This is a genomic window from Sphingobacterium endophyticum (assembly GCF_009733535.1).
In the GTDB taxonomy this organism is placed as follows: domain Bacteria; phylum Bacteroidota; class Bacteroidia; order Sphingobacteriales; family Sphingobacteriaceae; genus Sphingobacterium; species Sphingobacterium endophyticum.
In genome coordinates, this window is sequence record NZ_SMMI01000025.1 from 1 (window position 1) to 48356 (window position 48356).

The following is a 48356-nucleotide window of genomic DNA, read 5'->3' on the forward strand; positions in this document are numbered from 1 at the left end:
AATAGCCATGGAGCTCCGGGATATGATAACTGCTATTCTAATCATATTTGCAGGAGGCGACCCAGGTAAAGTTTTTAAAACATAAAAAATGGTCGGAATTTCTTCCGACCATGACTAGACTTAGGGTTCGCCTTTTTTTTGTTAAATTGTTTAAACTTTTATTTCGACAGGAATAGCATAAATGAGTTAAATTCGACAATAGTTGTGTACAGCATGACAGTCCATAACAGTTGAATAAAAGAAATAAAATATCTTCGGATTAACTTATAAACCTAAATCATTTTTAAGATCGAGTATGAATGCATTAGCAGGAGTAATATTTCATTTTATTGGGGGATTTGCGTCAGGAAGTTTTTACGTTCCTTACAAGAAGGTGAAAGGCTGGTCTTGGGAGTCTATGTGGATATTAGGCGGTTTGTTTTCATGGATAATTGTTCCACCGATTGCTGCCTGGTTAACGATACCAGATTTTTGGGAAATAATAAGAAATACCAGCAGCGGGATTTTAGGTTATACCTTTTTGTTCGGGATATTATGGGGTATAGGCGGATTGACCTATGGATTAGGGGTTCGTTATTTGGGGGTGTCCCTGGGGAGCAGTATAATCTTGGGCTTGAGTATGGTTTTCGGTTCGTTAATGCCTGCGATATATTATTTTTTCAATAAGGTAGAAGGGAAGCATGGGATTGATTATTTTTTTACTAATCAAGCTGGGATCTGTGTTATGGTTGGGTTGCTTGTCTGTATAGTTGGGATCTATTTATGTGGTAAGGCTGGGGTATTGAAGGAAAGAAGCTTAGGAAGTCTAACAACTGAGGCGAAATCGGATTATAATTTTGGGTTAGGAATCGTCGTAGCCATTGTTTCAGGGATATTGAGTGCCTGTTTTAATTTCGGGATTGAGTCTGGCAAACCTATGGCTGAAGTTGCTAATACTTTATGGAAATCAGCAAATCCAGGACAAGGGGAATTTTTATATCAAAATAATGTGACCTATATCGTAATTCTCTGGGGAGGGTTCAGCACTAACTTTTTATGGTGTTTGTACTTATTGATTAAGAATAAATCCTATTCAGATTATTCGAGGTCAAGTGCGCCATTAGGAAAGAATTTTCTTTTGTGTTCGGTAGCGGGAACAACATGGTATTTACAATTTTTCTTTTATGGGATGGGAGAGAGCAGGTTAGGGAATGGCGCGAGTTCATGGATATTACATATGGCATTTATCATTTTAATTTCGAATGCTTGGGGTATCGCTTTAAAAGAATGGAAGGGAGTCAGTAAACAGACTAATACAGCAATTATAGCTGGAATTATAACAATTATTATCTCCATCTGTATAGTTGGATTTGCAAAAACATTAGAATAATAAACTAAAATCATATAACAGTGAGAACATACAAACACGTTAATTATTTATGGGACGATGAGTACGCTCAACAGCTTGCGGGTGACGAGGTGGCTCTGTTATTATACCGTTCTAACATTTTAGGATCGGATTTAAGGATAACCAATTACGGTGGAGGCAATACCTCTTGTAAAGTCATGGAAAAGGATCCATTGACAGGGGAGGAAGTCGAGGTTATGTGGATTAAAGGCTCGGGAGGGGATATCGGTACGTTGAAGAAATCGGGTCTTGCTGCATTATATGTAGATCGGTTAAGAGATTTGGAGAAAGTTTATCGCGGTATTGAGCATGAGGACGAGATGGTTGAATTATTCAATCACTGTATCTATGATTTGGCATCAAAGGCGCCATCAATAGATACCCCATTACATGGTTTTTTACCTTTTAAGCATATTGATCACTTACATCCAGATGCAGCGATAGCCATTGCAGCAGCAAAAGATGGGAAAAAAATTACGCAGGATCTATTCAATGGTAGTATCGGCTGGGTGGACTGGCAAAAGCCAGGCTTTGATTTGGGTTTACAGTTAAGACAATGTCTTGAAGAGAACCCAGGAATTCGTGGAATCATGTTAGGGTCTCATGGGTTATTCACTTGGGGAGATACTGCCAAAGAATCGTATATCAATTCATTGGATGTAATAGAAGCATGTGCTAATTACTTAGAAGAGAACTATGGCAAGACAAGGCCAGTATTCGGAGGGCAGAAAATAGAGAGTTTAGATCCAAAGGAACGATTGAGTCAAGCAGCTAAGATTGCTCCGGTACTTCGCGGACTATGTTCAAGTGAGCGCCATATGATTGGACATTTCACTGATGATCATCGCGTATTAGAATACATTAATTCTAATGATCTTGAAAAATTGGCTCCACTAGGAACTTCTTGTCCTGACCACTTCTTACGCACGAAGATTCAGCCATTGATTTTGAACTTGGATAAAAATGAAGATTTAACCAATATTTCAAGTCTCAAGGAAAAATTAGCTCCATTATTTGAGGATTATAGAGCGATGTATACCGATTATTACGAGACCTGTAAACATCCAAATAGTCCAGCTATACGCGATCGTAACCCTGTTATTATTATTTATCCTGGAGTTGGGATGTTTGCATTTGCAAAAGATAAACAAACTGCACGTGTTGCTGCAGAATTCTATACCAATGCAATCAATGTAATGAAAGGTTCTGAGGCGGTTAGTGAATATACTTCATTGCCAAGACAGGAAGCATTTAATATTGAATATTGGTTGTTGGAAGAGGCTAAATTACAGCGTATGCCAAAACCAAAAGCCTTGTCCGGAAAAATCGCATTAGTTACCGGAAGTGCAGGAGGGATAGGAAAAGCAATTGCAAAGAAATTTGCTGAGGAAGGAGCCGTGGTTGTTCTCAATGATATGAATGCGGAGCGGTTAGCAGGAGCGAAGAAAGAATTCGAAGGTCTTTTTGGAAATGATAATGTTGTATCAGTACCATTAGATGTAACTAGTGTAGATCAAATAAAGGTTGCATTTGAGAAAGCATGTTTGAATTTTGCTGGGGTTGATATCGTTGTGAATAATGCGGGACTTTCCATATCGAAAACTATTGAGGATCATACAGAAAAAGACATTGATTTATTATATGATGTTTTGGTAAAAGGCCAATTTTATGTTACTCAACAAGCATCTATTGTGATGAAATCTCAAGGAGTTGGTGGTGATGTTGTTAATATCGTTAGCAAAAACGCCTTAGTAAGTGGTCCTAATAATGCTGGATATGGAAGTGCAAAAGCTAGTCAATTACATTTAAGCAGGTTGAATGCAGCTGAGTTAGGTCCATTTAAAATTAGAGTCAATGTAGTAAATCCGGATGCGGTCATTTCAGATAGTAATATTTGGGCTGGCGGATGGGCAGAAGGTCGCGCAAAAGCTTATGGAGTAACCGTTGAGGAATTGCCAGCATATTATGCAAAGCGCACATTGCTGAATGAAGTAATTTTGCCAGAGGATATTGCCAATGCATGTTTTGCTTTTGTTGGTGGATTACTAAATAAATCAACTGGTAATGTATTGAATGTGGATGGTGGAGTCGCAATGGCATTTGTTAGATAAATTCAACAAAATACCTAAAAGCTGATACGATGAGGATTGAGAGAGAACAAATTAAACAACATAATCAAGGATTGGAAGCCAGGCATAACCGGGCTTTCCAATTCTTAAAAGAAGAGATTCCCGGTATTGAAGGGATAGTTTCCAAATTAGAAAAGTTTCAGATTGCCATTCCCAGCTGGGCATTGGGTACCGGTGGTACACGTTTCGGGAGGTTTTCTGGAAGGGGTGAACCAGGTACTTTGGAAGAGAAGATTGAGGATGTTGGATTATTGCATGCACTTAACAAATCAAGTGGTGCAATATCATTGCATATTCCTTGGGATATTCCTGAAGACACTCAGAAAATTAAGGAATTAGCTGATTCACTTGATCTAAAATTTGATGCAGTTAATTCAAATACTTTCCAGGATCAAAAATCACAAGAACTTAGCTATAAATATGGTTCATTACATCATGTCGATCCAAAAGTCAGAAAGCAGGCTATAGATCATAATAAAGAAGTAATTGACCATGGTATTGCACTAGGATCAAAAGCATTGACTGTTTGGTTAGCTGACGGTTCTTCCTTCCCAGGCCAATTGAATTTTAGGGAAGCTTTTCAAAATACCTTAGAAAGTTTAAAAGAAATATATGCTCACCTTCCTGAGGATTGGAAGTTGTTTGTAGAATATAAAGCTTTTGAGCCATTCTTCTATTCAATGACTATTGGTGATTGGGGTCAATCTCTATTGCTGGCGAATAAATTAGGACCTAAAGCCTTTACTTTAGTGGATTTAGGACATCATCTTCCAAACGCAAATATTGAGCAGATTGTTTCCTTATTGCTAATGGAAGGTAAACTTGGAGGCTTTCACTTCAATGATAGTAAATATGCAGATGATGATTTAACTGCAGGATCCATAAAACCATATCAACTGTTTTTGATTTTTAATGAACTTGTTGAGGGAATGGATAACCGTGCTATGGATCATGTGACCGATTTAGGTTGGATGATCGATGCTTCCCACAATTTAAAAGATCCTTTAGTGGACTTACTGCAATCTGTAGAAGCCATTATGATAGCTTATGCTCAAGCATTATTGGTTGATCGTAATGCTCTGAAAGAGGCTCAATTGAACAATGATATTGTAGGTGCTCAGAATATTTTGCAAGATGCTTTTAGGACAGATGTACGACCAATAGTTGCAGAGGCAAGGTTGAGGGGCGGAGCAGCATTGAATCCGTTAAGCTTATTTGAAGAGTTATCCGTTCGGGATAATTTAGTAAAGGAAAGAGGTGAAAACTCTGTAGCTACAGGCTTATAATATTTTAAGATGGGACAGAAAAAACGTATACCTGTTGTTGCCATTTTTGATGTGGGTAAGACGAACAAGAAATTGTTTTTATTTGACGAACACTATCAAATCGTTTTTGAGAAATCTGCAAGATTCCTTGAAACGGTAGATGAAGACGGGGATCCGTGTGAAAATTTAGAGAGTTTAAGATTATCTGTTTTTGATTCACTTCATGAAGTATTTCGAAAAACGGATTTTGAGATAAAGGCTATTAATTTTACGGCCTACGGTGCGAGTTTTGTACTCATAGGCGAAGACGGACAACCCGTAGCTCCGTTATATAATTATTTAAAAGAATACCCAGAAGAATTAAAGAACGAATTACATAATTCCTATGGAGGGTTGGAACAATTTAGTTTAGATACTGCATCTCCCGATTTAGGCAGTTTAAATTCAGGTTTGCAACTTTATCGGATAAAGAAAGAAAAACCGAAAGTATTTGCTGAGACATTTTGTTCCCTACATCTACCTCAATATCTCAGCTTTTTACTTTCAGGTCAGATGTATTCTGATAAGACTAGTATCGGTTGTCATACCGCACTTTGGGACTACAATAAACAGGAATACCATCAATGGGTAAAAGATAATAGGATAGAGGAGAAGTTGGCTCCCATAGTAAATGCTGATGAAGTATTCTCTGCAAATTTTCCTGGCAGTACATTTTTGATAGGTTCGGGCATGCATGATAGTTCGTCTGCTTTAATCCCATATCTTTTGAATTTCCATGAACCCTTTGTTTTAATTTCAACAGGTACATGGTGTATTTCATTAAATCCATTTAATCATAGCCCACTCACAAAACATGAATTAGAGCAGGACTGTCTTTTCTACCTTTCCTATGCCGGTGATCCTGTTAAAGCGTCCAGGTTGTTCGCAGGGCATGAACATGATATTCAAACCAAAAGAATTGCAGATCACTTTGGGATCACTACTGCAAAATTCCGGAATATGGAAGTTGATTGGAATCTGATTTCAAAATTGGAGGAAGGGAATTTATCGGATGATTTAAGTGCATTTTCAAAAATTGATTTGAATGGTTTTTCGAGCTATGAGGAAGCATATCATTCATTAATGTTGCATCTAGTGAAGGCTCAGGTTAAATCGACAAATTTGGTTTCTCAAAAAGGAAAAATCACGAGGGTATTTGTGGATGGAGGTTTCAGTAAAAACTTGATTTACATGAACCTATTGGCAAAGGAATATCCTGAGGTTGAGGTTTATGCTGCATCTATGGCTCAGGCTACTGCAGTCGGAGCAGCGTTAGTTATTCATGAACATTGGAACAGCTTGCCTATCCCCAATAACTTGATAGAACTAAGATTCTTTAGGGCATAAATTCGAATTTCATTTTTACATTTTCATTTATAGTTTAATAATTAATGAAAAACGATCAGCAAGTTTTGTTGGTCGTTTTTTTCGTTACTTGAATTCGTGAAATATTTTATATAGGTTAATTGTTTTAGCAAACGTTTTTTGTTGAGTTTTTACGGTTTTCACTTAAAGAATTGGAAATCAGGACGGCACAGGATGCGGAATTATACATGTAACTGTATTTTTATCTTATACTATCAAATTATAAACTGGCTAAAATTAAAACCAAGGTCAAAATCATTTTACTAATTAATTTCTTATTGATATTAAAATCCCTTTAGTCGAGAAATATTAGCGTTTATTTCTTTTTTAGGAAAATTGATATCAATTGTTAAGAACTACATCTTACCTAAAACTAAACCTAAGACTATGAAAGGAACATTATTTTGGAAAAGTATTTTGTTCAAGTCGTTATCCATTCTTCTGATTTTATTTATTTCAGTTCATGTTTTATTCGCCCAATCAGGGTTTAAAATTGAGGGGACGATTCGTGATGCAGAAACAAAGGAAATCTTACAAGGAGTAACTATTCGTTTTGTAAATAGCAATATTGCTACTTCCAGTGACGATCAAGGCAGATTCGAGCTTGAACTTCCAAACAGCGGGAAATTAAATTTCAGCTTAATTGGCTATCAACAGCAAGAAACGGAAGTAAATACGGCTAGAAATCTAACGATTGATTTATTAAAACAAGGCGAAGATATTGATGAAGTTGTTGTTGTGGCCTATGGACAACAAAAGAAATTATCTGTTACGGGTGCTGTATCTTCTGTAAGTAGTGAGGATTTGAAGAAAACGCCTTCAGCAAGTTTGGCAGTCGCTTTAGCGGGAAAACTTCCTGGCCTATCTTCTGTGCAACGTGGTGGTGGACAACCGGGACGTGATGATGCAACCATGTTTCTTCGTGGAGCTGCTACAACGAATGGACAAGCACCGCTGATTTTAATTGATGGTGTGCCAAGGGATAATATCCGAACCTTGGATGCCAATGAGGTAGAAACAGTTACTGTATTGAAAGATGCTTCTGCAACCGCAGTGTTTGGGGTAAGAGGTGCTAACGGCGTAATTTTGATTACTACAAAAAGAGGTAAGGAAGGCAAGATGAAGTTAAATGTCAGCCTAGATCAAAGTTGGACATCTTTTACAAGAGAACCTGAACGATTAACATCCTTGGAGTATTTGAATCTGAGAAATCAAGCTTCCCTAAACGATGGCTTGGAAGCACCATTTTCAGCTGATATAATTGGGAAATATGAAAATCCATTGGCGGGTTTAGATCGCAATGATCCAGATTACAATACCAAAGCCATGGTCTTGAATTATATGTATCCTGACCATGATTATTACCGTGAATTTATAGCTAAAAATACACCTCAGACCCGATTGAATATCAACGGTAGTGGTGGTACAGACAAATTGAGCTATTTCGTAAATGGAGCATTCCTGAGACAAGGAGGTAACTTGATTACTGAGCCCAAAGAGCAATTAGGATATGACCCTTCTTCTTGGATGCGGAGATATAACTTTAGGTCTAATCTGGACTATAAAATCAGCGAATATGTAAAATCATTTCTAAATATAGGAACCTACATTGAACAAGTGAATATGCCTTCAGCAGGCTTATATGGAGGAGATACCAATTGGATGATGCGAGATTTATTGTACCAAGCACAGTCAATTTTGCCTATAACTCCTGGTCCGGTTACCATCGGAGGGTTTGGTGTTGAGCCTGGTCAGATCGTTGATCCGGGATATATGGATAGATCGGCATTTGAGATCATCAATCGAATGGGCTATAGGAATGAAATCAGGTCCAATCTAAACGCTTCCTTAGGGATTGATGTCTCCTTAGGAAAATATGTTCCAGGATTGAGCGTGAAAGGTATGGTTTCATATGATACCAGAGCAACCACAGCTGCCCAAGGGTATAAACGGGAGAGGCTTTACCTGGCTGAAATAGTCCCCGCATCAAATACATTGAATTATGCAGTGAAGCGTTCCGAAGAGGAGCTTTTAAGTCTTTCAAAAGGTGCTGATTCCAGATATAATATCAACTTACAAGGTTCCATTAACTATGTGAAAACATTCGGTGAGAAACATGACATAACTGGAATGATCCTAGCGCAACGGGATTACTGGGAAACAGTAGCTGGTGAAATTCCTTTCAATGTTATCGGTGTTGCGGGTAGGGTTACGTATGGTTATGATGACCGCTATTTGGCAGAGATCAATATGGGGTATAATGGTTCTGAACAATTTGCCCCAAGTAAAAGATTTGGATTCTTTCCAGCATTCTCTGTTGGATGGATTCTGAGTAATGAACCCTATATGCCAAAATACGAATGGCTTGATAATTTAAAATTCAGAGCATCCTATGGTAAAGTTGGTAATGACCAAATGGGAGGAGTTAGGTTCTTATATCAAACCAAGAATACCTTAGGAGGAGGTCCTTTGGGTAGTTTAGCCACTATACCAGGTTCGAATTCGACTTCAGGTCAAGGAATCATTCAAGGCTTAATCGGCAATCCAAATGTTACTTGGGAGTTGGCAAAGAAGCAAAACTATGGTGTGGATTTGGGGCTGTTTAAGGAATTGACAGCTGCATTTGATTATTATATAGAAGATAGGAGCCAAATCCTTATTCAAAGGCAATCTGTTCCTTCCTTTCAAGGTGTACCGTTAGGAAATATCCCTAGAGTTAATATGGGAATCGTGAACAATAAGGGATTCGAAGTAGAGCTGACTTATAGGAAAACGATAACAGACAAGTTGCATTTGAGCTTCAACGGTAATTATGGTGAAAACAGAAATGTCGTTAAGTTCATTGATGAACCCATTCGCGATGAGTCTTATGTACATCGATATCGTGGAACGGGTTATGCCATGGGACAAAATTTTGGTTATAAAATAGATTATAGCAATGGCAATGGAATGTTCAATAGCCAAGAAGAACTTGATAGTTATTTAGCAACCACGAGTTATGGTTTTGGAGTTCCCAGAGTAGGTTATTTCAAATATGAAGATTTAAATAAAGATGGAGTGGTGGATGATAAAGATCAAGTTCCGATTGGTGCTTCCAGCATTCCTGGAATTACCTATGGATTTGGAATGACCGTTTCGTTTGCAGGATTTGATGCTACGGTGTTTTTCCAAGGAGTAGGTCGCTATTCAGGAGTTTGGGGTGGTACGCAGGGGGTATATGAAAACACTTACAGAGGAACCTACTTCGGATATCACAAAACCGCTTGGACTGCCGAACGATATGCCAATGGGGAGGAAATTACCTATCCAGCACTGAGTACTCAAAGCAACAGTAACCACGTAAACAATGACTTCTTTATCATGAATCGATCCTACATACGATTGAGGAATCTGGAATTGGCATATACCCTACCTGCGAAATTATTGCAGCCTATTGGTGTAAATGCATTCAGAGTCTATGTAAGTGGACATAATTTATTCTTATGGGACAATCTCCCCATGAAACATCTTGATCCAGAGAATATGGATCCAATTGGATATCCGGTTACCAAAATGTTGAATATGGGAGTTAACGTAACTTTTTAAATTTTAGAAATCATGAATTTAAGATTAAGAAAAAATATATACACGATTATATTGGCTGCCTTCCTTTCAGTTGGATTGAATTCTTGTAATAAAGAACTAGATATGGCCCCCGATGGTTATTTTTCCATTGAGGATGTTTTTAAGGATAATCTCAAAGTAGCAGCTTTCTTGAATAGTTGTTATGATCAAATTCCAACGAAAGGAACACGTTATTTTTTCTGGATGCGTGGGCCTGTAGTTTGGAGCGACGAAGCTTGGGACACTGATGCAGAAGCTGAACCAACCTTAATGTCAGGAAGAGTTTACAATGGAGATGCTTCAGCAGCCTTTCACCCCATGACTAATATTAGCATTGATGGCGGAAACGGAGACTATTGGAACCGGTATTGGGCAGGAATAAGAAATTGTACCGTATTTATCAAGAATATAGATGCTGCAACCGTCAATAGTGAAACAGACCGGAAAAGATGGAAAGCTGAAGCTCATCTATTAAGAGCATACTATTATCACGAATTATTGAAATGGTTTGGCTCGGCACTGCCGATCATGCGAGAGCCAATGGAATTTGATGCTGACTTTTCAGGGGTTGAAAAACCAACTTATTACAATTTGGTCAAATTTATAATGGAAGATTGTGATGTTGCCTTGTCAACCTCCGAATTGCCATGGACCATTACCGACCAAGGTGAGCAACACCGGATTACTAAGTCTGTTGCAGAAGCTATAAAATCCAAAGTGATCTTGTATGCCGCTAGCCCCCAGAATAATGCTGGACAAAATTATTGGGAACAGGCCTATACTATTAATAAACAGTCCTTGGCAAATCTGCGGGCAAATGGTTATGAATTGTATAAAAAAGTTAACTATCCTCAAACCTATCTTTCTGCAACAGCATTTATTGGTCCAAAAGTGAATGAGAATGCCTCATTATACAATGAATACTTTACACAAGGTATGCAATTTTCAGGTACTCGAATCGATAAAGAAACTATTTGGCAGAGTAGAGAAGGTCAAGGCAATATTTGGAATATAGATGGAATAGGGGCACAAGATGGATATAAGACAGGTACCTGTCCTAGTCAAGAAATTGTTGATGCTTTTGAAACCATTGATGGAGAACCAATATTGGACCTGGCAAATCCATATCTTGATGAAAAACATCTACAACCGAATTATAACAAAAATAACAAGACCTATAATCCAAATGACCCATATGCAAATAGAGATCCTAGGTTTTATGCCAACATCTATTATAATGGATCTAAGCGGTATGCCTTCTGGAATTTCGCGGAAGTAAAAGAGTCACCTGAAAATTATCCGGCAGGAATGGGAAACCGCATCAGGATTATCGCAACCTACCAAGGAGAACCACAGACAGGTATTGACAGAACAGTTCGAAAAGCAACGAGGACAGGATACTTTCAACGTAAATTCTTGCATCCAAATTCAAGTACCAATAACCCAATCGGAGGGGCAAATACAAAATTGTTCAGACTAGGGGAAGTGATATTGAATTTTGCAGAGGCAGCAGCCGAAGCGGGCCATCTGGAAGAAGCAAGAACTGCCGTGAATGAAATCCGTACTCGGGTAGGGATGCCAGAAATACCACAAGGACTGAGCAAAGAGAATCTAATTCTAAGGGTGAAGCATGAACGAAGAGTGGAATTGGCATTTGAAGAACAACGGTTTTTTGATGTCAGAAGATGGGCAAAACCTGGGGAAAATCTTGCTAAAACCGATAAATGGATAACGGCAATGAACATAACAAGAAATACAGATGGAACTTATGCATATGCCAGAAGAGTGGTAAGAGATGTCGAAAGAAGAAACTATGCAAGCAAGTTTATTTGGTTGCCAATTCCTTTAGAAGAGGCAAATAGGTTGAATTCAATAACTGGGGTAAATTGGCAAAATCCAGGATGGTAAAATTATTTAATAAGATACGATGAAAGATTTTCGAATATATTTTAAGTTGAGCCTTCTTGTGTTTTTATGTAACATGTTACAACTACAGGTTCTTGCACAAGAATCCACAGTGCATATGTCGGGGAAGGTGCTTGATGAACAGCAAAATCCTATCAAGGATGTCATTATATCAACTCAAGACAATAAAATAGGAACTTCCACAAATTGGGAAGGAGCTTTCGAACTTGAAATTCCATTAAGTATTGAGGAATTAAAATTTGAAAGGATAGGCTACAAAACACAGGTAATAAATATCCTAAGAGGAGATAGTACCTCGAATGTAGTGTTAAAAACAGATATTCATCAGATGGATAGAATTATTGATCTAGGTTATAGCAGCACAACCTTTGGAGACCTAACCGGGGCAGTTTCTGTTGTTCAAGGTGAGGTGGTAGAAAGACATCCAGTTGCTAATCTGAGTCAAACATTTGCTGGACGACTTGCTGGATTAACAACGCAAGAATCGTTTTCTGAACTATCAAGGGCGAATACCGAACTATTTGTCCGCGGAATATCCGCAGCAAGAAGTGGCGACCCCTTGATTATGATTGATGGAATTCCTACTTCATATAACAGTAATCAATCATTGGAGTATATTTCTCCAAATGAAATTGAATCTATTACCGTTCTGAAAGATGCTTCTACGCAGGCTATATATGGTATACAGGGTGCAAATGGAGTAATTGTGGTGAAAACAAAAAGAGGAAAAAAAGGTCCTGTAGAAATTAAAGCTAGATTAGATCAATCTTTTCAACAGGTCACTACCAAACCTCTTATGTTTAATGCCCTACAATATGCTGAGTTCAGCAATCAGGCAGGTGTAAATGATGGATTAGGTCCTTTCAGTCAGTTTTCTGAAGATATCATTTCCCATTATCGGACAGGTGATTCTCCGGAATTATATCCTAGCAATAATTGGTATGAAAAGTATTTCAAAGATTTTGCTTCTATGCAAAGATTGGGACTGAACATCACTGGCGGAAATGATAAAGTAACCTATTTTTCAAATTTGAACTTTATGCATCAGGGCGGCTATTTTAATACGGAGTCTAAAGACTATGATGCTAATCCAAAAAACATATGGATAAATTATCGTTCCAATGTTGATATTCAATTCAATAATTATTTGAGCGGTTTCTTAAGATTAAGTGGGAATGTCAAGAGAGAACATGTGCCTGGTGGGGCATCCAATGATGCAACTTACGGAAGTATGTTTCTCATGCCTCCAACTACTTATGGACCATTGACACCAATAGTAAAAGATGAAAATGGTGTAGATTTCCCAGGTAGTGGACAAGTAATTACCACAGATCGCGTGGATCAATCAACTTTTGGAATACTTAATAGAACTGGATATTATAATCATACGGTAACTAATATCAGTTCCCAGTTTGGTCTTAATCTGGATATGAGATTCTTAACTCAAGGGCTGAAGCTTTCTGGAGTATTTGCCTATCAAACTAATTCTGTGGGGAGTTTAGGAACCACTCAGGATTATGAAAGATATATCCGTTCTGATAATTGGAATGAACTGGAATTTTCAAAAAAGGGAGAACAGAATAATACTCCTTTGGCATATGGTAAATCACATTCCTACTATTACCATTTAACCTATAAGGGACAGCTTGATTATTCCAGGGTTTTTGGTGATCATTCAATCAATGCTATGGCTTATGGATTATTTCAAGACCTAACCAAAGCCAATACCAACGCACCTGAACTTCTCCCATACAAACGTCTTAGTACCGGTGCGCAATTGGTCTACAACTACGATGATCGTTATGTTTTAAAAGGAGTGTTTGGATATTCAGGTTCTGAACAATATGCTCGTTCACATCGGTATTTATTTACTCCAGCGGTAGCAGCAAGTTGGATCGCTAGCAATGAATCATTCTTAGAGTCAAGTACCGACTGGTTGAGCTTATTGAAATTTAGGGCATCTTGGGGAAAAACTGCGAATGATCAGAGCGATTTACAACGATATGCCTATCTGGACCAAATCACTCAACAGTCAGGTGGACCAATAGGATATTTACAATATTTAATTACCGAGAGACAAACTGGTAACCCTAATATTCAAGCTGAAGTATCCACCAAAACAAATTTTGGTCTCGACTTGGGACTTTTTAATTCAATCACTTTCTCTGCAGATATTTTCAAAGAGAAAATGGAAAACATGGTTGTGGGAGCAGTTTCTACCATTCCTGCCTATCAAGGGATTCCACTTTCAAATTATCCAAGGTTAAATGAGGGGATATTTGAAAACAAAGGTTATGAACTAACCCTTCGATACGACAAAAGATTAAATGATAAGTTGTCATTTTATGTTGAAGGGATGTATTCAAAAAACCATAATACTATCATTAGTTGGAATGAGGCACAACGGACGGAAGATTTTCACTACCGTATCAGAGAAGAGGGATATTCATATGGCCAACAATTTGGCTACTTAGTTGACTACAGCCAAGGAAATGGTTTTTTCAATTCACAAGCTGAAATTGATGCTTCAGGTTTGGAATATGGATTTGGTGCAGTTCGGGTTGGTGATTTAAGATATCAGGATTTGAATGCTGATGGGATAATAGATGAGAGAGATCAAGGCCCTGTTGGTAGCGGTTTGGTCCCTAGAGCAACTTATGCATTTTCCGGAGGATTGAGATACAGTGCATTTGATATGAACTTTATTTTCCAAGGCATAGGGGATTATTCAAGAATGATGATGGGGCCAGGGATTTGGGAAATTACCAATGGAGGAATGTATACCGCATTACATCAAAATGCTTGGACTTCGGAGCGATATGCAAATGGTGAAACGATAACATGGCCAGCTTTGTCTACCGAAAAATCAGTAAACCATGAAGCCAGTGATTTTGTCAATTTCAATAAGTCATACCTAAGATTACGAAACCTTGAGTTGGGTTATTCTTTGAAAAGAGAGTCAACCAAGAAAATAGGTTTTGATCAAATCCGGTTTGTATTGTCTGGGCAAAACTTATTTACCTGGGATAAGATGAAAACCAAAGATTTTGGCCCTGAAGGAGCAGGATATATGACCTTCCCGGTATATAGAGTATATAGTTTTGGGGTAAACCTCATGTTGTAGAAATATAAAATAGATTATTGATTTAAGAGAACAAAAATTATGAAACTACATAAAAATATCTTTTACTCATTGCTTCTGATATGTCTTTCAACATCATGTAATAAGCAATTGGATTTACCAAGTGATGGTAGAATCAGCATGGATCAGGTATTCAGTGATTATAACAGAACGAGAGGGTATCTGAATTCCTGCTATGGACATGCCCCTGGTCCAAATATTATACGATCATCTTATTCTGATGAAGCACAGGATGCCGATGATGTAATCGATGGTTCACAATACATCATGTGGTATGGTGGAAATATTACAACATCCACTTTTCCTAACTACTCTCCAGATGGCGGACCTTGGACAAGCTTATATGAAGGGATAAGAAAATGCAATGTTTTTTTGGAAAACATAAAGACAGCGACCGTATATGTTGGGGATGAAGAAAAGGCAGGTTGGGTTGCTCAAGCCCATACTTTAAGGGCATTATATTATTTACAGTTAATAAAACGATACGGTTCGGGGCCTTTATTTGATGCCCCACTACCTTTAGATCATGACTTTTCTAAGGACAAGAAATCATCTTTCTCAGAGATAGTAACTTTTATTTTGAAAGATTGTGATGAAGCCTTAAAAGTTCCTGATACCAGAGATGGTTTTTCCTGGGCAATTTATGATAATCAGTTCGGTAAAATGTCTAGAGCCATAGCTTATGCGATCAAATCTCAGGCTGTAACATATGCGGCTAGTCCCTTATGGTCAGATGGTACCTATACATGGGAGGATGCGACGAAAATCACGGCAGAAGCCTTGGCACAATGTCTTGCCAATGGTTATGAATTGTTTGCTAATAAACCCGAGGCGGGTATTGCGCAAAATGCCTATGCCTTATATTTTATTACCTCCTCGAATGACCAACGTGCCGTTGATAAAGAAACAATCTATCAATTGGGTGGTCAATTACAAGTATGGAAAAACGCTGGTTTGCCTACAAACCCAGGAATGGAAAGAGCAGGGCCAAATCCTACCCAAGAATTAGTCGATAGTTATGAAATGGCAAATGGAGAAACCCCAATTTTGGGTTATTCTGATGCGAATCATTTACAACCTATAATAAATCCTGCATCAGGGTATGATCCAATGAAACCTTATGTTGGTCGAGATCCTCGTTTCTATGCCTCGATTTATTATAATGGCGCTGATAGGAACCTTGCAGGTAGCTTGATTCAAACCTATGTTGGTGGATCGGAAGGCATTTCTACAACAGATAGAAGATATACAAGAACTGGATATTATTTAAGGAAATTCAACAACCATCGCTCTGGAGCGAGTAATAATTCTGATGGAGCAGTTCGATTATTTCGACTTGGAGAATTGTACCTGAACTTCGCTGAGGCAGCCTATCAGTCTGTAGGTGCCGATGTGAAAGTGAATGATTCAAATCTAGGATTAAGTGCAAGAGAGGCGCTGAATGCCATTAGAAAAAGAGCAGGCATGCCGGATCTGAAAACAGGGATGACCAAGCAAGATTTTGAAAAAAGATACAGGAATGAGAGACGAATCGAACTGGCATTTGAAGAACATCGTTATTTTGACGTACGCAGATGGAAACTCCTAAGTACTACCGATAAATTCGTAACAGGGATGCGCATTCAGAAAAGCGGTGAATCAGAAACATTTACTAGATTTAAATTTAGAGATCGTGGTAGTTCAGCAGACAAATTCTTATTATATCCTATTGATCAAATAGAAGTGAACAAAATTTTCCAGTTAACTGGAGAAAATTGGCAAAACCCGGGATGGCTTGATTAGCCATCCCAAAAAACCTAAACCTAATGAATAAAATTTTTTTAACAACAATCTTCCTAATTTTATTGGGACAGGGCACATCATTTTCACAGCAAGTACCTTTTGTGAGCAGTAATGACTGGGCATTTACGGATGCATTGGGCAGAAAAGTAATTAGCTCTGAAAAAGGTGCTCCAAAGCGGGATAAAACCGTAGCTATGTTTTATTGGACATGGCACGAAGGAAATGATGATACTAGTTATCAAGTCAAGAATATAACCAATATCGTCCGAGAATATCCTGAAGCTATGAAGGATTATGACCATCCGGCATGGGGAACAAAAAAACCTGGTTTCTTTTTTTGGGAGGAACCTTTATTTGGATATTATAAAACAACAGATCCATGGGTTTTGAGAAAACATGCTGAAATGTTGGCAGACGCAGGGGTGGATGTGGTGTTTTTTGACTGTACCAATGGAAGTTTGACTTGGCAAGATTCTTATGAAGCATTATTTAAAACTTGGGATCAAGCACAAAAAGATGGAGTGAAAGTACCCAAAATAGCTTTTCTTTTGCCATTCGGTCCTGTACCACATTCTGCAGTATCATTGAGACAATTGTATAAAGATGTCTATCAGCCGGGCAGATATAAAAACCTATGGTTTATTTGGAAAGGTAAGCCAGGTATTATGGCTTATCCAGATAATTTAGAAAAGAATGGAACCGACCTAGAAATTGCAAATTTCTTTACATTCAGACCCGGACAACCCGACTATGTGGATGGACCTACAAGAAATGATCAATGGGCTTGGCTCGAGAATTATCCTCAACACGGATATGCAGCATTAAATAATGGGAAATTCGAACAGGTTGCGGTAGGTGTTGCACAAAACGCAGGGCCATCAACTAATGGACATTGCTCAGCTTTTAACCTCCCAGGAACGTATGGAAGAAGTTATAGTAAGAGAAATGGTTTTGACCCTAGAGTAGATGGTTACCTATATGGATGGAATTTTCAAGAACAGTGGGACCGAGCATTTGAATTAGATCCTGAATTGGTATTTGTGACTGGCTGGAACGAATACATAGCTGGACAATGGTTGCCAAAAGATAGTTGGACAGGAGATCCATTTTCCTTCGTTGATCAATTTGATTGGACTCACAGCCGCGATATAGAACCTAATAAGGGCTGGGGTGACAAAGGTGATGTATATTACCAACAATTGATCGACAACGTGCGTAAATTTAAAGGACTAGACCCTCCAACCAAGGTTTCTGAAGCAAAGACCATAAAAATTGGTAATAAAAATGAATGGGATAATGTATTGCCGCAGTTTAAGCATTATGCAGGTAATACCATCCACAGGGATCACCGTGGCAGATACAGTGAGTATTACACAAATAACAGTGGTAGAAATGATATTATTGAAGCTCGCGTCGCAAGAGATAAAGCCGATGTATTCTTTTACGTCGAAACTGCTGAAAAATTGAGCCCGTCCACTGATCCAAATTGGATGATGTTGTTTATTGATGTAGATAGAGATAAAAGCACGGGTTGGAATGGATATGATTATGTGATTAACAGGGTTAATCCCAAGAATAATAAAGCTGTTATAGAGAAAAATATAGCTGGCCGATGGGAATGGGAATCAGTTGGAACAGCTCCAACATCCATTCAGAATAACCGACTTGAAATTGCTGTTTCTAGGTCGCTGTTAAAATTAGATGGCAAACCTGTAAATTTTGAATTTAAATGGAATGATAATATGCAAGAGAACGGAAATATCATGGACTTCTATGTAAATGGTGATACAGCACCCGGTGGTCGATTTAATTTTGTTTATAAAGCAGATTAGATTTTGTAGTACAAACCTAATTTTTTAACCTTAAAACTTATTATGAAAAAGTCAATATTGAGTCGTTCTCTAATCTTTTCATTCGCTTTTTTCTATACGATCTGTTACGGTCAAGTATTTACAGGAGTTGATGATTTAGGAAGAGTATTGCCTCAGCAAAATGAAGTCGGTGAAAAAAAAGCAGGAAAGCAAGTTGGAATCTTTTATTTTCTGTGGCAAGGGGATAAGGGTTCTCCAACATCTGAAAGAAATTGGGATCTGACCAAGCTTTATCAGTATCATCCTGAGGTCTTCCAAGACTTTCATCATCCAAACTGGGGTGGAGGTTCTGCAGGTCCTGGAAAATATTATTTTTGGGGAGAGCCTATTTATGGGTATTATAAGGGCGACGACTATTGGGTTCATCTGAAGAATATGCAATTGTTGACGGATGCTCAAGTAGATTTTTTAATATTGGATGCTACCAATAGATTGACCTATGCTCCACAAGTCAAGGCCTTACTTGCAGCATTAAAAACAGTGCGAGAACAAGGTAAAAAAGCACCTAAGCTGGTGTTCTATACAAATACTGCCTCAGCTGATGCTATGCAAGAGATCTACGATACTTTTTATTCTGAATCTGCAAAAGACAAAGATCAGGAAAGCTGGTTTATCTTAGATGGAAAACCGTTGATAATTGGACTTGGGAAAGATGCGAAAGGAAGGAACTATGAAAAATTTTTTACTATTCGTGAATCTCAATGGCCCAATGAACCTGAAAAAGTAGATGGATGGCCATGGATTGAGTTTCAAAGGCCACAGAAAGTTTATAAAAACAATCGTGGTGAACGTGAGATTATAAATGTTTCTGCTTCGCAGCATCCCAATTTGGACGCTTCAATGGGAGGTTCTGCTTTTTATGGTGCTCCAGGAAATTGGGGACGAAGCTATAGAAAAGGACATCCAGGTAATCCTGAAAAGGATATCTTTTTTGGTTATAATATCCAAGAACAGTGGGATTATGCTCTATCACAAGATGTTCCTTTTGTCTTTGTCACGGGTTGGAATGAATGGATTGCAGGTAAATGGAGCAGATCGGATGAAAAGAAAAATCAAGCTCATTTTGTTGATCAAGCAAATGCTGAATATAGTAGGGATATTGAGCCAACATGGACCGGTGGACTGAAGGATAATTATTATATGCAAATGATCAGTAATATTTTGAGGTATAAAGGCATGGATGCCTTGAAAAAAGTTCAAAGTATAGATAAGTTGCCTGAATTGAAGGGGTGGAAAAACACGGAAGAAATCTATGTTGATTATGTCGGGGATATATTGAAAAGAGACCACCCAGGAGCTCAAAGCGAGCCTACAGTTCAATATAAAAATGAATCCGGTAGAAATGATTTGAAAACCCTAAAATTTGCATCTTCGCCCAAAGAATTAGGGTTTTATGTTCAAACGAATAATAAGTTGACAGAAAGAAACTCCAACAATTGGATGGTACTTTGGTTGAATACAGATGCAAATTACAATTCAGGATGGTTCGGCTACGACTATAGAGTAATTAATGGAAATCAGCTACAGCAATTTAGCAATGGGTTCTGGAAAGATTTCGGAACTGTTGATTTTGTTGTTTCTGAAAATGAATTGCTAATAAAAATCCCTAATTCAACCATTGGGTTGCCCTCAAAGGGTTTTAACATAGAATTTAAATGGTCGGATAATATGATGAAAGACGATCCTTTGGATTGGTACATTAATGGTGATACCGCTCCAGGTGGAAGATTAAATCTAACTGTAAAAGTCGAATAATTAAAAAAGGCGGGTAACCACATCGGTACTCGCCTTTTTCTATATTAAATGTTTGGTTTCTTATCTTAAATCTACCAATTCGAATCCAGGATATTTTCCTTTATTAAATTGAAATGTAGATTCAGCAATTGGGCTATTCACATATAATGTATTGATTGTATATGTATATTTTGCTCCCGATTTGTCGAAGATAGTCACATCATGGATGTGCTTGTTCTTATTGATACGAACCTGAATTTTTGAGTAATTACTTTTGCTGTCTTCAGGTGTTAAATCAATTGAAGTTAATTTACCATCAGATCCATTACTAGTGGTAGAAGAATTACCATACTTGTAACCTGATTTATAAAAAGTAAATATATTATTAGGGCCAATTGATTGACCGCTATTATCTGCATCAGATACTTGAACTTCTTTATCTTCCTTTAGTACAGACCAAGTAGATTTACCATCCGAGATAAGGTCTTGTGCAGGTAAATTAATTTTAAATTGATTTACAGGTTTATTTAAGAATAGTTGACCCTTATCTGAAAAATTTTCACCATTTGCTTGTGTTGCTTTAAAAGTGAAGTCAGATTGAATGGTTTTATAGCCATCATATTTCCTTGAAACTTCATCTAGTACGCTTTTTGCATTCTGGCCAAAAGTGAATGTTACACTGAAAAGTGCAACCAGTAAATACATAAATTTCATCATCATTAATTATCTTTTCTTAATGTTTCCAAATATTGTTCCAATGAGTATTCATCTGGATACAGCACCTCGCGTGCTTTGCTTCCCTCAAATGGACCTACAATACCAGCAGCTTCCAATTGATCGATGATTCTTCCAGCGCGGTTATATCCTAATTTTAACTTACGCTGAATTAATGATGTTGAGCCTTGTTGATGCATAACGATTAACCTTGCAGCTTCTTCAAACAACTGATCTCTATCGGCAAGATCGAAATCTGCTAGTCCGGAACCTTCACCGTTTTCATCCACATATTCTGGCAATAGGTGGGCTGAAGGATATCCTCGCTGCGAACCTATGAAGTCAGATATCTCATCCACTTCAGGTGTGTCCACAAAAGCACATTGAATGCGTGTTAGGTCACTACCCGTTGAAAGTAACATGTCACCACGTCCGATCAATTGGTCTGCTCCACCGCTATCCAATATGGTTCTTGAGTCGGTTTTAGAAAGAACCCTAAATGCTAAACGTGCAGGGAAGTTAGCTTTGATCGATCCTGTAATAACATTCACGGACGGCCTTTGCGTTGCAATGACTAGGTGAATACCAATAGCACGAGCTAACTGCGCAAGACGAGCAATAGGAGTTTCAATTTCCTTACCAGCTGTCATGATCAAATCGGCAAACTCATCAATTATAAGAACTATAAATGGTAAGAATCGATGACCCTCCTCAGGGTTTAATCTGCGATTGATAAATTTTGCATTATATTCTTTTAAATTCCTTACTTGTGCATTTTTTAATAGGTCATATCGCTGATCCATTTCAATACAAAGTGAATTTAATGTGTTGATTACCTTTTTAGTATCTGTTATTATGGGTTCATCCTCATTAGGCAATTTGGCCAAGAAATGTCTTTCAATTTTTTTGAATAAAGACAATTCCACTTTTTTAGGATCGACCAAAACAAATTTTAATTCTGCCGGATGTTTTTTATAAAGCAATGAAGTCAAAATAGCGTTAATACCAACTGATTTACCCTGTCCCGTTGCCCCTGCTACTAATAGGTGAGGCATTTTTGCTAAATCAGCAATATAAACTTCATTGGATATCGTTTTACCTAAAGCAATTGGCAAATCCATATCCGATTTTTGATATTTTTCAGTTGCCAAAATAGAGCGCATTGAAACCATCTCAGGCGTAGAGCTAGGAACTTCAATACCGATCGTTCCCTTACCAGGCATTGGAGCGATAATACGAATTCCTAAAGCAGCTAAACTTAAAGCGATATCATCCTCCAGATTTTTGATCTTAGAAATACGTACTCCGGGTTTAGGGATGATTTCGTATAACGTTACTGTAGGGCCGATGGTAGCCTTTATATGTTCAATTTCAATACTGTAATTTCTTAATGTCTCGACAATACGATTTTTGTTTGCCTCTAACTCTTGTTGATTGATCGTGATCTTTCCACTGCCGTATTCCTTCAACAAGTCTAATCCTGGATATTGGTATCCCGAAAGATCTAATTTTGGGTCATATTCTCCGAATTTATCGACCAAATCATTAGCAGAAATTGGTTTCTCTTCAATAACCTTTTCAACAGTTAGTGCTGGCTCAGCAACTTCTTCAACTCTCTTTTCAGGAACAACTGGAGCATCTATCGTAAATTCAATTTCTTTGTCTTCAGATCTTCCAAAATTTGTGTTTGGCTTAATCGAATTGACATTCAATGGTAATGAAACTGTATTTTCCTCTTCCTCCTCAGAATTGAAATCTAAAGTATCAACTTCATCTTCTTCCTCCGGAAGTGAAAAAGTTTCAGTAGCTACATTTTGAGGTTGATTTTGACGAATTTTATTGTTTACAGTGGTGTAGTTAGCATCATCACCTTCAAATTCCTCATCCTCATCTTCTAAATCTTTTTTGGAAGATTGGAAGGAGAATCTAAGATCATAGTTGTACAGTAAGACTAATGCCGTTAGAAATACAAAGACTAACAACCCACCCGTACCAACAGTTCCAATTTGATTTTTTAGGATTTGATTTGTCCAAAATCCAAATTTCCCTTCAAGAATATGAGGAGTGTTTGAGATAAAATCTTGTGCGAAACCTAAAGTAATGGATAAGATAATGATGGATATGGATGAATAAAGAATAGTTTTCCATACAGGAAGAAGTGATCTTTTGTAAAGGAATTTATATCCAATGACAAAAAGCATTAGAATGAATAGGAAAGAGGCAACCCCAAACCATTCATAAATAAACTGGTTCGCCAATAAAGCTCCGAATTTCCCTAATTTATTCTGTACAATAGGTGTGTCTATATTTTCATCATGAATTTCTTCAGAAGTTTGCAATAGTGTGCTCCAACCACCATTGCTTTGAGCAATGTAACTCTGGTCGGATTGCCATGTAAAGAGGTAGGAAACAAAAGCAACAGTGAATAATCCAGCTAATAACAGCAGGAATAAACCTAATATTTTGAGAGCCTTCCTTTGTCCTTCAGAGAAATTGATGGATTCGAAAGACTTTGTTTTAGCTCTTTTTTCATATGAAATAGTGGTGTTCTTCGCCTTCTTAGTCCTAGTTGTTCCACTACCGTTTTTAAATGTATTTAATTTAGCCATTCAATATGACGCTATTTACGTTATTACAAACTTAAAAAAAAATGAGAGAATGTGAGTCTTCATTGATTTGAATTCTATGAACTTGTAGCAATAAGCTCTCCAATTTCGTTGTATATTTGAATTAAAAGGTTTTAATATAAGTATGTTTCAAATTAATAAAAAATTACTGGGTGCTTTTGTGCTAATTCTTTCAATTTTCATACAAAGTTGTGCGAAAGATTCCACTGAAAGTTTAAATGCCTCATTGCATGATTCTTTTGCAGGAATTGCTGCATTTAATGGTATTCAGTCCACCAAAAATCTTCAGTTTTTAGTAGATGGTAAACTGATTAATAAAACTGAAGATGATTTTAGTACAGGTGGATATTTAAACTATCGTACTATATTCCCTGGTAAAAGGAAAATTGATATTGTATCAACAGGTAATCAAATCTATCATAAATCTGAAAGAGATTTCAAAGATTCAAAATTCTATACCTATTTCTTATTTGGGAAAAATAATGTTGAGGGATTAGTTACAGAGGATGATATTATTAAATCAAATCCTGGGAAATTGAAAATTAGGGTAGTGAATTTGGTTGATGATTTACATCCAATTAAACTTGATTTTAACTATCTAAATTCTAAATTCAGCTATAATTTTGATTCAAGAATATATGGCTTTCATGAATATTCTTCAAAAGAGAGTTTTAAATTTAAAATTAGCTCAACTGATAAAAAATATAATGATCTTGAAATCTCGCTAGCTGGAAAAGATCGTTCTGTAAATACAATAGTTATTTATACAGAATTGAATAATGAAATGAAGGAAGTGCTGAATTATAAAATATTAGAACTTTAAAAAGTTAGAGAATAAAAAAATCCCGTTAGATTGCCTAACGGGATTTTTTTATATCTAAAATTTTATGCTACCGTAATTAAGTAATAGTTCTTCTTACCACGTTGAGCAATTAAATACTTTCCATTGATCAATTTGTCTGTATTGACAATGTATTCAATGTCATTTAATTTTTCTCGGTTAAGAGAAACACCACCTCCCTGCAACATTTTTCTAGCCTCACCTTTAGAGGAGAACACCTGAGTCTCTACCGCCAAGAGGTCTAGAATATTTATTCCATCCTCCAATTTGTTTTTGTCTAGTGTGAATTGTGGAACCCCATCAAATACCTCTAAAACTGCATCGTGGTCTAAGTTAGACAAGAAACTTAAATCCCCATTTCCAAAAAGAAATTCTGAAGTTTTTACAGCGGTTTCATAATCTAATTCAGAGTGAGTCCGGACAGTAATATCATGTGCTAATGCTTTTTGCACAATTCTTAAGTGTGGAGCAGCATCATGCTCAGCAATGATCGCATCGATTTCTTCCTTCGGTTTTAAAGTAAAGATCTTGATCCAATTCTTCGCATCATCATCCGTAGCATTTAACCAGAATTGATAATATTTATAAGGAGATGTCTTCTTCGCGTCTAACCAAACAGCACCAGATTCAGTTTTTCCGAATTTCTGACCATCCGATTTTTTAATTAATTGTGTAGTTAAACCAAAAACAGTTCCTAGTTCTAATTTGCGAACGATTTCACTTCCTGTTACAATATTACCCCATTGATCAGAACCTCCCATTTGGATTTTGCAGTTCTGGTTTTTCCAAAGGTAATAGAAATCATAACCTTGAATTAATTGATAGGAGAATTCAGTGAAGGAAAGCCCATTTTCGCCTTCCAAACGTTTCTTTACAGAATCTTTGGCCATCATATAATTCACGGTAATCAGCTTGCCAACATCACGAATAAAATCTAAGAAGCTAAAGTTCTTAAACCAATCGAAGTTGTTCACCATTTTCGCATCAGTTTCACCTTCACCAAATGTTAAGAATTTGGTTAATTGATGTTTTAAAGATGCTACATTGTGTTGCAACGTAGCCTCATCAAGAAGATTACGTTCAGCTGATTTAAATGAAGGGTCTCCAATCATCCCTGTTGCTCCACCAACCAACGCAATCGGTTTATGTCCTGCGTGTTGAAAGTGAATTAGGGTCATGATTTGAGTTAAATGACCAACATGTAGTGAATCGCCTGTCGGGTCGAAACCGATGTATCCTGCTACCTGTTCTTTGTTTAACAATTCTTCTGTTCCTGGCATGATGTCTTGAAGCATGCCTCTCCAGCGTAGTTCTTCTACAAAGTTCATAATATACCCTTAAGATTTTAATTTAAGTTGCAAAGATACGAGATTAAAATGTATCTTTCAGAGAATTATTGATTAGATATTACGGATGAATTTTCTTTCTCATTTCTATTTTGAAAGGTTTGCAACGGTTCCTGAACGTGTTTTAGGCTCATTGCTGCCCGACTTATTGAAGAATGTAGATAAGACCTATATTTTTCATCCTCAAAAACATGAAGAACAGCTTTTTATCCATCCCTTGAGCATGGAAATCTCTGAAGGCTGGTATCGCCATGTTGAAATCGATAAATTATTCCATAGTAGTGAATTTTTCCTCACTCATTGCCACCATTTAAAAAGAAAATTAGATCCAGTGTTAGAAGGTACACCCATTCGTGGAACTTTTATGGCGCATATTGCTGTTGAATTAATGCTTGATCATCTGCTTATTAGACATCAATTGGTAAATGTGTCAAGACTGTATGAGCATTTGGAAAACGTTAATAGACCGATTTTAAAAGGATATCTAAGGACCATTGGGGTTGAAGATATTGATGGATTCTTAACTTTCTATGATAAATTCATTGCCTGGAAATATATTGCAGATTACAAGGATTTGGATCAGATCTCTAAACCTTTAATTAATATTTCAAAACGGATTTGGACCTTCGAGGTTCCTCCAGGAATTCATGAGGGACTAACACATGTATTAGTTGATTACTGCAATGAGGACCTAAAGGATTTTAAAGATATTTACACATATATTCAAGATAACATAACGTATTTGTCATAATTTTTTTCACTTTTGTTACTTGTCCAATAAATTAACTAAAATATGTCTAATAGACTTTTCCGAAAGAAAAGCGTTGATCAAATTCTTTCAGACGCTGAACATGGCGGTTCTGGCTTAGCAAAAATATTAGGAGTTCGAGATTTGGTTTCCCTGGGAATAGCAGCCATAGTGGGGGCGGGAATCTTCAGTACAATTGGTTTGGCCAGTTATAATGGAGGTCCGGCTGTATCACTATTGTTTGTTTTTGTTGCTTTTGCTTGTGTGTTTACTGCTCTTTCGTATGCACAATTTGCAAGTACAGTTCCTGTTTCAGGTAGTGCTTATACTTATGCATATGTTGCATTTGGTGAACTTTTTGCCTGGATAATAGGGTGGGCCCTCGTTCTCGAGTATGCGGTATCAAACATGGTTGTTGCCATTTCTTGGTCGCAATATTTTGTGTCAATGCTCGAGGGTTTTGGAATACATCTGCCCAAATGGCTTACCATGGCTCCTGGTTATGCATTGGATGCCCATGCAAAATTCCTTGAAGTAGGCATTGAGAATATGGAGAAAATAGATAAATTAGCTTTGCAGGCATATCAATCCGCTCCTCGAATTTTTGATTTCCCAATTATTTTCGACCTACCAGCAGGACTTATTACTTTTTTAGTAACATGGTTAGTTTACATCGGGATCAAAGAGTCAAGGCGTGCGAGTAATATCATGGTATTGATTAAAATCGGAATAATTCTCGCTGTGATATTCGGAGGTATCTTCTTTGTAAAACCAGAAAATTGGACACCATTCGCACCCAATGGAATAGGAGGGGTAATGAGTGGCGTAGCTGCTGTATTCTTTGCATTCATTGGATTTGATTCTATTTCAACAACTGCCGAAGAATGTAAGAATCCTCAAAGAGATCTTCCGCGTGCAATGATTTATTGTCTTTTAATCTGTGCTGTACTCTATGTCGCTATTACTTTAGTATTAACAGGCATGGTAAACTATAAAGAATTAAATGTTAAAGATCCTTTAGCTTATGTCTTTGAATACGTTGGGTTTGATCATATGGCAGGAATTATTTCTGTTACCTCAGTCATTGCTATTACAAGCGCATTATTAGTGTTCCAATTAGCACAGCCTAGAATTTGGATGACTATGAGTAGAGATGGTCTTTTATGGAAGAAGTTCGCTACAATCCATCCAAAATATAAAACACCATCTTTTGCCACCATTATCACAGGAATTGTTGTGGCTATTCCTGCCTTATTCTTTAAGATGGACTTCTTCGTAGATCTTACCTCTGTTGGTACATTCTTTGCTTTTATCCTTGTTTGTGGCGGGGTATTGTATATGGATCATTCCGGCCTTTCAAAGCGTTCAAAATTTAAAGTTCCATATGTAAATGGAAAGTACATCGTAGGAATTGGATTTATCATTGGTTTGATCTTAGCGATTAAATTTAGTGGGGAATCTTTATCACATTGGTTAGAAATGGGCTCCACCAAGATTATTTTGCATAAATCATTGGTCATTGTCTTTTGGTTAGCCTGGTTGGTTCTGAGTGTCCTAAGCTTTAAATATAATTTCTCTTTGTTGCCGGTAACAGGTATTCTGGTTAACTTATATCTGATGTCTGAATTAGGTGCTAGTAACTGGATAATTTTTATACTTTGGCTGTTGGCAGGTTTAGGAATTTATTTTGGATATGGGTATCGAAATTCAAAATTAAGAGCTCAAGATGAAAAATAACTAGATGAAAAAGAAGGCTGCCATTTGATTGGCAGCCTTCTTTTTTTAAAGTCTTGTTAGCTTAACTTCTTCAGTGTTTGGAATTGTCAATGGTACTCGTTCTAGAGTCACAAAACTACTATCTAAGCCAAACCCTTTTTCTTCTGAAAGACTGAATTTCTTCAGGATTTTATAGATCTCTAGGATAATTTTCTCATTCCATTTTAAGAAATGTGTTTTTGAAATCACTTTTTCTAATACTACGAAGTTAAAATCTCCTGGGATATTGTATTTTTTCAGTGTATCGTAATTGCTGGTAATATTAATTTCTCCCTTATTGACCATATCCTCAACAACTTTTCTGAATAACAAACTGATTTTTTGTTCTTCTCTGAAGCCTAAATGAAAATCAATCCTAATTAATTTACCAGGAATCAATTGAGTTACTTTATATTCCCTTGTATGTGGGTTATCCATTACATCTACGTGTACTAACCAATAGACATCCGCACGTTTAGGCTTTTTATTAATGATCGAATAAGTAATTTTAGCCTCAACTTCATTTATGTTATTGGCACTAGTAAGGTATACTAGATGGGATGAAAATTGAGGAACAGACTTATCTTCGCTTAATTCAGAAAGGATAGGGAAATAATCCTTAATATTTATGAATTTAACGAATCTATTCTTAATTTTTCTAGCCCCATACCAACTATACATGATGACGAATAATGTCAGTGCTAATAGTAATGTTAACCATCCGCCATGTGCTATTTTACTAATGTTACCTACTAAGAATGCAACCTCGATAATTGTGTAAACAATAGCAAAGAGTCCAACCAATATGGGATTAATTCTTTTACGAATCATAAAGACTGTCATTAAAATAGTAGTCATTATGAAGGTTAGATTAATTGCTAATCCATAAGCCGCTTCCATATTGCTTGATTCCCTAAAGATTAGGATGATTAGCATACAACCTAGATATAGTATTAAGTTGACAGAAGGAACATAAATCTGTCCCTTATGATCACTCGGATATCTGATTGCAACCTTAGGCCAAATATTCAAGCGTACAGCCTCAGCAATTAGCGTGAATGAACCCGAAATCATTGCTTGACTGGCAATAATTGCCGCTATTGTTGCAATGGTTACCCCCCATATAATAAACCAATCAGGCATAATCGCATAAAATGGATTAATTTCTCCCATTTGAGTACCTACATGTTCAAGCAACCATGCTCCTTGACCAAAATAATTGAAGATCAACATGAGTTTAACAAAAATCCAACTGATTCTGATATTGGACTTTCCACAGTGTCCCATATCAGAATATAAAGCTTCGGCTCCTGTTGTACAAAGGAAAATAGCCCCAATAATAAACCAAGCATTGGGGTAAGTGGCTAATAATTCATAGGCATAATAAGGATTTAGAGCTTTCCATATTTCAGGTGAATGATGAAGGTAGGAGAATCCTAAAAATCCAATCGTAGAGAACCATACAAACATCAATGGCCCAAAAACTCGTCCAACAATGTTAGTTCCAAACCGCTGAATAACAAATAGTAATGAAATTATTAAAACGACAACTGGAATGGTCGGAAACCCAGGGTTTTTTATTGCAATCCCTTCCACAGCAGAAGAAATCGTAATAGCAGGGGTAATCATACCATCTGCTAGTAAAGTACTTCCACCGATAATTGCTGGAATGATCAGCCATTTTGCCCGCTTTCGCACTAAGGAATAAAGTGATAGGATTCCACCTTCACCCTTATTATCAGCATTGAGGGTGATTATCACATACTTAATAGTGGTCTGTAAAGTCAAGGTCCAAAAAATACAGGATAAACCACCATAGATCATGATTTCCTGAATTTCACCTTTATTAAAAATAGCTTTGAAAACGTAGAGGGGAGAAGTTCCGATATCTCCAAAAATGATACCTAAACTGATTAATAAACCTGACCAGCTAAGGCGCTGAAGGTTCTGCTTATGGTCTCCTGACATATTAATTTATTATTTTTATTCTATTATAAATCGAAGGCGAAATTACAACATTTAATGCGACAACGTATTTTCCTGTTAAAAATTGTTAAAGCATTTAAAATTTCCCTTAAAAAAAATGAAAAAACGTTACTTTTGTAATAGGATTTATGGAATTAATGTTTACATTTGATTAAACCATAACCTAATTCGAATATCTAAATAGAGACATGAAATTAGAATTTAGAAAAATATCACACCTTGTTGCCTGCTCACTGTTCCTATTCTTAGGAGTAGCTAGCTATGCTCAAGCTTCTAATTCAAATGTTTCCCCTGAATATGCGAGTCTAGCACCTTCCAAAATTTCAGCTATTGAGCGCTCTAAATCGAAAGAAGATGAGAACGATAAACTGATAAACAATGTGAAAGTTTTTTACAATCCTATCTCAGAACAAATCTCTGTTACATTCAAGCTTGCAAAAGTAAATAATATTACAATAAAAGTAATGGATGCTTTAGGAAATGAAGTATTAAGTTTACATAACGGAAGTTTAGATGCTGGTATGCAAAACCTTAGTTTCGAAACTCAACAAAAACTTGCCGAAGGCTTTTATTTCGTTAGAGTATCCGGTGGTTCTGAAACAATTGTTAAAAGAATCTCTATAAAACTGTAATTATTTCTATTAAAATTAGATATAAGGCTCCAATAGGAGCCTTTTTTGTTTCCTATAGAAATCTTGGTACTAATTGGTCAAAGGAAATTTAGAACCAAAATAATCTGGAAGTCTTTTTTCTTAAAATACTATAAACAAAAAATGCTTCGAATTTTTCGAAGCATTTTTTGTTGTGAATATGAAATATTATTTTCTATCTGAGATTTCAACGTATGGACGTAAAGTCTCTCCGATGTAAACTTGTCTTGGTCTACCGATAGGTTCTTTGTTATCGCGCATCTCTTTCCATTGTGCAATCCATCCTGGAAGACGTCCCAATGCAAATAATACGGTAAACATATCAGAGTTAAATCCTAATGCGCGGTAAATAATTCCTGAATAGAAGTCAACGTTTGGATATAGTTTTCTGTCAATAAAATACTGATCATTTAATGCTGCTTCCTCAAGACGTTTAGCAATATCTAAAACTGGATCTTGTACTCCTAATTTCTCTAAAACATCATCACATGCTTTTTTGATAATTTTAGCACGTGGATCAAAGTTTTTATATACACGGTGACCAAATCCCATCAAACGGAAAGGATCGTTTTTATCTTTTGCTTTTGCAAGATATTTATCAGCATCACCACCATCTTCTTTAATCGCTTCAAGCATTTCAATTACCGCTTGGTTGGCTCCACCATGTAATGGACCCCATAGCGCATTGATACCTGCTGAAATCGAAGCATACATGTTGGCATTCGATGATCCTACCATACGTACTGTGGATGTTGAACAGTTCTGCTCGTGATCCGCATGTAAGATCAATAATTTATGCATTGCATCGATTACTAATGGATCGAAGGTTTTATCTTGATTAACCTCTCCAAAAATCATATTCAAAAAGTTCTCGATATATCCAAAGTTATTTTTTGGATAGACAACAGGATGACCTAATGATTTCTTCTGTATCCAAGAAACAATCGTAGGCATTTTAGCCAATAAATTGATAATCGTTTTATTCTCTTCTTCTTCAGTTTGATTTGGATTCAACGACTCAGGATAGAAAGAAGACAATGCTCCTACTAAACAAGACAATTGACCCATTGGATGTGATTTAGATGGAAATCCTGCAAAGAAATTCTTCATGTCTTCGTGGATCATCATCTGTGCTCTGATATCTGAACGGAACTTTTCTAATACTTCTTTCGTAGGAAGCTCCCCATAAATCAATAAATAAGCAACTTCTAAAAATGTAGACTTCTCAGCTAAATCTTCAATAGCATATCCTCTGTATCTTAAGATACCTTTTTCACCATCTAAAAATGTAATGGCACTCTTAGTAGAACCTGTGTTTTTGAATCCTGGATCTAAGGTAATGTATCCAGTAGAATCTCTTAATTTTGAAATATCTAGGGCTTTTTCATCTTCCGTTCCTGTGATTACAGGCATTTCATATGTAGACCCATTTAAGTTAATAGATGCAGTTTCCGACATAATCAAATTTCTTGTATTATTTGTGTTTTATACTTTTATCGTATTCTTACAAATGTATAAAATTGATTTCTATTTTCAGATGTATAATATGAATAATTATGACACAAAATGGTCATTTTAAGACATAATTCGAACTTTATTTTTCAAACTTGTTTATTCAAGACAAATCTTTACTCAAAGGCACTATATTATTGTTTCTCTCAATTATTACTCGAATTCAACCTTAAATTATCTGCAAGCAGCACGCTAAAAAATGTTAAAATATTTTGACATCTACGAAAAATTCGTACTTTAGTGATAAATACGTAGATCAATGGAAAAACTTACTATACAGGAAGAAGAAGCTATGTTGTCAATCTGGCATTTAGATGGTGGATTTATCCGTGAAATCTTGGATAATCTGAAAGATAAGGATATGCCTTACACAACTTTAGCTTCAACAATCCGTAATCTTGAAAAGAAAGGATATGTCAAGGCAGTGAAATATGCTAATGCAAAACGATATGAAACAATTTTAGATGTGGAAGAATACAAAGGCAAGTTTATGAACTCATTTGTAGGAGATTATTTTAAAAATTCTTACAAAAACATGGTTTCCTTTTTTGTGAAAGAAGAGAAGTTGAGCGAACAAGAACTGGAAGAAATCATGAAAATGATTAAAAACAATAAATCTTGATGTAATGGAATCTATTCTAACCTATGTCATACAGGTAAACATTCTACTGACACTACTGTATTTTGGATATGCAATCCTTCTAAAAAACTTAACCTTTTATAATTTAAATAGGGTTTACTTTCTGATTGGATCTCTGTACGCTTTTATTTATCCCTTCTTAAACGTAAAGAGTTGGTTTGCTGAAAAAATAGTTGTTCCACAAGGGGTCATATTTGAGTATTTACCTTTAGTAATAGAAAATTCTGAACCTGGATTTTCTCTTAACGATCTTTTTATCGTTGTAATTATGATCGGTTCGACAGTTTTTCTGATCAAATTGTTTACACAATTAGCAAGTTTATTGCGGATTCACCTCTATTCAAAACCTTCACAATGGCGTGAATATCTTTTTCGGAATGTTGTTTTTCCAATTACGCCTTTTTCATTTTTTAATAAAATCTATTTGCATAAAAAACAGCACCAAGAATTGGAGCTAAATGATATTTTCAAGCACGAGTATGTACATGTGAAAGGCCATCATAGTATCGATGTCTTGCTGTTTGAAATTGTGTTGCTAATCTGTTGGTACAATCCCTTCGTATGGCTGATGCGCAAAGCTGTACGTCAAAATCTAGAGTTCTTGACTGATCAACAAGTCCTGGATAAAGGTGTGGACCGACAGACTTATCAATACTCCTTGTTACATGTCACTAAGCAAGGTGCTCAGGTTGGCATTAGCAATCAGTTTAATTTTAAAACTTTAAAAAAGCGCATTATGATGATGAACAAAAAAAGATCATCCAAATTGGAACTTAGTAAGTATGTTTTTCTTCTTCCAATTCTGATCATCGCTGGAATCACTTTTACAGTGAATCAAGCAGAAGCAAAAATTGAAAAAGTTGTCGTCAAATTACAAGAAACGGATTTGAAACAACAGATTAAACAAGTCTTTATTGAAAGTAAATCGGTCGACACAAATAAAGTAGATACCATAACTTTTAATGCCAAGGAGTCAACGGAAAATGAGCAAACAATAACGCAGCAAAAAAATCCTGGATCGAGAATCCAATCAGAAAATTTCTTTCAAAATATTGTAGCTGATTCTTTGAAAGCACCCTTGGTCATTTTAGATGGTAATGAGATGTCTAAAAGTTATAAAAGCACTTCCTTTAATCCGAATAACCTTGAATCTGTGGAGGTGATTAAAAACGAGAGTGCTAAGCAATTATATGGAGAAAAGGCTAAACATGGAGTAATTATCCTTACAACCAAGAAAAATCAATTAAAAGATACTGTTAAGTCTGTCCAAACAGCCGGTAAAATTGTATCTGTAAATCTTTCTGGTGATAAAGTTTCCGGTTCTGGAAAATTAGAAGGTGATTTACCAAACGCAAAGTTTGAAGTAGACGGCGAAAATCCGGCTCTTAAAGGTCAAGTTCAGGGAATTGGTATCAAATCGAATAAACCCAGAAAAACTTTTACTGAAATTGCTTTATTGGACACCGAAGGTTTAGACAACAAAGAATATCGATTAGATGGAAAGAAGATTTCAACTTCAGATTTAGCAAGAATAGACCCAAATAACATTGAATCAGTTGTAGTCAATAAAAATGTTGAACCTCCACTTGTCCAATTTATTTCTAAGGTAGCCTCTAAGGAAAATATTAGCGTTGTAGAGGAGAAAAGAGCTCAGCCTATCTCCGCATCTGCTGGAGATCGAAAAGACGAAAAGTTCATTGAAAATAAGAATGCAACCCCCAACAGGGATCAACTAATTGTTATTAATGGTGTTCCTAAGAACTATAAGGAATATAAAAAACTGAAATCATCGGAAATTGAAAACTCCATTTTATTAACTGATGACGCAGCTAAAGCGATATATGGTCCTAAAGCTAAAAATGGGGTAGTCATCATTACCACAAAGTATTAATATAATTTAAATACAATAATAATTCACTTAATCAAAAAAGGCAGAAAAGGCAACCGCGATGGTTGCCTTTTCATTATTTAAGCTCTTTAAAGATCACGGGACTATTTCCATATAATGGAGTTGATCCGTCCCATTTTTCTATAAACTGTTGTTGAATAATCAATGGTGATAGAGTTTGCTGTCTTAATTGATTTGCCTTAGACTCAGCTTCTGCCTGAACAATCATTTTTTTTGCATCAGCCTCTACGACCTTTAACTCATTTTCGGCCTGCTGAGCCTTCTGAATTGCCGCATTCTTAGCATTAATTGCTTGAGTAATGGATTCTGGATATTGAATGCCAGAAGTTAACTGCTCCAAAACAAAACCTTCCACTTCCAAAAATTTAACCATTTTCTCTTGAACACCATTCTCAAACTTCTCCCTGTTGCTAATTATTGAATCTGTCGAGTACTTGTTAAATTCAATTCTATAGACATCTTTAATATGATTGACTAAGGTCATATTCAAAATTTCCTCAACAGGTCTGCGATACTTGGTGAAAATCTTTGGCGAACTGCCCGATACAACCCTTAATGATAATGTTGGGTCAACCGTAAATACAGAACCATCTTTTGCATTCACCGTGAAGTTGTCATAATTAACAGTTTGAACATAAGTCGGAAATTCATAAATAGATTCTGTAATTGGATTGTACCATACCCGACCGGTCACTAAACTGACATCTTGAACTCCTTTTTCAGACCCATAAAGTTTAACCTTTATGCCTTCATAACCTGCGTCAATTCTCTCCGTGCAGATTATCCATACCAGTAAAGCAACGATAAGTGTTGCACCTAATGCGATTAGATTTCTTTTCATTTAATTGGTTTTTTTTAAGAGATATATAATGAATTTATATAAAATAGCCGCGAGTAGAATCAACAAACAGATTCCAACAAATACATCCCAGTCCGATGCCGCACTTAGCAGATGGAAAGCTTGTGTCGATCCCCAGATTAAAAAAATCAAAACGATCGGGATAGTAATAAATGGTCGAATTCTTTCCATGTGCTTATTTCATAATTTTTGATAATAATATAATGAAAATAGCCCAATTATTAAAGGATTTCTGTAGAAAATTCTGAATATTATTTGGTATTCAGATTGGTCATCGTAAGTTCAATACCGATGTTTATGAAACTGTTCGTCATTTTTACAGCATGTTCTATTAATGCAGGCAATTCTCTTTGTTCTTCTTTATCAAATGGTCCCAATACGTAATCTACCTGTCTTCCTTTGGCATAATTATCACCGATGCCGAATCGAAGCCTAGCATAGTTTTGACCTCCTACAGACGCTTCTATGGAACGAAGGCCATTATGTCCAGCAGCTGATCCCTTTGGCTTGATTCGCAAAGAACTGAATGGTATAGCCAAATCATCGACTATCACTAATATGTTTTGTAATGGAACTTTTAATTCTTGCATCCAATAGTTGACTGCTTTCCCACTTAAATTCATGAAAGTTGTCGGTTTAATAACATAAATATTGTGACCGCGTTGTTTGTATTCAGTATAATAGGCATGTTTTAAGGTAGACCAAGTTGTACCTGCTTGATTTGCTAATTCGTCTACTACCATAAAACCGATATTATGCCTCGTATCAGCATATTCTTTTCCAATGTTTCCTAAACCTACTATTAGATAATTCATGCTTGCAAAAATATGATTTATCTCTCATTTGTTAAATTATATTCCATCGAATCCCAAAAAGCAAGTTCTATACCTTACAAAACTTAAAAAATAGTCAGCATCACTCAAAAAAGTGACCAATTGAATTTTTTTAAACATATAAAAGCGACAATTTTGTCTTAAATAGAAAAACACATTATGAAAAAAATCTTCAACATTGGGACATTAGCGTTATGCACAGGACTGTTCATTGCATCATGTGGCAATTCAGACCAAAATAGCAGCTCTACAGTTGATCACAGTAACCATACAACAGAAACTCCAGCTGAGACAGCTCCAGCTCCTGAAACAAGTACACCTGCAACTTCAAATAGCGTTACGGTCGAAAGTAACGATCAAATGCAGTTCAATGTTAATGAAATTAAGGTAAAGGCTGCTGAACCAGTAAGTTTAACCTTAAAACATGTTGGTAAAATGGGTAAGGAAGTGATGGGACACAATTTGGTTGTCTTAAAACAGGGGACAGATGTGGCTAAATTCACTGAAGCAGCAATGAAAGCTCAGGATACGGAATATATTCCAGGTACAGCAGATGTCATCGCTCACACCAAATTAATTGGAGGTGGTGAAGAAAGCAAAATTGATTTTAAGCTCGAACCTGGTACTTATGACTTTATTTGTTCGTTTCCTGGTCACTCAAGCTTAATGAAAGGAAAAATAATAGCCGAATAGTTTGAAACAAATAAGGGTAGTCTAGAAACTCTAGACTGCCTTTTTATACTCAATTTAGCCTTATAATAATGACAAGAGAGAAAAAATTATGGTGGTCATTTATCCTAGTGGTAATTATCTCCTTTGGAGTGTTACTCTATTATGGATATGAAATTTATCAAGTATCACCGCCTGTACCGGAATCGGTTGTTGATGAATCAGGAGAAGTGATTTTCACAGAAAGTGATATTAAAGATGGTCAAAATATATGGCAAAGTATTGGTGGGCAAGAAGTAGGATCTATTTGGGGGCACGGAGCATATGTAGCTCCAGATTGGACTGCAGATTGGTTACATCGTGAAGCAATGCATATTCTAAATATCTATGCCCAAAAGGATTATGGAAAATCTTATGATGAAATAGAGGAAGAGCAGCAATCCCAATTGTCAACTCGCCTTAAGAATAAAATAAGAAAAAATACTTACGATCCAGATAAAAAAACAATTACGATTGATGCAGACAGGGTTTCAGCTATACATGCTTTGTCTGAATATTATAAAGGCTTATTTACTGATGATCCAAAATTTGACCAACTTAGAAAGGATTATGCAATACCGGTCAATTCTATAAAGGATGAGGAACGGATGCATAAAATGAATGCTTTCTTCTTTTGGGCTACTTGGGCAACTGTAACGCAAAGACCGGATGCCGAGGTTTCCTATACACATAACTGGCCTAATGAAAAACTGGTTGGCAATGAAATGACCATGGATTTATTAGCTTGGTCGGGTGTAAGTATCATTCTCTTGATTTTTTGTGTTGGTGCATTGGTGCTATGGCAGGTTAAGGCCGGTGAGGATGATGAACTTTTATATCCTGCCGAAGATCCTTTGTTGAGACAAGGGGTTACACCTTCCATGCGTCTAGTTAAAAAATATTTTTGGGTAGTTAGTTTACTAATGCTCGTTCAAGTGGGATTAGGAATTGTAACGGCGCATTATGGGGTCGAGGGGGATGGATTATATGGAATACCAATTGATCAGTTCTTGCCATACGCTGTTACTCGAACATGGCATACACAACTAGCCATTTTCTGGATAGCTACAGCTTGGTTGGCAACTGGTCTCTATATTGCCCCAGCAGTTTCTGGAAAAGACCCTAAATTTCAAGTTTTCGGTGTCAATTTCCTATTCATCGCTTTAATAATCATTGTTGCAGGTTCAATGATCGGTCAATGGTTTGGGGTCATGCAGAAATTAGATTTAGTTGATAATTTCTGGTTCGGTCACCAAGGCTATGAATATGTAGATTTAGGAAGATTTTGGCAACTATTCTTATTTGTAGGACTATTCGTCTGGTTAGCCTTAATGGTTCGTCCTTTAATTCCAGTTCTTAAACGTGGGGGGGAAGAAAAGAACCTAATCATTATGTTCTTGATCTCATGTTCTGCTATTGCCTTATTCTATGGAGCTGGATTGATGTGGGGTAGGCAAACTAATCTCGCTATTGCAGAATACTGGCGTTGGTGGGTTGTTCACCTTTGGGTTGAAGGATTCTTCGAAGTGTTTGCAACGGTTGTTATGGCTTTCTTATTCGTCCGACTCGGATTATTGAAACCGAAAAGCGCAACATCCAGCGTGCTTTTCTCAACGATCATCTTTTTATCAGGCGGTATCTTAGGAACATTCCATCACTTATATTTTTCCGGTACTCCTACAGCTGTAATGGCATTAGGTGCGACATTCAGTGCTCTAGAGGTTGTGCCATTAACCATCATAGGATTTGAAGCATATCATAACTACAAACTGTCCAAAGCAACAAAATGGTTAGAAGACTATAAGTGGCCAATCTATTTCTTGATCTCGGTGGCATTCTGGAATTTCCTCGGAGCTGGTGTTTTCGGATTTATTATCAATCCTCCAATTGCTCTCTATTATGTTCAAGGACTTAATACGACTCCTCTACATGGTCATACTGCTTTGTTCGGGGTTTATGGCATGCTGGGAATAGGATTGATGTTATTTGTCTTAAGAAGTTTGTATAGAGATGTGAAATGGAATGACAAATTAATAAAAATTGGTTTCTGGAGTTTAAATATTGGTCTACTGGGAATGGCTCTGTTAAGTTTGTTGCCAGTTGGAATATGGCAAGCCATAGAAAGTATCGGAAAAGGAATGTGGTATGCAAGATCTGCTGAGTTGATGCAGCAAGAGGGAATGATCTTCCTAAAATGGATGCGGACACCTGGAGATATCGTATTTGCTGTCGGTGTATTTGCAATCGCTTGGTTTGTATTTGATTTAACGCTAAAAAATAAAAAACAATAATATCATGGAAAACTTAATAAATGAAAAAATCGGAAATGTTGTCGCTAAGAATTTTAAAACAGCAGCAGTATTTACAAAATATGGAATGGATTTTTGTTGTGGTGGACAAGTTTCCATTGAAAAAGCTGCTGAAAAAAAAGGAATCAATAAAAACCAATTATTGAACGAATTAGAATCCGTGTTAAATGAATCAGCTTCAGAGCAGATCGATTTTAACGCTTGGCCTACTGACTTACTGGCATCATACATTGTAAAAACACACCACAGATATGTACGAGAAAAAACACCTGTTTTATTAGCTTACCTTAATAAAATTGGAAAGGTTCATGGTGAAAGACATCCAGAACTATACCAAGTCAATAAATTATTTGAAGAGTGTGCTTTAGAATTAAGCCATCATTTGGAAAAAGAAGAAAAAATATTATTTCCATATATTGAAAAAATGGAAGAATCTAAAATGACTCATGATGGTTACGTTCAGCCTGGATTTGGTTCTGTTCAAAACCCAATCAGCATGATGATTCATGAACATGAAACTGAAGGTGATCGTTTTGAAAAAATTGCTCAATTAACGAATAATTATACCGCTCCTGAGGATGCTTGCAGTACTTATAAAGTCGCATTTAAAATGCTTAAAGAATTTGAACAGGATTTACACAAACATATTCATTTAGAGAATAATATTTTATTCCCAAAATCAATAAAATTAGAACAAACACTTATTTAAAAATCTCCATAAATTTTGACTCATTATTTGCGCCAGCAAATTCAACAAAACAACGTTTGAAAATTAATTTAAGTTAACAGGAGAGGATTTTTATAAATCCTCTCTTTTTTATTAATAATCTAAGTTTAAAAATAAATCAACCATGTTTTGGTTTGTCATAAAAATGTAATGAATGCTACTTTTTTGGATGGTTGAGGTCATATTTTTTCATGGGTTTTTCAGCTATTTTTAACTAAAGAGTTAACGAAAATATTAAGAGAAAAATCCCGAAAATATGAGAAATTCAATTACATTATTTAGTATGCTGATCGGATTTACAATGTTTATTACAAGTTGTAACGATTCATCGGAAAAAAAATCAGTCGATACCAGCAAAATCCCTGTAAAAGGTGAAATGGTTGCTGAATTAACTTCGCCACCATTGGTGCCAAAACCAGTGGGTAAACGTGATGCAGCCAAATTAAAAGTGAGTTTGGAAATTTTGGAGTTGGAAGGGGAAATGGTTGACGGTGTAAAATATACCTACTGGACTTTTGGTGGATCTGTACCAGGTCAGTTTATCAGAACTAGAGTGGGGGATGAGGTGGAATTCTTATTAAAGAATCACCCCGACAATAAATTGCCTCACAACATCGACTTACATGCTGTAACAGGACCTGGTGGTGGCGCTGAATCATCCTTGGTTGCTCCCGGTCATGAAGTGTCTTTCTCCTTTAAATGTCTTAACCCAGGACTATATGTATATCACTGCGCAACTGCTCCAGTTGGTATGCACGTAGCTAACGGAATGTACGGGTTGATATTAGTTGAACCAGAAGGTGGTTTGCCTCCTGTGGATAGGGAATATTATGTAATGCAAGGGGACTTCTATACCGAAGGCGGCTATGGTGAAAAAGGATTGCAAGCATTTGATATGAATAAAGCTATCAAGGAAGAGGCAGACTATGTTGTATTTAATGGAAATGTAAACGCATTAGTTAATGAAAATGCACTTCAAGCTAAAGTAGGGGAAACTATTCGTTTGTTCGTGGGAAATGGTGGACCAAACCTTGTGTCTTCTTTCCACGTAATTGGTGAAATTTTTGACAAAGTACATGTGGAAGGTGGTGATTTAATTAACCAGAATATCCAAACAACTTTGATACCTGCTGGTGGATCTGCAATTGTTGAATTTAAAGTGGATGTTCCAGGAACTCTAGTTTTAGTTGATCATTCTATCTTTAGAGCCTTTAATAAAGGTGCTTTGGGTATGCTTAAAGTGGAAGGGGAAGAAAATCATCAGATTTATTCTGGAAAGATTATGGATGGTATATACCTTCCAGAAGGCGGTACAATTCAGCAAATGCCTAAAAAGAAAAAAGAAGATGTTGTCGTTAATAAAACTCCAGAGCAATCAATCGCAGATGGAAAGGCTATTTTCTCCAGAACTTGTCTTGCATGTCACCAAAGTGAGGGTCAAGGAATTAAAGCAGTGTTCCCTCCTTTGGCAAAATCAGATTATTTGAACAATAATAAAGATAAAGCTATAGATGCGGTCTTATTCGGTCTGAAAGGTGAAATTACTGTAAATGGTGAAAAATATAACTCTGTTATGCCTAGTCAATCACTATCAGATCAAGAGGTTGCTGATGTCATGAACTACGTGTATAATAACTGGGGAAATAATAAAACCATTATTACTCCTGCAGAAATCAAAAAAAGACGCGGTAATTAATCAAATAATTAGGAAGCACAAAGCTGTGCTTCCTAATTCAATAAAATGCTAATATGTTGAAGAAGCTAAAACAGTTGTTATTTTTATTCTTTGGAATCGCCGTTTCATTTACAGGTTATTCCCAAGAGATGGTGCTGATTAAGAAAGGGAGTTATACTCCTCTTTATGGTACCGCTGACAAAAAACCTGTCCAAGTTGCTTCATTCTATTTGGATGTTTACCCGGTAACAAATCAGCAGTATTTAGATTTTCTGATTAAAAATAAAACCTATACAAAATCACAAATCAAAAGAATTTTTGCAGATAAAAGCTATTTGAACTATTGGAAATCGGATCTTGATTTTGGAAATGCAAATCCTAATTCCCCTATAACAAATGTGTCTTGGCATACCGCCAAGAAATATTGCGAAAGTAAAGGAAAAAGATTAGCAACAATGGATGAATGGGAGTATGCTGCTATGGCAGACGCAAAAACATTTGATGCTAGAAATAAAAAATCATATAATCAGTTCATTCTAAATTGGTATGAAACACCAAAAACTTATAACAATGTAGTTGGAAGTACCTTTAAAAATTATTGGGGAGTATATGATCTCCATGGTTTGGTATGGGAATGGACATCTGATTTTAACAGTATCTTTTTGACTGGTGAGTCAAGGAAAGATAAAGGTGAAGATGGGAATTTGTTCTGCGGTGGAGCATCTGTCAATGCAACAGATTTAATGAATTATGCTGCTTTTATGCGATATGCTTTTAGAGGAAGTATGAAAGCACCTTATACAAGCAGAAATTTGGGATTTCGATGTGCAAGGGATATTAAATAATTAAACATGAAGATTAACAAGTTAATAATATACTGCTTTTGTGGACTGCTTATGTTAGGTTGTAAGAGTAGTACAAAAATTGAAACTGAAGAAAAAAAACAAGCTGTTCTGACAGAAGATCTTTCCGATTTATCGGTTTATAATTTACCATCAAATTGGACAGATCAAAATGGTAATCAAATGCAATTGCCAGACCTGAGAGGTGATATTGTGGTTGTGGCCATGATCTACACTTCCTGTCAAGCTGCTTGTCCTAGATTGGTTGCAGATATGCGACATATTGAAAAAACCGTAAATTCTAAATCGAAATCGAAAATTAAATATCTTCTCGTAAGTATTGACCCGACCGTGGACACCCCGGAAAGGTTGAAGAAATTTTCAATCGATAATGAAATGGATGGTGAACAATGGCTTTTTCTCAGATCAAATGAAGAGGACACAAGAGAATTTGCAGCAACATTGGCTGTCAATTATAAAAAAATTTCACCTATTGATTTTTCCCATTCTAATATTATAAGCTTATTTAATGAAAATGGAGAGTTGATTTATCAACAGGAAGGTTTAGGTGTCGATTATGCACCAACAATCAAAGCAATTGAAGAAGCGGCAAATAAGCTATAAAACAAATTTTACTAATTTTAATAATTTAGTTGAACAAAAAAGAAGGCATCGAATTTTCGATGCCTTCAATTTCTTTATACTAAAGTAGTACTAATTATTTTTTACCACCTTTTGCAGCAGCTTTAGCAGCTTCTTGCTCTGCTTGACGAAGAGCACGTGACATAGTAACAGCAACGATAGTATCGTCAGCATTGTTTAATACTTTAGCATCAGTTAAATTTACTTTACCTACACGGTAAGATTTACCAACTTCAAGTCCTTCCATTGGAACCTCGATTTCTTGAGGTAAGTTTGTAGGAAGTGCTTTAACACGTAGGCTACGTAATTTTTGAACTAATTTACCCCCCATTTTAACACCTGGAGAAGTACCAACTAATTTGATTGGAATGTTAACTGAAACTTCTTTATCATCAAATAACTGTAAGAAGTCAACATGTGTTACTTGGTCAGTTAATGGATGGAATTGTGCTTCTTGAACGATAGCTTTTGATTTTTTGCCACCGATTTCCAATTCTACGAAGATTACTTCTGGTGTGTAAAGAACTGGTTTCAAATCAGCTGCGGATACAGAGAAGTGTGTCTGTTCTTTACCTCCGTAAAGAACTGCAGGGATATTACCCTCGTAACGCAATTCCTTTGCATCTCTTTTCCCTACGTTCTGTCTCGCAGAACCGCTAATAGCAATTGATTTCATATTATTAAATATTAAATTTGAGGTGCAAAGATAATCAATTCCCTGAATTGTTAAAAGGAATTTTATAGTAAATCAGAAAATAATTTCCTATAAATGAAGGATTAACGAAAAAAACAAAACAGGTGCTGAATTTTCAGCACCTGTTTTGTTTTTATTTGAAAGTTCAAATATTATTTCACATCGAATAGATCTGAAATTGAACCGTGTTCATTGACATTTTTTATAGCATTTGCAAAAAGACCTGCTGTAGATAATACCTTGATCTTTGAACATGAAGCTGCTTTTTCTGGATTTAATTGAATCGTATCCGTAACTATCATTTCTGATAAAACAGAGTTTTCAATCGTTTCATATGCTTTTCCGGATAATACAGCGTGAGTACATACAGCACGAACCGATTTAGCACCATTTTCCATAATCAATGCCGCAGCTTTTGAAAGTGTACCTGCTGTATCACAGATGTCATCTATTAAAACAACATCTTGACCCGTTACATCTCCAATAATTGACATGGATTCAATCTCGTTAGCACGTTTTCTGCGCTTATCACAGATCACAACCTCAGCATTAAAGAATTTTGCAAACGTACGTGCACGATATGATCCCCCCATGTCAGGGCTTGCAATCATTAAATTCTCTAATTTCAATGACTTAATATAAGGTACAAAGATGATAGCGCCATCCAAGTGATCCACTGGAATGTCAAAAAATCCTTGAATTTGTGCAGCATGTAAGTCCATCGTCATGATGCGGCTTGCTCCTGCAGCCGTAATCAAATTAGCGATCATTTTTGCGCCAATAGCAACCCTTGGTTTATCCTTACGGTCTTGACGTGCATATCCAAAATAGGGAACAACCACTGTAATGTAGTGGGCTGAAGCTCGTTTTGCAGCATCAATCATCAATAAAAGCTCCAACAAATTATCTGTCGGCTGATTTGTAGATTGAATTAAGAAAACGTCACTTCCACGAACTGATTCATTGTAGAATGGTTGAATTTCGCCGTCAGAAAACTTTGACAAGGTCATGTCTCCTAGTGGTTTTCCGTATGATTTTGAAATCTTGTCTGCTAATTCTAAGGTTCCTGAACCAGCAAATAATTTTACGGTGTTAAATTGCAAAGGCATGGTGAAATGATTTATTGGGGTTTTTTATATTGAAATTTCGTTTTCTGAACCATTGTGATGCTATTCTAAAGCATGTTAACTTTATGTAGCCGCAAAGTTAGATAAATGTTTTAGAATATAAAATTAGATTCATGGAACCCTACTGCTCAATTAGTATTTATTTATTACAAAAGAAAACCTTATCCTTAACTTCTTCTAAATCATTTTGTTCTCAATGAGTAACACCAATAATTCACTGCTGTTTTTAACATTGAATTTTTGCAGCAAATTTTTTCTATAGGTATCAACAGTAAATTTGCTTAAAAATAGCTCGTCAGCAATCTTGTTTGTAGTTTTGCCCTGTGCAAGCAGTTGGATGAGTTCTTTTTCTCGTTTAGTAAGTGAGGGCAACCCTTGGGATTGGTTCGTTTTATTTCCTAAAATATTTTTTACTTCTTGACTAAGTGCTGTTTCTCCGTTAAGGACCTCTTCTATTCCCCTCATAATTTCACTAGAAGGTACTTCCTTTAATAGAAATCCTGATGCACCGTTTTCTAACATCGATGAAATGACGCTAAATTCTGCCTGATTGGACAAGCCAACAACCTTTATGTTGGGAAATTCAGTTTTGATAAGTTTGCAAACTTCAAGACCACTAATGTCTGGAAGAGAAATATCTAATAAAACAATATCGACATGATTATTTTTTACAAATGACAATACTGAATTACCATCTGAAAAACAAATTAGGTTGTACTGCTTGTTCCAAGCAGAAATTACAGATTTCAACCCCTCAATGACGATCGGATGGTCATCGACTAATGCAAGAGTTTTCTTCTCATCAAACATATAATTCAATATTTGCTGTAGTACCTTCGTTTATTACAGAGTTTAGGTCAAAAATTCCTTGCATCAATTCCACTCTTTTTTTAATATTATTCAGACCCATCCCCATTTTTTTATCATTGCTTTTCATGTCAAATCCCTTGCCATTATCTTCAATCGTAATTAAAAATTTATTCTGTTCCTGTGAACATTGTACCAAAATATAGGAAGCCCTTCCATGACGTATACTATTGGCTAGTAATTCTTGAACAATTCTGTAGATATTTAGTTGCTTGTCCTTCGGAATATTTGATCCAATATCATAAGATTGATATTCAATTTGAAGTGCTTTTGAACCTAATGAAGCGCATAAATCTTTTAAGGCAACATCAATTCCAGAACGAATTAGTGTCTCCGGCATCAAGTTCCGGGCTATATTGCGCAAATCTGTAATTGAGCCATCAAGCTGGGAGATACTTTCTTCGATTCCTGAAGTATGGTTCTCCTTTTCTTCAGCTGATAGCCTCAATTTAATCGCCGATAAAGTCCCTCCCAAGCCATCATGTAAATCCCGTGCTATACGGTGTCGTTCATTATCCTCCGCATTCATAACGGCATGTGCGAGCTTTAACTTATTCTCCTGCTCTAATACATTTAGTTCAATTTTACTCGTCCTTTTATTATTTTGATAGATATAATAAAGGAATAATACAATGAGTAAAAATATAAAGGCACCAATCCCGAAAAGCCAATTCAATAACTTCTGATTCTTTTGGATTAAAAGAATTTGCTCATTGTCTGATCGAAGCTTTTCAATTTCTTTTTCCTTTTCCGAGAGTTGCAGCCTCTTCTCCATTTCAATCATATCCTTTTTGGAATTGGCGCTGTAATTGGAATCTCTCAACATATAGGCCTTTTTTAAAAAATCATAGGCATTCGAATAGTGGTTCATCTTCTCATACAACTCAGCAAGGTGGGAATAACGCAGAATCATATTTACAGGATCTTTATAAATGTCATATTCCCTAGACTTGTCCATCGCAGCCTTTGCTTGCTGAAATTTATTCTGCCCTAAATACGATTTAAATAATTGAAAATAAAGCATACAGAGCTTATAGGAGAGAGAATTTCCTTGATTGTTTTTTAGAGCTTTAGATATCCCTTCCAATATTATTTTCTCCGATTCAGCAAATCTTTTATTGACATTGAAATAGTTCGATTTAACCTCGATAAAATCATAATATAACCCATCATTATGAATATTCTTTGCAACGGGTTCAGCTTTTTTTAGATAAATATTGACGGAATCAAGTTTGTTTAAATGAAGATAATTGCGACTTAAGTTCAGAAGGATTTCCAAATAATCAAATTCATCAATCGGTGGGTTGGCTTCCATCATCGCTAACCCCTTGTTAAAATATTGGGTTGCTCCCTGATGGTCTTTATAATTCATTAACATCATTCCTACCTCTCCAAGGTATAATGCTGTGTTTCCGAGTTCATTTGCTTTTGTCGAAAGTGGGATGCTTCTTTGAATTAGGATATCCATGAACTTTCGCGGCTCACCAATATATTGATGTAGAACCCCGATATTATGCCATGACCGTGCTTGAAACTGATAGCTTTCTTTGCTTTTTATTTTTTCGAACTCTTTAATTGCCTTCTCATATTCTTGAATAGCAAACTTAGAGTCCAGATCAAAGTATATTCCTGCTAAATAATGATGATAAAGTCCTTTTAAAATAGGCTCATCCTTAACAAGCTTTAATCCTCTGTTTAAATATTCTTTTGCTTTTACACTATCCCTATAAAAATGATCCGATAGTAGAAAATTTGCTCTTGCTTTGATGCTGTCCGTTTTTCCATGCACAACAAGATTGGACAAACTGTCAACAAGCTTATCTGTGTTGATGAATTCTTGTCCAAATAGATCGGTACAGAAGAAAAATAAAAAAAACAAGTAGATGGATTTCCTCATTTTAACAGTTGATTACCAAATATGCTGATTTCAACCTCATAAAAAAATACCTATAAATAGGAGGGTAGCAGTATGGGGATGATTTCGGATCAGTTTCAAAACCTGTGGACTAAGCAAATAATTTGGTTAACCTGAACAGGAAGAAATTGATGTCACCTACACCTCTAAACTGGCTTCTGAAAGCCTTTATCTTTGCATTGAAAGA

General features: G+C 36.3%; 33 protein-coding genes. 22 read left to right on the plus strand and 11 right to left on the minus strand.

Going from position 1 to position 48356, the window contains the following annotated elements; genetic code table 11:
• The first annotated feature begins 295 nt into the window (after window positions 1–295).
• From rhaT to E0Y80_RS19415, 10 genes are all read left to right on the plus strand, one after another.
• Window positions 296–1369 carry an L-rhamnose/proton symporter RhaT gene (rhaT, locus tag E0Y80_RS19370; protein ID WP_156309307.1) on the plus strand — a complete coding sequence of 358 codons (1074 nt, stop codon included), beginning with the start codon at window positions 296–298 and terminating at the stop codon, window positions 1367–1369.
• 20 nt (window positions 1370–1389) lie between these two features.
• Window positions 1390–3498 carry a bifunctional aldolase/short-chain dehydrogenase gene (locus E0Y80_RS19375; RefSeq protein WP_156309308.1) on the plus strand — a complete coding sequence of 703 codons (2109 nt, stop codon included), beginning with the start codon at window positions 1390–1392 and terminating at the stop codon, window positions 3496–3498.
• A gap of 29 nt (window positions 3499–3527) precedes the next feature.
• Window positions 3528–4802, plus strand: a complete 1275-nt coding sequence (locus E0Y80_RS19380) for a sugar isomerase (protein WP_156309309.1) — start codon at window positions 3528–3530, stop codon at window positions 4800–4802.
• Between the two features lie 9 nt (window positions 4803–4811).
• Window positions 4812–6167, plus strand: coding sequence for an FGGY-family carbohydrate kinase (locus E0Y80_RS19385; protein ID WP_156309310.1), 1356 nt, complete (start codon window positions 4812–4814; stop codon window positions 6165–6167).
• Window positions 6168–6572: 405 nt separating this feature from the next.
• Window positions 6573–9770 (plus strand): SusC/RagA family TonB-linked outer membrane protein, encoded by a 3198-nt coding sequence (locus E0Y80_RS19390; protein WP_156309311.1) that lies wholly within the window; start codon window positions 6573–6575, stop codon window positions 9768–9770.
• Window positions 9771–9782: 12 nt separating this feature from the next.
• Window positions 9783–11696 (plus strand): RagB/SusD family nutrient uptake outer membrane protein, encoded by a 1914-nt coding sequence (locus E0Y80_RS19395; RefSeq protein WP_156309312.1) that lies wholly within the window; start codon window positions 9783–9785, stop codon window positions 11694–11696.
• A gap of 73 nt (window positions 11697–11769) precedes the next feature.
• On the plus strand, window positions 11770–14838 hold the full coding sequence (locus E0Y80_RS19400) for a SusC/RagA family TonB-linked outer membrane protein (RefSeq protein WP_197091685.1): 3069 nt from the start codon (window positions 11770–11772) through the stop codon (window positions 14836–14838).
• A gap of 39 nt (window positions 14839–14877) precedes the next feature.
• Window positions 14878–16638, plus strand: coding sequence for a RagB/SusD family nutrient uptake outer membrane protein (locus tag E0Y80_RS19405; RefSeq protein ID WP_156309314.1), 1761 nt, complete (start codon window positions 14878–14880; stop codon window positions 16636–16638).
• Window positions 16639–16661: 23 nt separating this feature from the next.
• Window positions 16662–18470: a glycoside hydrolase family 71/99 protein gene (locus E0Y80_RS19410; protein WP_156309315.1), complete on the plus strand. Its 1809-nt coding sequence runs from the start codon at window positions 16662–16664 to the stop codon at window positions 18468–18470.
• A gap of 42 nt (window positions 18471–18512) precedes the next feature.
• A complete protein-coding gene (locus E0Y80_RS19415; protein WP_156309316.1) occupies window positions 18513–20264 on the plus strand; it encodes a hypothetical protein in 1752 nt (583 codons plus the stop codon).
• 60 nt (window positions 20265–20324) lie between these two features.
• Here the strand turns inward: E0Y80_RS19415 and E0Y80_RS19420 are convergent, their stop codons facing one another.
• Both E0Y80_RS19420 and E0Y80_RS19425 read right to left on the minus strand, forming a co-directional pair.
• Window positions 20325–20963: an outer membrane lipoprotein periplasmic chaperone LolA1 gene (locus tag E0Y80_RS19420; protein ID WP_156309317.1), complete on the minus strand. Its 639-nt coding sequence runs from the start codon at window positions 20961–20963 to the stop codon at window positions 20325–20327.
• The gene (locus tag E0Y80_RS19425; protein ID WP_156309318.1) at window positions 20963–23566 is read right to left on the minus strand and encodes an FtsK/SpoIIIE family DNA translocase; all 2604 of its coding nucleotides are present in this window, start codon (window positions 23564–23566) and stop codon (window positions 20963–20965) included. Before E0Y80_RS19425 ends, E0Y80_RS19420 begins: the two co-directional genes overlap by 1 nt.
• Window positions 23567–23708: 142 nt before the next feature.
• Between E0Y80_RS19425 and E0Y80_RS19430 the strand changes: the two genes are divergently transcribed.
• On the plus strand, window positions 23709–24407 hold the full coding sequence (locus E0Y80_RS19430) for a DUF4397 domain-containing protein (RefSeq protein WP_156309319.1): 699 nt from the start codon (window positions 23709–23711) through the stop codon (window positions 24405–24407).
• A gap of 62 nt (window positions 24408–24469) precedes the next feature.
• Here E0Y80_RS19430 and tyrS read toward each other — a convergent pair whose 3' ends face one another.
• On the minus strand, window positions 24470–25753 hold the full coding sequence (gene tyrS, locus E0Y80_RS19435; protein WP_156309320.1) for a tyrosine--tRNA ligase: 1284 nt from the start codon (window positions 25751–25753) through the stop codon (window positions 24470–24472).
• Between the two features lie 85 nt (window positions 25754–25838).
• Between tyrS and E0Y80_RS19440 the strand changes: the two genes are divergently transcribed.
• The gene (locus E0Y80_RS19440) at window positions 25839–26522 is read left to right on the plus strand and encodes an ACP phosphodiesterase (protein ID WP_156309321.1); all 684 of its coding nucleotides are present in this window, start codon (window positions 25839–25841) and stop codon (window positions 26520–26522) included.
• 42 nt (window positions 26523–26564) lie between these two features.
• Complete coding sequence (locus tag E0Y80_RS19445) at window positions 26565–28256, plus strand: amino acid permease (protein WP_156309322.1); 1692 nt, start codon at window positions 26565–26567, stop codon at window positions 28254–28256.
• A gap of 45 nt (window positions 28257–28301) precedes the next feature.
• Here the strand turns inward: E0Y80_RS19445 and E0Y80_RS19450 are convergent, their stop codons facing one another.
• On the minus strand, window positions 28302–30242 hold the full coding sequence (locus E0Y80_RS19450) for a KUP/HAK/KT family potassium transporter (RefSeq protein WP_156309323.1): 1941 nt from the start codon (window positions 30240–30242) through the stop codon (window positions 28302–28304).
• Between the two features lie 206 nt (window positions 30243–30448).
• Here E0Y80_RS19450 and E0Y80_RS19455 point away from each other — a divergent pair, with 206 nt between their 5' ends.
• The gene (locus E0Y80_RS19455) at window positions 30449–30892 is read left to right on the plus strand and encodes a T9SS type A sorting domain-containing protein (RefSeq protein WP_156309324.1); all 444 of its coding nucleotides are present in this window, start codon (window positions 30449–30451) and stop codon (window positions 30890–30892) included.
• 186 nt (window positions 30893–31078) lie between these two features.
• Here the strand turns inward: E0Y80_RS19455 and E0Y80_RS19460 are convergent, their stop codons facing one another.
• On the minus strand, window positions 31079–32368 hold the full coding sequence (locus E0Y80_RS19460; protein ID WP_156309325.1) for a citrate synthase: 1290 nt from the start codon (window positions 32366–32368) through the stop codon (window positions 31079–31081).
• Between the two features lie 313 nt (window positions 32369–32681).
• Between E0Y80_RS19460 and E0Y80_RS19465 the strand changes: the two genes are divergently transcribed.
• Together E0Y80_RS19465 and E0Y80_RS19470 are read left to right on the plus strand one after the other, a co-directional pair.
• A complete protein-coding gene (locus E0Y80_RS19465) occupies window positions 32682–33044 on the plus strand; it encodes a BlaI/MecI/CopY family transcriptional regulator (protein ID WP_156309326.1) in 363 nt (120 codons plus the stop codon).
• A gap of 4 nt (window positions 33045–33048) precedes the next feature.
• Window positions 33049–34953, plus strand: a complete 1905-nt coding sequence (locus E0Y80_RS19470) for a M56 family metallopeptidase (protein WP_156309327.1) — start codon at window positions 33049–33051, stop codon at window positions 34951–34953.
• Between the two features lie 73 nt (window positions 34954–35026).
• On the opposite strand, the gene E0Y80_RS19475 is transcribed toward E0Y80_RS19470, so the two are convergent.
• Both E0Y80_RS19475 and pth read right to left on the minus strand, forming a co-directional pair.
• Window positions 35027–35812 carry a prohibitin family protein gene (locus tag E0Y80_RS19475; protein ID WP_156309328.1) on the minus strand — a complete coding sequence of 262 codons (786 nt, stop codon included), beginning with the start codon at window positions 35810–35812 and terminating at the stop codon, window positions 35027–35029.
• Window positions 35813–36081: 269 nt separating this feature from the next.
• The gene (pth, locus tag E0Y80_RS19480) at window positions 36082–36645 is read right to left on the minus strand and encodes an aminoacyl-tRNA hydrolase (RefSeq protein WP_156309329.1); all 564 of its coding nucleotides are present in this window, start codon (window positions 36643–36645) and stop codon (window positions 36082–36084) included.
• 177 nt (window positions 36646–36822) lie between these two features.
• Here pth and azu point away from each other — a divergent pair, with 177 nt between their 5' ends.
• From azu to E0Y80_RS19510, 6 genes are all read left to right on the plus strand, one after another.
• Complete coding sequence (azu, locus tag E0Y80_RS19485; RefSeq protein ID WP_156309330.1) at window positions 36823–37356, plus strand: azurin; 534 nt, start codon at window positions 36823–36825, stop codon at window positions 37354–37356.
• Between the two features lie 68 nt (window positions 37357–37424).
• Window positions 37425–39662 (plus strand): nitric-oxide reductase large subunit, encoded by a 2238-nt coding sequence (locus tag E0Y80_RS19490; protein WP_197091686.1) that lies wholly within the window; start codon window positions 37425–37427, stop codon window positions 39660–39662.
• Between the two features lie 4 nt (window positions 39663–39666).
• Window positions 39667–40389, plus strand: a complete 723-nt coding sequence (gene ric / locus E0Y80_RS19495) for an iron-sulfur cluster repair di-iron protein (RefSeq protein ID WP_156309332.1) — start codon at window positions 39667–39669, stop codon at window positions 40387–40389.
• 274 nt (window positions 40390–40663) lie between these two features.
• Window positions 40664–42103: a copper-containing nitrite reductase gene (nirK, locus tag E0Y80_RS19500; protein WP_156309333.1), complete on the plus strand. Its 1440-nt coding sequence runs from the start codon at window positions 40664–40666 to the stop codon at window positions 42101–42103.
• A gap of 53 nt (window positions 42104–42156) precedes the next feature.
• The gene (locus E0Y80_RS19505) at window positions 42157–42927 is read left to right on the plus strand and encodes a formylglycine-generating enzyme family protein (RefSeq protein WP_197091687.1); all 771 of its coding nucleotides are present in this window, start codon (window positions 42157–42159) and stop codon (window positions 42925–42927) included.
• A gap of 6 nt (window positions 42928–42933) precedes the next feature.
• Window positions 42934–43548 (plus strand): SCO family protein, encoded by a 615-nt coding sequence (locus E0Y80_RS19510; protein ID WP_156309334.1) that lies wholly within the window; start codon window positions 42934–42936, stop codon window positions 43546–43548.
• A gap of 94 nt (window positions 43549–43642) precedes the next feature.
• Here the strand turns inward: E0Y80_RS19510 and E0Y80_RS19515 are convergent, their stop codons facing one another.
• The 4 genes from E0Y80_RS19515 to E0Y80_RS19530 all read right to left on the minus strand — a co-directional run bounded on the left by E0Y80_RS19515 (window position 43643) and on the right by E0Y80_RS19530 (window position 48151).
• Window positions 43643–44242, minus strand: coding sequence for a 50S ribosomal protein L25/general stress protein Ctc (locus E0Y80_RS19515; protein ID WP_156309335.1), 600 nt, complete (start codon window positions 44240–44242; stop codon window positions 43643–43645).
• Between the two features lie 170 nt (window positions 44243–44412).
• Window positions 44413–45369 (minus strand): ribose-phosphate pyrophosphokinase, encoded by a 957-nt coding sequence (locus E0Y80_RS19520; protein ID WP_156309336.1) that lies wholly within the window; start codon window positions 45367–45369, stop codon window positions 44413–44415.
• 195 nt (window positions 45370–45564) lie between these two features.
• Window positions 45565–46197 (minus strand): response regulator, encoded by a 633-nt coding sequence (locus E0Y80_RS19525; RefSeq protein ID WP_156309337.1) that lies wholly within the window; start codon window positions 46195–46197, stop codon window positions 45565–45567.
• Window positions 46190–48151: a tetratricopeptide repeat-containing sensor histidine kinase gene (locus E0Y80_RS19530; protein ID WP_156309338.1), complete on the minus strand. Its 1962-nt coding sequence runs from the start codon at window positions 48149–48151 to the stop codon at window positions 46190–46192. The genes E0Y80_RS19525 and E0Y80_RS19530 overlap by 8 nt, the downstream gene beginning before the upstream one ends.
• Window positions 48152–48356: the final 205 nt, after the last annotated feature.

Coding starts and splice junctions, on each gene's coding strand:
- rhaT (WP_156309307.1), top strand. CDS start 296: ATGAATGCATTAGCAGGAGTAATATTTCATTTTATTGGGGGATTTGCG.
- E0Y80_RS19380 (WP_156309309.1), top strand. CDS start 3,528: ATGAGGATTGAGAGAGAACAAATTAAACAACATAATCAAGGATTGGAA.
- E0Y80_RS19385 (WP_156309310.1), top strand. CDS start 4,812: ATGGGACAGAAAAAACGTATACCTGTTGTTGCCATTTTTGATGTGGGT.
- E0Y80_RS19390 (WP_156309311.1), top strand. CDS start 6,573: ATGAAAGGAACATTATTTTGGAAAAGTATTTTGTTCAAGTCGTTATCC.
- E0Y80_RS19395 (WP_156309312.1), top strand. CDS start 9,783: ATGAATTTAAGATTAAGAAAAAATATATACACGATTATATTGGCTGCC.
- E0Y80_RS19400 (WP_197091685.1), top strand. CDS start 11,770: ATGTTACAACTACAGGTTCTTGCACAAGAATCCACAGTGCATATGTCG.
- E0Y80_RS19405 (WP_156309314.1), top strand. CDS start 14,878: ATGAAACTACATAAAAATATCTTTTACTCATTGCTTCTGATATGTCTT.
- E0Y80_RS19410 (WP_156309315.1), top strand. CDS start 16,662: ATGAATAAAATTTTTTTAACAACAATCTTCCTAATTTTATTGGGACAG.
- E0Y80_RS19415 (WP_156309316.1), top strand. CDS start 18,513: ATGAAAAAGTCAATATTGAGTCGTTCTCTAATCTTTTCATTCGCTTTT.
- E0Y80_RS19420 (WP_156309317.1), bottom strand. CDS start 20,963: ATGATGATGAAATTTATGTATTTACTGGTTGCACTTTTCAGTGTAACA.
- E0Y80_RS19425 (WP_156309318.1), bottom strand. CDS start 23,566: ATGGCTAAATTAAATACATTTAAAAACGGTAGTGGAACAACTAGGACT.
- E0Y80_RS19430 (WP_156309319.1), top strand. CDS start 23,709: ATGTTTCAAATTAATAAAAAATTACTGGGTGCTTTTGTGCTAATTCTT.
- tyrS (WP_156309320.1), bottom strand. CDS start 25,753: ATGAACTTTGTAGAAGAACTACGCTGGAGAGGCATGCTTCAAGACATC.
- E0Y80_RS19440 (WP_156309321.1), top strand. CDS start 25,839: ATGAATTTTCTTTCTCATTTCTATTTTGAAAGGTTTGCAACGGTTCCT.
- E0Y80_RS19445 (WP_156309322.1), top strand. CDS start 26,565: ATGTCTAATAGACTTTTCCGAAAGAAAAGCGTTGATCAAATTCTTTCA.
- E0Y80_RS19450 (WP_156309323.1), bottom strand. CDS start 30,242: ATGTCAGGAGACCATAAGCAGAACCTTCAGCGCCTTAGCTGGTCAGGT.
- E0Y80_RS19455 (WP_156309324.1), top strand. CDS start 30,449: ATGAAATTAGAATTTAGAAAAATATCACACCTTGTTGCCTGCTCACTG.
- E0Y80_RS19460 (WP_156309325.1), bottom strand. CDS start 32,368: ATGTCGGAAACTGCATCTATTAACTTAAATGGGTCTACATATGAAATG.
- E0Y80_RS19465 (WP_156309326.1), top strand. CDS start 32,682: ATGGAAAAACTTACTATACAGGAAGAAGAAGCTATGTTGTCAATCTGG.
- E0Y80_RS19470 (WP_156309327.1), top strand. CDS start 33,049: ATGGAATCTATTCTAACCTATGTCATACAGGTAAACATTCTACTGACA.
- E0Y80_RS19475 (WP_156309328.1), bottom strand. CDS start 35,812: ATGAAAAGAAATCTAATCGCATTAGGTGCAACACTTATCGTTGCTTTA.
- pth (WP_156309329.1), bottom strand. CDS start 36,645: ATGAATTATCTAATAGTAGGTTTAGGAAACATTGGAAAAGAATATGCT.
- azu (WP_156309330.1), top strand. CDS start 36,823: ATGAAAAAAATCTTCAACATTGGGACATTAGCGTTATGCACAGGACTG.
- E0Y80_RS19490 (WP_197091686.1), top strand. CDS start 37,425: ATGACAAGAGAGAAAAAATTATGGTGGTCATTTATCCTAGTGGTAATT.
- ric (WP_156309332.1), top strand. CDS start 39,667: ATGGAAAACTTAATAAATGAAAAAATCGGAAATGTTGTCGCTAAGAAT.
- nirK (WP_156309333.1), top strand. CDS start 40,664: ATGAGAAATTCAATTACATTATTTAGTATGCTGATCGGATTTACAATG.
- E0Y80_RS19505 (WP_197091687.1), top strand. CDS start 42,157: ATGTTGAAGAAGCTAAAACAGTTGTTATTTTTATTCTTTGGAATCGCC.
- E0Y80_RS19510 (WP_156309334.1), top strand. CDS start 42,934: ATGAAGATTAACAAGTTAATAATATACTGCTTTTGTGGACTGCTTATG.
- E0Y80_RS19515 (WP_156309335.1), bottom strand. CDS start 44,242: ATGAAATCAATTGCTATTAGCGGTTCTGCGAGACAGAACGTAGGGAAA.
- E0Y80_RS19520 (WP_156309336.1), bottom strand. CDS start 45,369: ATGCCTTTGCAATTTAACACCGTAAAATTATTTGCTGGTTCAGGAACC.
- E0Y80_RS19525 (WP_156309337.1), bottom strand. CDS start 46,197: ATGTTTGATGAGAAGAAAACTCTTGCATTAGTCGATGACCATCCGATC.
- E0Y80_RS19530 (WP_156309338.1), bottom strand. CDS start 48,151: ATGAGGAAATCCATCTACTTGTTTTTTTTATTTTTCTTCTGTACCGAT.